Here is a 46,837-nt window from a genome sequence, read left to right on the forward strand (position 1 = left end):
ACGCCGACGCGCTGGTCGACCTGGTCCGCCTCGCGATGACCGTGGACGAGATCCCGACTCACGGTGGTGACCGGGTCCATGTGGCGGTCACCGTGGACTACGAAACGCTGAAGTCCGGGATCGGGACGGCGATGCTCGACTATGGTGGCGTGATCACGGCAGCGGAAGCACGGATGCTCGCGTGTGACTGCAAGCTCATCCCCGCTGTTCTCGGCACCGAGAGTGAGCAGATGGATTTAGGTCGGTCCAAGAGAATCATCACCACCGGGCAACGGCGACGACTCGTCATGAGAGACCGCGGATGCGCGTTTCCCGGTTGCAACAAACACGCAAAACACACTGAGGGTCACCACATTATTTTTTGGATCCTTGGCGGGCCAACCGACCTGAACAACTTGACCCTCCTTTGTGAACGGCACCACCGATTAATACATTGTGGTGGCTGGGAAGTGCGGATGGGTGGTGACGGGAGACCGGACTTCATCCCGCCCGATCATCTCGATCCGCTTCGAAGACCCAGACGCAACACCTGCCACCTGTAACAAAATATCCCCTCCAGGGCTCGTCAGTGTCGCGACCGGATCACCCGGCCGCGACACTGACGAGCCTTGACTGCATTCCCGGCACTACAGCCGCAACTCGCCGTCGAGTTGCTAACGCGCCACAGCACTACTGAATCAGGGACCCCTGGTACGAATGGCAGTGGACGCAGCAAGCCCCAGCAGCCTAGGTGATCACGTCGGCACCGGTGGTACCACGGCGTCACGGATGCGGCGCTCAGATCCGTGCAGCGCGCTCCCTCCGCCCCGGTCCTTGCTTCGGTAAACAGAAGCGCTCGACACCACAGCCCTATCTGCACTCCCCCAACCGCAACGCGCCGTCGACTTGCGAACGCCCTGTCCTCACGTCCGGCGCCGAAGTCATAAGCGTTTCGAGACATCGCCCCCTGGCACGGGCAGCAAGTCGTCGACGAGTTGCGGTAGTCTCCGCGCCAGGCAATCGGTCACTGGGCGTAGGGAAGTTGCTTCCCAGTTGGCGGGATCCCGGCGCGTCGGGTTGACGGGGATCTTCGAGAACGGTTACCTGGAGCTATCACTTGGTGGAGTGGCCGAGAGGATAGGCAAAGGTCTGCAAAACCTTGCACACGGGTTCGAATCCCGTCTTCACCTCAAACCCGTGGTACCAGCCGTAACGCCAGCGTCGGACAGGCTGCGACGGCTCGTTTGCCGTCGGCCAGTGCGCCGGCGGGGACTGGTTTGGATGCCACGATCGGGTAACCCCACTCGTCGAGGGTGATCAGCTCGGGCAGCAGGTCCGCGCAGAGGCCATGGGCCCGGCAGGCGATCGGGTCGACTCTCATCTGCTTCCCATCCTCAGGCACCGGCAAACACCCTCAACGCGCTCGCGGCTAGTCGGACGGCGCCGTCGGGGTGGCCGCAGGCGCCGCGACCAGGGATGACACCGAGCCGTCGGCGCAGCCGGGACAGTGCTGGGCGCCGGGCCGCCAGGTCGGCGAAGTCGGCGGCGATTGCGGGGAGCCCGAACATGCACGGGCCGCACTGGTTCGCCGACTCCCCTGCCAGGTAGGCCAGGATGCCGGCGGTCTCGGTGAGCCCATCGGCCGACGCCGGGAGCACCCACAGCGCGGCCACACCCAGCGACGCACCTGCGGCGGACAACGCGCGGTGGGTCATCGGCACGCGGTTCCCGGCGGGCAACGCCAGCCAGCTCCCGCCGTAACCGCCGACCAGCACCGCCTGTGCGGCACCCGCGCCTCCGGCGAGTTCCAGTACGGCGCCGACGCTGCTACCTGCGGGGACCTCGTACACCCCGGGCCCGGACACCGCGCCGCTCACCGTCACCAGCATGCTTTCGCCCGCGCGGAACAGCTCCGGGCCGATCCGGGCGAGCCGCGCGAGCTGGGCGAGTGTCTCCACGTTGTCGACAAGCGTGGGCCTGCCGTTCAGTCCACGTTCGACCGGCCGCGGCGGTTTCGCCGTCGGCCTCGCGTCACCGTTCGCCAGGAAGTTGACCAGCGCTGATTCCTCGCTCGCGACGTACCGCGCGGGGACCTCGACGATCCGCGTCGCGACCGGGTCACCGCCCCGCTCACCGAGGGCTTGGGCGAGCGCGGCGACCGACGGGTCACCGCGGTGGACGCAGATGATCGCCTCGGTGGCTCGCACGGCGTGCGCGGCCAGCATGACGCCGTCGAGTACGAGATGCGGCGCGAGCCGCATCAACGTCCGGTCCTTCTGACTCATCCGCTCGCCTTCGCAGCCGTTGGCGACGACGATCGCGCGCTTGGCGCCGCCGGCCGCGACCCGCATCTTGCGCGCGGTCGGAAAGCCCGCCCCACCTCGGCCGGTGAGCCCCGCGGCCTCGACGGCGTCGAGCAACGCCGCGCGACCGGGATTCCCCGAGTAGCGCTGCCAGGGCACGGGGCCGTGGTAGGCGAGGTGTCCGGGCAGCGTCAGCCGTCGCCCGGCGAGCAGACCTGGTTGGGTCACCGTGTCGGGAAACGTCGTCATCGTGCCTCCGCTCGGTACCGGGCACGGGCTTCCGCATCGGCGTCGGTCCGGTTGGCACGCCAGACGCTGATGCCGGCGACCGACAGCACGCAGACGATGTTGAGCGTGATGACCCAGCCGAGCTTGCTGTCGGCGCCGCCGATGCCGAGTCCGTGTGCCACGGCGATCGGCCAGCATGCGTAGGCGAGCCAATGCACCCCGCGCCACACCTTCAGCGGCATGCGTGCGCGCAGCAGGCTCGTGACCATCACCGCGAGCAGCAGGTCGATCGCCACCGCGCCGAGGCCTAACCAGAACGGGTGGTAATCCGCGATGAACGGGATGACGACGTCGATCCAGCGCAGCGAAACGAAACCGTCGAGAATCGCGGTCGAGATGTGGACGACGAGGAACACGACGGCCAGCATCGAGATGTTCCGATGGAGTGCGGACACCGCGAACCGCGGGGTCGCCGAAGTCGCGAACCGGCCACTCGTGAGGACCCCGAGCACAACCGTGGCGGTGAGCAGGATCAGCGACACCAAGCCGGTTCCCCGGCTGATGAACCATGCGGTCTGCCCCATCACGCCGCCTTCTCGTCTGTCGCGCGGGGCCATCCGCCAAGTTCGACGACTTCGCCCGTGACGCGCACCAATCGCGCGGGCAAGCGCCGCTCGCCGAGCCACGCCGGGGCGTCCCGGCCGAGCAGAATCGACGCGGTGGTCGCGATATTGGCGTCGACACAGCTGCCCGCGGCAACGCTGACAGTGCGCCAACACGGCTCCGGGCTTTCGCCGGTACGTGGATCGACGATGTGGTGCACCCTGCGCCCCGCCCGCGTCCAGCTCCGGACCGTGGTGCTCGAAGTGGCCAGGCCGCCCGAGCGGATGCTCACCGTCGTCTGCGGTTCCCGCCGCGCGAGCGCATGGTCGTCCGCCACGGCGATCTGCCACCCGCCAGGCGGCGGCGGCCCGGCGACGCCGATATCGCCGCCGAGGTTGACGAGAGCACCGCACCCGGCCTCGCGGGCCACGGCTTGCGCCGCGCCGTCGGCCGCCATCGCTTTCGCCGTCGCACCGAGGTCGATTTCGACGCCCCGCGGAACGACGACTTCGCCAGTCCGGACGTCGAGCAGCACGCGGTGCCAGCCGGGCGCCGGACGCGGCAGAAACGGTCGCGGGTCGTCCTTCGCCATGGTCGCGAAGTCGCGGTCGTAGCCGAGTTCACGCACGGCGGTTCCGACCGTCGGATCCACCAGCCCACCAGTCACGCCGGCCGCACGCAACGCCACCGCGAGTGCTTCGGCGAGCAGCGGACTGATCCGCGTCGCGACCCCCGCCCGCAACCGGGAGAGTTCGGAATCGGCACGGAACCGGCTACAGGCCAGGTCGAGTGCGTCGAGGCGAGCGCGAACCGTTCGCTCGGCCGCGCGGACCCGTCCCGGCTCGGTCACGAGCACCACCGCCGACGTGCCCAGTGCCCTGAACTCCACAGCCCCGAACTCCATGCCGCCATGAGACGTCATGACCCACCGGAGCCGGTGTGCGCGCTTCCCGAGCCTGTCTGAGGAACCTGCTGAGGTGCGTTGAGCCCGCTGTCACCGGTTCCGGTGCTTTGGTCCGGCGAGACGGTGGTGGTGCCGTCGCCAGTGGTGGCCGACGCCGAAGCCGCGCTCAGCCCGAAGACCACACCGAACGTCGTGGCGAGCGCGGCGGCCCCGGCGGCGACCCAGGTCGTCAGCGTGAAAACTCGGCGACGGCCGTGTTCACGGCGGGCTGCCCTGGCTCGGGTCGTGTCGTTCATGCGGCTGGTTCCCTTCGGCTTTGCCCCTGGTTGAAGTCTCCGACTGGTTTCTTTGAAACTTCTAGGAGTGCCCTGTGACGACGGACTGAGATCCCTGGCGCTGACCTGCTGAAATTCAACTCAAGTAAACAAAAACGATCGGTGGCGACCAGCCGATGATGACACGGAGTGGTCACGGAGACAGGCAGTGACACCGGCAGCTCAGACCCATTAATACGACAAATAAGTGTTCTCACCGTGACGACACGTGACGATCAGTAGGTGTCGCTCTGCTAACTGCCTGGCAGTACAGCCTTGACGGCAGCGTTAAGTATGTTTTGTAATACGACCCACACGGTGTTAACGCGCCCGCAACACTCATCCACGGTCCCCACGGGAGTTATCGATGTCCACATACCCGCACATGCGGCGCGCCTGGAGCGCTGTTGGTTGTTGTTTGATTCTCGGTGCCGTGTTGACTGCTTGCTCGTCCGGCAAGGACACCACGCCGGCCGCCGCCGAGAAGCCGAACACCGGCAAGATCACCCTGTACTACCTGCAGAAGCAGGGCGACCAGCAGTACTTCGTCGAGCAGGCCGAAGGTGCCAAGGCCGAGGCACAGACGCTCGGCGTCGACCTCAAGGTGGTCAACCTCGGCACCGACGCCAACAAGGCGATCACCGAACTGGACGCCGCGGTGGCCCAAGGCGCCAACGGCATCGCGATCGTGGTGCCGGACCAGGCGATCGGCCCGCAGGTGATCGACAAGGCGAAGCAGGCGGGCATCCCGCTCGTCTCCTCCGACGACGTCATCAAGGACGCCTCCGGCGCGGCGGCCCCGTTCGTCGGCTTCGACGGCGCGCAGATGGGCAACTCGGTGGGCACCGAGGCCGCGCGCCTGTTCAAGGCGACCGGCTGGACCGCCGCCGACACCAAGGTGATCTCGTCCTACAAGCAGGACCTCACCGTGTGCACCGACCGCGTCAACGCCGCGAAGACGGCGTTCGACTCCGGCGCCGGCGCGCAGATCCCGGTGCTCAACCTCGGCACCGACAACTCCGTCACCGACGCGCAGAACAAGGCCGGTGCGGTGATCAGCTCGAACCCAAGCGTCAAGCACTGGGTCGTCTGGGGCTGCAACGACGAGAACGAGACCGGCGTCGTCACCGCGCTCGCGAACTCCGGCGTGCAGGCCTCGAACATCATCGGCGTCGGCCTCGGCGCGTACCTGACCTGCAAGGACTGGGCCGCGGGCAAGGACACCGGTAACAAGGCCTCGCTGTACATCTCCGGCAACGAGGTCGGCCGCGACGCCATCAAGGTGCTGGTCGACAAGGTCCGCGGCGGCACGGCGCTGCCTGCCCGGACGATCGCGAAGACCAGCATCGTCAACAAGGACAACTACAAGGCCGACGGCGTCAACTGCACCTGATCGCCGACCCGCGGGTGTCCGGGGCGAACCTGCACTGGACACCCGCGCTCCCTCCCCCTCCCAAAGGTGCCCCTCATGTCCTCCTCACCCCCTTCCGCGCTGACCGCGACCGGTATCGGCAAGCGGTTCGCCGGCGTGACGGCGCTGTCCGAGGTCAGTCTCGACTTCCGCCCCGGCGAAGTGCTCGCACTGATGGGCGAGAACGGCGCCGGGAAGTCGACGCTGCTGCGTGTGCTCTCCGGTGACCACACCCCCGACGACGGCCGGCTCGAGATCGACGGCAAACCGGTCATCTTCGACACCCCGCGCGCGGCGATGGCCGCCGGGGTGCGGGTGATCTACCAGGAACCCGAGATCATCCCCCACGTTTCGGTGGCCGAGAACGTCTTCGTCGGCGAACTCCCCCAGCACGGCCGGGTGTTCAACCGGCGGTCGCTGAACCGCGCCACGCAGGCGGCGCTGGTCGAGTACGGCTTTGAGAACGTGCTGAACCCGTCGACGATCGGCAGCCGGCTTTCCCCTGCCCAGCGCCAGATCGTCGAGATCCTGCGGGTACTCACCGCTACCACCCCGCCGAAGGTGATCGCGTTCGACGAACCGACGTCGTCGCTGTCCGAACACGAGGTCGAGGCGCTGTTCCGGCTCATCCGGCGACTGCGGGACAGCGGCGTCGCCGTGGTCTACGTGTCACACCGGATGAACGAGATCTTCCGGGTCGCCGACCGTGTCGCCGTCCTGCGCGACGGCAAGCTGATCGGTGTCAAGGACGCCACGGCCACCGACGAGAACGAGCTCGTCCGGATGATGATCGGCCGCGACCTGTCCGAGCTGCGGCGCCGCGCCGCCGGCAACGCGGGTGACGTCGTGCTCAAGCTGGACTCGGTGACCACCGACGACGTCCACGACATCTCGTTCGAGGTCCGCGCGGGCGAGGTCGTCTGCCTGGCCGGCCTCGTCGGTGCCGGACGCTCGGAGCTCGCCCGCGCGGTGTTCGGCGACCTCCCGGTACGGTCGGGCACCGTCGAGTTCAACGGAAAGCCTTTCCACGCACGCAATCCCGGCGACGCGGTACGTGCGGGCATCGGGCTGGCACCGGAGGAGCGCAAGACGGACGCGCTGCTGATGCAGCGTTCGGTGCGCGACAACGTGTCCATCGCGGTGCTCAAGCGCATCCGCCGCTTCCGCATCGTGCGCCGGGCGAAGGAACGCGCGCTCGTCGCGGAGTACATCCGCGAGCTGCGGGTGCGGACGCCGTCGATGGAGCAGGAGGTGCGCAAGCTCTCCGGCGGAAACCAGCAGAAGATCGTGCTCGCCCGCTGGCTGGCCCGCAATCCCAAGCTGCTCATCCTCGACGAGCCGACGCGCGGGGTCGACGTCGGCGCGAAGGCCGAGATCTACCGGATCATCGACGGACTCGCCGCCGAAGGCATGGCACTGCTGGTGATCTCGTCGGACATGCCCGAAGTACTCAGCCTGGCCGACCGCATCGTCGTCATGCGAGGGGGCCGGGTCGCGGGGGAGATCGCCCGCGCCGACGCCACCGAAGAAGCCGTCCTGACCCTCGCCATCCCCGCCCTTGAGCCCGCCGAAGAGGAGGTGGCGTCGTGACGTCCACGGCCGACACCAAGCAACCCCACCAGGAGAACCCAGTGCCGACAGAGTCAGAACCCGAGCTCGCGCGCGTGTCCCCGGTGCGGCGCGTGCTCGACGGCATCGGGGTGCAGAACGGCAGCCTGATCATCACGCTCATCGTGCTGCTCGTGGTGATCTCGAGCCTGAACAGCACCTTCTTCACCACCGCGAACCTGCTGCAGATCGGCAGCGCGATCACCATCATGGGCCTGCTCGCGCTGGTGCAGACGCTGGTGATCATCCTCGGCGCGCTGGACATCTCGGTCGGTTCGATGGCCGGGCTGGCGTCGGTGGTTTCGGCGATGGTGTTCATGTCCACCGGCAGCGCCGTGGTCGGCATCCTGGTCGCGATGGGCATCGGGCTGGTGTGCGGACTGGTCAACGGCGTGATCATCATCTTCGGCCGGGTCAACCCGGTGGTCGCGACGCTCGCCATGCTGGCGGCATACCAGGGTGTCGCGCAGCTCGTCGCGAACGGGCGCGCGCAGGGCTACACCGGCGCCAACGACCTGTTCATCTTCCTCTCCAACGGTTCCATCGCCGGACTGCCGACACTGGTGTGGGTCTTCCTGATCGTCGCGGCGATCCTGCACCTGCTGCTGAAGTACACCGACATGGGCCGCAACGTCTACGCGATCGGCGGCAACGACACCGCCGCGCGGCTCGCCGGGATCAACATCAACCGCTACATCATCGGGGTGTACGCGCTTGTCGGGGTGGTCGCGGCGATCGCGGGCATCCTGATCACCGCGCGCACCGGGTCCGGCCAGCCTACGTCCGGCTCGCAGGGCCTCGAGCTGCAGGCCGTCACGGGCGCCGCGCTCGGCGGCACGATGCTCAAGGGCGGCAAGGGATCCATCATCGGCACGGTGTTCGCCGTGCTCATTCTCGGGGTGCTCGACAACGGCATGTCCGGGCTGAGCATCAACCCGTTCTGGCAGAACGTCGCGCACGGTGTGATCCTGGTGGCCGCGGTGGTCCTGCAGCAGTTGCGGAGCGGCGAACGCCGGGTGGGACTGCCGGCGTGACGGCGCCGGACGGGCAGGGGAACCGTGATGGCGCTCCCCGCCGGTGGCGGCCGTAACCTGCACGCGCGCATCGTCGACGAACTCGGCAGGCTGATCGTCGAGGGCGTCGTCGGCGCCGGGCGGCCGATCGTGCCCGACGAGATCGGCCGCCGGTTCCAGGCTTCCCGCACGGTGGTGCGGGAAGCCTTGCGGGTACTCGAATCCAAGGGCATGGTCAGCGCCCGTCCGCGGGTCGGGACCTGGACGCTGCCGCCCGAGCACTGGGACGCGATCGATCCGGACGTGATCGGGTGGCGGGTCCAGGGGCCCGACGGGCCGCAGCACATGCGGGAGCTGGCCGAGCTGCGGCTGACGATCGAACCGCAGGCGGCGCGGCTCGCCGCGGAACACCGGCGGCCGCTGGAGCTGTCCAGGATGGCCGCGGCCTACGAGCTGATGGCCGACGCGAGCGACCGCGGCGACCTCCCGGCGTTCCAGTCTGCGGACAGCGACTTCCACGCGGCGCTGATCCGGGCGTCCGGAAACCTGCTCATCGCCCAGTTGCAGGTACCCGTCGTAGCCGCGTTGACCGCGCATGGCGAGCTGATGGACATACCGGGCGAAACCTCGCTGGACACCCTGGTCCTGCACTCGAGAGTGCTCACCATGGTGCTCGCGAAAAACGCCGACGGAGCCGAATCCGCATCACGCAGATTGCTGAAAACCGTTGCGCCGTACCACTCACCGGTATCTTGACACGGTAGCCGGGAAGCCCGCATAGTCCGTTCGTGAGGACCCTTTCCCAATGCTGGGAAACGGTCATTCCCTGTCATACGGAGGACGGAATGCCGGTTCGAGCTATTCGCGGTGTCTCCCTGCTGCTCAGCGGCCTGACCGCGGGGGCGCTGGTGATGGCGGGCCCCGCGAACGCCGCCCCCCAGGCGCCGGCGGCCGCGGCGCCACCGGCGCTGTGCACGGTGGCGCAGCAGATGGTCTCCGCGGGCAACTACTGGGTGGCCAATGGTCCGGACCAGGCCCCGGCGAACTGGCAGAACTCGACGTTCCAGGTGGGCAACCTCGCGCTGGTTCTGACCACCGGGCAGTCCAACCACAAGACGTTGCCGTGGGCGCAGGCCGTGCAATACCAGCTGCCCATCGACGCGAACCAGCCGTTCGCGGCCCAGAGCGAAGCCGCCGGTGAGGCGTACCTGGACCTCTTCAAGTACTTCCACCCGGACACACCGCTGGGCCCGCTGCGAAACCAGGTCGCCGCTGAGGTCACCAGTGTCCAGCAGGGAAACCGCAGCTATTGGGACAGCGTCGACGACCTGAACATGGCGATGCCGTCGTTCGCCCGGCTCGGCGTGTTGGACGGCAGCGAGGCTGACCTCGCGGCGATGCAGACCCTGTTCCACTACACCGAAAAGCAGGCAGGCGGCCGCGGACTCTTCAACGAGTTCACCGGACTCTGGAACCAGACAGCGAAGTTCAGCGACGCGCTGACCTTCCCCGCGCTGGGCAACGGCTGGGCGCTCTCGGCGCTGACCAAGGTGCTCCAGGTCCTGCCGGACAACGACCCGCGCCGCCCGGAGTACCTGCGGGTGTTCAAGAAGATGGCCGCCACGATCAAACTGGTGCAGCGGCCCGACGGGTTCTGGAACTCGAACCTGCTCAACCCGTTCGACCACAGCGGCCCGGAATCGAGCGGCACGGCACTGCTCACCTACGGCCTCGCGTGGGGCGTCAACGCGGGCGTGCTCGACTCCGCGGAGTATTTGCCCACCGTGAACAATGGCTGGAACGCGTTGTCCACCAAGGCATTGCAGCCGAGTGGCCTGGTCGGTTACGCCCAGGAGAACGCCTCGAAGCCCAGCGCGGCCAAGGCCTCCGACACCAACGCCTACACCGTTGGCGCGTTCTTGCTCGCCGGCCAGCAGATCGCGAAGCTGACCCCCGGCTGCGCGCTGCCTACTCCTTAGCAGACAAGGCTTTTACCTTACTTTACGAGAGTGCGAGTGCAGCCGGCCGGTGACCCTGCCGACCGGCTGCACTCGTGTGGTGGAACACCACCACGCCCCCAGCTGGACACATCGGACCCGCTTCCCCAACCCGACGGTCCCCGGCCGTTCCCCTCAGGTTCGGCCGGACTGCCCTATGATGGTGTGCCTCAGCTCACGCCGGAACAAGACATCTTGAGCTAGATTTAGGGCTCCGCAGGGAAGAACTTAGGATTGCTCACAGCCAAGAGGGCGCTCCGGCCGGTTACGATCCCCCCGTGACGATCCGCGCGTTGATCTTCGATTTCGACGGCCTGTTGGTGGACACCGAATCCGCGATCCTGCGCGCTTGGCAAGAGTCCTTCACCGAGCACGGCACCGAGTTGCCGCTCGAAGCGTGGCACGCTGTCGTCGGCACGCAGAATACTTCCACGGCCATGCTGGCCCTGCTCGGCGAACTGGGCATCAACTTCGACCCGCGGGAACTGCGGGCCAAGATGCGCACCCGGGTCCTCGGTCTGCTGGAGACCGAGGGAACCCGGGCGGGCGTCAGGGACTACCTCGCCGAAGCCTCCGACCGCGGGTTGAAACTGGCTGTCGCGTCGAGTTCGACCGGGGAGTGGGTCCGCGCCCAGCTCGCCCGGATCGACCTGTTCGACCGCTTCGACGCCGTCCTCACCGGCGACCTGCACCCGGCGAAGCCCAACCCCGATCTCTATCTCGCCGCGCTTTCCGTCCTGCGCGTGGAGCCGGGCGACGCGATCGCGTTCGAGGACTCGCCACACGGCGTCACCGCGGCCAAAGCCGCAGGTATCCGCTGTGTGGCCGTCCCGAACGCGGTCACCGCCCGGCTGCCGTTCGGGCATGCCGACGTCGTCCTCGGCTCGTTCACCGACAAACCGCTGTCCGACCTGCTCGTGCTGTTCGAATAGCCGTAACGCCGACTCCACTACGCCGATGCCATGTGGCGGCCGGCGCTGAGCTCCACTCCGTTGCTGACGAGGCGATCGGCGATCTCGTCGACGGCCGCGGCGAAATCGATGTCATCGCTCGCGCCCCAGTCGGAGAGGTTTTCGAGCACCCAGTTCCGCCAGGACTCGACGATCCGGCCGAACAGCTCAGTGCCCGAGGGAGTGAACGTATAGCGCCCGTGGAGCTCGGTGAGGTAACCCGCGAAGACGAGGTGCTGCGCGGTGGGCTCGAAGATGCCGGCCGGAATCTTGGTCTTTTCCGCCAGCTCGGCCATCGTCGCGTCGCCGTCGTCCTTGCTGTGCCGGAAGATCTGCACGATCATCCAGCCCTGCGCATGGGTGATCGGCAGTCCGGAACGGGCCAGGATCTCGGCCCCGGGATCGCCGCCCTTCCGCTTGTTCCAAACCGTCGCCATGAGCTTCTCCAGCTCGCGGTGCGAGTCTCCGGTGTCCGGCACCGCGAAGCTTTCGGAGACCCCGCTGTTGCCGGTCGCCGAGGCCCGCGAGGTGTCGCGCAGCGGGACCTCCTTGAGGAACAGCGCCACGATCAGCGAGATGAGCCCGATCGGCGCGGCGACCAGGAACATCGTCTGCAGGGTGTCGACGTAGGCGTCGACGATCGGTGCCTTGGCCGCGGCGGGCAGCGCGTGGACCCCCTGCAGCGTGCTGACCACTCGTGGATCGATCCCGGCGGGCAGCGGATGCTGGGCGAGAGCTGTGGCAAGGTGGTTGGGGAGGTTGTTCGCGTAGATCGTGCCGAAGGCGGCAACGCCGAACGAACTGCCCATCGTGCGCATGAAGCTGACCGCGGAGGTCGCGACGCCGAGGTCGGCGTAGTGACTGGTGTTCTGCACGACGATCGTGGGCACCTGCATACAGCAGCCGATGCCGAGCCCCAGCACGATCATGTAGCCCGACGTCGTCCAGAACGACGTGTGCGCGTCCATGGTGGACAACAGGAAGAGCCCGCCCGCCAGCAAGACCGACCCGGCGATCGGGAAGATCCGGTAGTGCCCGGTCTTGCTGATCACGACCCCGCTGGCCATCGCCGTCGCCAGCAGGCCGACGACCAGCGGCAGCATCCGCAACCCGGAGCCGGTCGCCGTCGAGCCCTGGACGTACTGCAGATAGGTGGGTAAGAAGGTGATCCCGCCGAGCATGGCGAAGCCGACGATGAAGCTCAGTGCCGCCGCGACGCTGAACACGCCGCTGGAGAACAATCTCATCGGGATCACGGGTTCGGCGGCGCGGCGTTCCACGACGATGAAGAGCCCGAGCAGGACGAGCGAGCCGACGGCCATCACGATGATGGTCGGCGAGCCCCACGCGTACTGCGAACCTCCCCAGCTGGTCACCAGGGTGAGCCCGGTCGCGGCGAGCGCGATCAGGATGATGCCGAGGTAGTCGATCTTGGGCTTGCCGACCGACTTGATCGCCGGCAGCGCCACGGCCGCGATCGCCAGCACGATGATGCCCAGCGGGATGTTGATATAGAAGCCCCACCGCCAGCTCAAGTGGTCGACGAACAGACCCCCGAGCAGCGGGCCGACGACCGTCGACACCCCGAACACCGAACCCATCACGCCCTGGTACTTACCGCGTTCGCGCAGCGGCACGACGTCGGCGATCACCGCCGACGCGGTGACCATCAGGCCGCCGGCACCCAGGCCCTGCACCGCGCGGAAGATGATCAGCCAGGTCATCGAGTTGGCCATACCGCTGAAGAACGAGCCGATCAGGAACAGCACGACGCTGATCATGAAGGCCTTCTTGCGGCCGAACAGGTCCCCGAACTTGCCGATCAGCGCGGTCATGATCGTCTCGGCCAGCAGGTATGAAGTGACCACCCACGACAGGTGGTTGCCGCCGCCGAGGTCGCCGACGATGGTCGGCAGTGCGGTCGACACGATCGTCTGATCGAGCGCCGCGAGCAGCATGCCCAGCATGATCGCGGCGACGATCGTGTTCCGCTTGCGACGGCTCACTTCCGGCGGACCACTCGACGTGGGGGTTGCCTCGACCACAGCCATCTGTGCCCACTTTCTCACTAGGTCGCCGCGAGATTAGCGTTGTCAGCCGCGACCTGCGCGTTCATTCACCCGTGCGTGGCTCCTAGAGCATCTACCTGATCACCACGGACAAGCAATGGGTCGGTTTGGGCGAAGGTGCGGGCCGAGCCGGGACCGGTGCCGCGGGCTTCGAAACGGACAGTGACCCGGCCGTGCCCGGCGCCCTGTACCCAGCCGAAGCCGAACTCCTCGTGGACGACGTCGTCGCCGGGCCGCCAGCCGCTGAACTCGGCGGGGCGCTCCGGCACGGTCACCGTCGACGTCTCCGGGGCGGCGACGGGGGCCGCGAAGGTGAACAACGGATCCTGGCTCGGCTCGGACAAGCCGCTGAAGCCGACACCGACGAGCCGGATCCCGCCGAACTCCGCGGGATCGAGCAGGAGACGTTCGGCGATCGCGGTGAGCTGGTCGAGGTCGTCGGTGGGGTAGGCCGCGGTTTCCGAGCGGGTCACAATGCTCATGTCGGTGTGCCGGAGCTTGATCACCACCGTGCGTGCCACCCGCTCGGCACGCACCAGCCGGGCGTGCGCTCCCTGCGCGATCCGGCGGGTCTCGGCCCGCAGCCGGACCAGCTCGACGATGTCGACGTCGAAGGTGTTCTCCGCGCTGATTTGCTTGGCTTCACCGCGTTCCGCGACCGGCCGGTCGTCAATGCCGGCGGCGAGGATTCGCAGGTCCCGGCCGACGCTGCCGCCGAAAGTGGACACCGCGTCGGCTTCGGACAACGCCGCGAGCTCGCCCAGGGTGGCGACGCCGATGGCGCGGAGCTTGGCCTCCGCGACCGGGCCGATCCCCCACATCGCCCGCACCGGCAGGCCGGCCAGGTACTCGCGCTCGGTGCCTGACGGCACCACGACGAACCCATCGGGCTTGGCCCGGTCCGACGCGATCTTGGCGACCTGCTTGCCCGACCCGCGCCGATCGACGCCGTCAGCCCGGTCACCGCGCGGATGCGTGCCCGGAGCGCGACCGCGAACGCCGCGACCTCGTCCGGCGACGCCCCGGCCAGCTCGGGCGGCTCCGCGAACGCCTCATCGAGGGAAATGCGCTCGAGCACCGGCGCGTACTCCCCGACGATCCCGAAAACCTCGCGACTGAGCTGCTCGTAGAGCCGGAACCGCGGCGGCAGCACTACGCCCCCGGCCGGCAGCAGCCGACGCGCCTGGGACATCGGCATCGCCGAATGCACCCCGTACACCCGCGCCTGGTAACTCGCCCCCGCGACCACCCCTCGCGGCCCCGCCCCACCGACCACGACCGCGCGAGTCGCCAACGTCGGCCGCGTCAACTGCTCCGCGGCGGCGAAGAACGCGTCCATATCCAGGTGCACGACCCACCTGCCAGCCTGCCCCACGCTACCCATCAAAACACGAGGGTCCGACAGTCTCAGCGGCGGCGGCGCAGGGTGCGGTCGTAGTCGATGGTGCGGCGGTCGGCCGAGCGCAGCACGATGCCTTCAGCCTGGCCACCTGCGGCGCCGTCGAGAGCGGGTCGCCGATGAGATCGGTTTCCGGCGCCGCACAGCACTTCGGCCACCGCGGGAGGCCCGCGGTGGCCGAAGTGAGTGGAACTACCGGGTCAGCTGAACGCGGGCATCGCGAGGTGCTGCGCACCGGCGGCCGAAGCGACGGCCGGGGCCGGCACGGGGACCGGAGCGGGCACCGGCTGCGGCAGGGGCGCGCATTCGACGTCCGCACGGCGTCCCGGCTGGCGATCAGGCAAGGTGCCTGCCGTGAGGTAGTCCGCGATCTTGTTGTCGACGCAGGCGTTGCCGCGCGGGGTGATCGCGTGGCTCGTGCCGCCCGGCTCGGAGATCAGCGAAGCGCCCGGGAAGCGGCTGCGGACCTCAAGGCTGCCCTCGAACGGCGTCGCCGCGTCGAGTGTCTCGTCGATCATCAGCACGTTGGCGACCTTGCTGCCGTCGACCTTGACCGGCTTGGCCGCCTTCGCGGGCCAGTTGATGCACGGGGCGTTGTACCAGGCGTTCTGCCAGGTGAAGTACGGCGCCTTGAGGGTGGTCGACCAGTTGTCGAACCGCCACTGGTTCCAGCTCGTCGGCCACTGGACGTCGGTGCACTGCACGGCGAGGTACACCGCGTAGCCGTTGTCGTCACCGCGTCCATCGAAGGCCTCGAACAGCGTCTTCAGCGTCGCCACGTCACCCTTGTTGACGAACACCGAGAGCGCGTTGCCGAGTGTCAACCAGCGAAGCTGGTAGTACGACGCCTGCTGGAACACGTCGATGAACTCGTCGGGGCCGATAACTCCGCCCGCGGGCTGGAACGACAGCTTCAGCAGCTGCTTGTCGAAGACGGCCTTGACCGCGCCCTGGGTCTTGCCGAGGTGGTAGACGTCGTCGTGCTGGGCTACCCAGCCGAACCAGATGTTGAGGTTCTTGTCGAACGCGACGTCCTGGTTCAGGTTGGCCTGGTACCAGACGTTGCGCGGGTCGACGGTGCTGTCGAGCACCATCCGGCGCACGTTCTGCGGGAACATCGTGCCGTAGACCTCGCCGAGGTACGTGCCGTACGAGTAGCCGTAGAAGTTGAGCTGCTTCGCACCGAGCGAGGTGCGGATGGAGTCCATGTCCTTGACCGTGTCGGTCGTCTTCATGTTGTCCAGCAGCTCTTTGCTGTTGTTCTTCGCGCAGGCTTCGGCATAGCCCTTCGCGCGGTCACGCCAGGTGTTCTCGAGCTGAGGCGTCAGCGGCAGGTAGTTCGGCCGGTTGTAGTCCATGTAGTTCGGTTCGCAGGACAGCGCCGGCTTGCTGCTGCCGACCCCGCGCGGGTCGAAACCGATCCAGTCGTAGGCGTCACCGGCGTGGTTCGGGACGCGCGCGCCGGCGGTCGGCAGGGTGAGGCCGGAACCGCCGGGGCCACCGGGGTTGGTCAGCATGATGCCCTGGTACTGGGCGTCGGCGACCTTGTGGCTGATGCGGCTGACCGCGAGCTGGATTTTCGTGCCGGACGGCTTGGCGTAGTCGATGGGGACGTCGAGGAACCCGCACTGGGCTCCGGCCGTGACGAGCCTCGGGTTGGTACATGGGCCCCAGGTGATCGACGCGGGTGCCGGCGTCGCGGGCGCGGCGACCGCGGCCGGAGCGGCTATCGCCGTCGAAGCCATCGTCGCGGCGGCCACCGCGACGAGAATAAGACGCTTCACACAATTCTCCCTGTTCAGGATGCGGGAACTGAAACCGGATGAACCATAACCACACGGCTGGGCCAATCGTGCCGAATACCCGCACGGTCCCTACTAACGGCGGGGCTGACGGGAGTAAATCACTGGATGGGCGGAAGTTCGGTCGGATAGTCTCCGGGGCAAATGCCTCACATTTCCATGATCGGTTGCACCGCACCGAGCCACATCTATCCGTCGCTCGCCCTCATCCGTGAGCTCGTCGCGCGCGGACATCGCGTCACGTACGCCGTCGGCGAGTCCCAGGCAGACCTGGTGAAGTCCAGCGGCGCCGAGGTCGTCACACATCCGACGCTCCTGCCCGAGGTCGACGGCGTGTGGCCGCAGGATCCCGGCGCGGCGATGCGGGTGTTCCTCGACGAGGGCATGGCGTTGCTGCCACGGCTCGCCGAGCGGTACGAACACGACCGGCCCGACCTGTTCCTGTACGACATCGGCGGCTTGGCAGCGCCCGTACTGGCCGCGCGGTACAGCGTGCCGGCGGTCCAGCTTTCGCCGACGGTCGTTGCCTGGAACGGCTACGAGGATGACTTGGCCGAAGCGCTGAAAGCGTTGAAGGACTCGGAATCCGGACGCGACTACTACACCGCGTTCAACGCCTGGCTGAGGCAAAACGGCATCGAATCCGACGCCGCCGCGTGGCAGAACCACCCCGAGCACGTGCTGTCGCTCATTCCTCGAGCGATGCAGCCGAACGAGGATCGAGTCGGGCCGAACGTCCGCTTCGTCGGGCCGTGCCTCGACCCCGAACGGCTCGCGGACCGGAGCTGGACGCCGCCGGGAGATCGGCCGGTCCTGCTGGTTTCGTTCGGTACCTCGGTCACCGACCAGCTCGACGTCTACCAGGGCTGCCTGGCGGCGTTCGCGGACTCGGGATGGCACGTGGTGCTGGTGATCGGACGGCACGTGGAATTCGCCGAACTCGGTGAGATCCCGCCGAACTTCGAGGTGCACCGCACGGTTCCGCAGCCGGCCGTGCTCGAGGCAGCGTCGGCGTTCATCACCCACGCGGGGATGGGCAGTTGCGCGGAGGCGCTCTGGTTCGGTGTGCCCACGGTGGCGATTCCTCAGGCCACCGACGGGTTCGGCAACGCGGCTCAGCTCGACGCGCTGGGCGTCGGCAAGCACCTTCCGGCCGGCGAGGTCAACGCCGCGACGCTGAGGACCTCCGTGGACTCCGTGGCCGGCGATGCCGCGATGGCGCATCGGCTCGCCGAACTGGGAGCGAAGGTGCGGACCGAAGGCGGCCTGACTCGCGCTGCCGACGCGGTGGAGGGATTCCTGGGCTGATCAGCGGGCGCCTTGAGACTGGGCTGCTACCGCGTCGACGCGTTCGGCGTTGAGCAGCACGCGGGTCACCCCGCAGTCGCAGCGCTGGTAGCGGACCCAGCCCTCGCTGGTCACATGGCTCGAAGTCGTTTCCCACTGGTGGGCCTGGGTCTTGGTCCCACACGCTGTCAAGGCTGTCAGTGCTGTCAGTGCTGTCGTCATGGCGCCCAGTGTGCTGTAATGCCCTTATGCATCTGAACCCTTACGGCGAAGATCCGGTGAGGTTGGCGACGGAGCTCACAACCGATCCGCCCCGAACCCCCGGCGAACTGACCAGGCGCTGCGTCGACGCCGGGCTTTCGGTCGAGCACCCGGGAACGGCCGCTGACCTGGCGGAAGTCGAGGTTTTCCTGGCGCGGTGGCTGGCTGTCGTCGACGCCGAGACCCCGGAACGACGGGCGAGCCTGCTCAACGACCTGCTCGCCGAGGCGTCGGCGTACCCGCGGCTGACCGATCACGCGAACAGCGGCTGGCACCTTCACTACCGGGCTCCTGAGCTCGACCTGGCCGGGGTGATCCGCGCGCTGATCACCGTCGGGACCGCGCTGCACCTCGCCGGTCGAGGCATGCACCGGCTCGGCCGCTGCGCGCTGGCCGAGTGCGGCACCGCGTTCGGCGACTTCAGCCGGGGCGGCAAGCAGCGGTACTGCTCACCGAACTGCGCGAACCGGGACGCTGTCCGCCGCCACCGGGCGAAACAGCCGGTATCGCAGTGACCATTCATACGTGCGTTTGATCCCGCGTACCGTGGCAACATGGGACATCGGGAGGACCTGCTGGCCTGAGCAAAGCGGTGCCTGATCGAAAAGGGCTACGCGCGCACGACAGCCCCCACGGGCCCTGCATTGGGCGGCCAGTGCGCCAAGGCGGCTCCGACGTACGATCGGCAGGTATCCGCGCAGTGTCCGGAGCCGGGTACGCACCAGAAATGCTCGGCGATTCGGAGGCGGTGAACCGCACTGCTGGTGTTGCACGGCCTGTTCACCGCACGGGGGCAAACGGCCTTGTGGGCCGAGGATTCCACCCGGTCGACGCCCGCCGAAACGGCAACTCATCCGTTCGCTGTGGCCGGCGACTCACTGCGCGAGCGACTAGGACTGACTGGCGAAGTCGGTGAAGTCAGCACGGTGTCCTTGCTTCTCCCTTCGACCGCGACAACGGTCATGTCGTCGCCCGAGTTGGCCCGCGACGCCTTGGTCGCTGAGCCCAAGGACGGGGAACGCCTCCGCCTGAGGTCGTGGGTCGTCCCGGTCGTCCTGCTCGATGCGGACTCGGCACTCTCCTGGCTCGACGAACGGGGACAGTCCATCGAGGACTGCCGGCTCGGCGCATCCGTCCACTTCCTGATCGCTGTCGCCAGGCTGGCGCGCGAACTCGTAGACCGAGGGCGGGTGCTACCGGCAGTGGTCGGCGAGGCGGCCCGGTGGCGACCGGCACTGACCGGCCCGGACTCCGCTCGGTTCAACGCGCTCCAGGAGGCGATGCCCCCGATCTGCCGTGCCGAAAACGTCGGGCAGGACCATCGAGGACAGGACCCGGCAGCACTCTTGCGGTCCACAGTGGACTACCTGGTCGACGCCCTCGTGCGGCGGAGACTCGCCACCGAGCGGCTCGATCTTCTCCCGCCGCGGCGCGGGAAGGTCGCCGCGATGAGCGCCACCACCGAAGCTTGGCTGGCCGCTCTCGTCGGAGTGGCCGAGTTCGATGCCGAGCCCGCGCAACGCAGAACCCTCGCGAGGCAGCTCGCCAAGTGGGGAGACGGTGGTGTGCACGCGGGGCCGGTGCGCACCTGCTTCCGGCTCAGCTCCCCTGACCTGCGTGACGTCCAGACACACCAGGACGAGCCTGATCCCGCGTGGCGGCTGGATTTCCTGCTGCAGGCGGCCGACGACCCGAGTGTGCTCGTCCCGGCCGAGCAGGTGTGGCGTGCCGACGGTGGCGTGCTGCGCCGGTGGATCGACCGCCCTCAGGAACTCCTGCTCACCCACCTCGGGCAAGCAAGCCGGCTCTATCCCGGGCTGGACGCGGCGTTGCACGGTTCCCAGCCGGTCGGTCTCGATCTCGACACCGCGGGTGCGCACGACTTCCTGATGCACGCCGCATCCTTGGAACAGTCGGGTTTCGGGGTGCTGGTGCCGACGTGGTGGCAACGTCCGGTCGAGCTCGGCCTCAAGCTGACGACCTCCGGCGCGAACACGCCGCGCGCGGGCGCCGCCGAAGCGACGATCGAGCTGAAGGCTCTCGTCGACTACCGGTGGGAGCTCTCGCTGGGGGAGGAAAAGCTCACCCAGCGAGAGCTCACGGAACTCGCCGAGGCGAAGGTTCCGCTGGTCCGAATCCGGGGTCAGTGGGTGCACGCCGACCCGAAGCGGCTCGCTGCCGGGCTCGAATTCCTGCGGGACAACGGCCAGGGCCGGGATTCGCTCGGCCAGGTGCTGCATCAGATCGGGCTGGCGCCCGAAGAAGACGGGCTCCCCCTGCCTGTCACCTCGGTCAGCGGTGAGGGCGGGCTGGGCAAACTGCTGGCCGGACAGGTCGAACAGTTCCTCGAACCGGTGGAGGCTCCGGACGGTTTCACCGGCGTCCTCCGGCCCTACCAGCGCAGAGGTCTTGCGTGGCTGGCCTTTCTGGGCGAGCTCGGCATCGGTGCCTGCCTCGCCGACGACATGGGGCTCGGCAAAACAGTGCAGCTCCTCGCGCTGGAGGCGGTGGTCCGAGCCGACACCCGACGCCCGCCCACGCTGGTGATCTGCCCGATGTCCGTGGTCGACACCTGGCGACGCGAAGGCGCCCGCTTCGCCCCGAAACTGAAAATGCGGGTACACCACGGCAGCACGCGAGCGGGCGAGGACGAGCTCGCCGACGCTGTCGCCGGAAACGACCTCGTCATCACCACTTACGCACTGGCCGCAAAGGACGCCACGGCGCTCAGCCGGATCGGCTGGGACCGGCTCGTGCTCGACGAGGCGCAGAACGTCAAGAACAGCACGACCCGCCAGGCCCGGGCGATCCGCGCGCTGCCCGCGCGCCACCGGGTGGCGCTGACCGGGACGCCGGTCGAGAACCGGCTGGCCGAGCTGTGGTCCATCATGGACTTTCTCAACCCCGGTCTGCTCGGCTCGGCGAACACGTTCCGCGCCCGGTTCACGATTCCCATCGAGCGGTATGGCAACGAGGACGCTGCGGCCCGGCTGCGCCGGATCACCGCGCCGTTCATCCTTCGCCGGCTCAAGACCGATCCGGCGGTGATCTCCGATCTGCCGGAGAAGATCGAGATGAAGCAGCTGTGCACCCTGACCGTTGAACAAGCTTCGTTGTACCAGGCGGTGCTGGACGACATGCTCGAGAAGATCGAACGGAGTGGGGGCATCGAACGGAAGGGCCTGGTGCTCGCCACGATGTCGCGGCTGAAACAGGTGTGCAACCATCCCGCGCAGCTGCTCCGTGACGGCTCGCGCCTTGCCGGACGCTCCGGCAAACTTGCGCGGCTCGAGGAAATTCTCGATGAGGCGCTTGCCGAAGGCGACAAGGTACTGTGCTTTACCCAGTTCGCCGAATTCGGCAGCATGCTGGTGCCTCATCTGTCCGCCCGGTTCGATACCGAGGTGCTGTTCCTGCATGGCGGTACGCCAAAGGCGGCTCGCGACGCCATGGTCGAACGGTTCCAGTCCCCCGGTGGGCCGTCGATTTTCCTGCTCTCGCTGAAGGCAGGCGGAACCGGGCTGACATTGACCGCCGCCAACCAGGTCGTGCACCTGGACCGGTGGTGGAACCCGGCCGTCGAGGACCAGGCCACCGACCGCGCCTTCCGGATCGGCCAGCGGCGGAACGTCCAGGTGCGCAAGTTCGTCTGCCTCGGCACGCTGGAAGAGAAGATCGACAAGATGATCGAGGACAAGAAGGCGTTGGCGCAGCTCGTTGTCGGCGCCGGGGAGAACTGGCTGACCGAACTGTCGACCGCCCGGTTCCGCGAGCTTGTCGCCCTCTCCCCGGAAGTACTGTCCCCGGAAGTACCGGCGCCGGAGGTGCTGTCGTGAGCTGGTCTCGACGCTTCACCGCGGCGCTGGAATCGCTCGGCCTCGGCACCGGCCTCGACCGCGGCCGCCGGGACGCCAAGGCCGGGCTGGTACTGAGTCTGTCGCTGTCCACGAGCGTGGTTGTCGGGCAGGTGCAGGGGCACCGGGAAAACGCCGCCGAGTCCACGTACCGCGCTCGCATCGGGGTGAAGGCGCTCGACGCCGCGGAGTGGGACCTGGTTGAGGTTGCACTGGCCGAAAGTGCGTTGTTCTCGGCCAAGATCCTGGCCGGTGAACTGCCGTTGGAGATCGAGGCCGTGTTCGAGGAATTGGGCCTGCGGCTGTTTCCGAACACCCTGCGCGAGCTGTCGATGGACTGCTCGTGCCCGGACTGGCAGGTGCCGTGCCGTCATCTCGCCGCGGTCTGCCAGCTGCTGGCCGAGTCGTTCGACACCGACCCGTTCCGAATCCTGGCTTGGCGCGGCCGTGATCGGCAGCAACTGCTCACTGGCCTGCGAACCCGCCGTGAAGGCGCGGAAGAGGCTCACGAGGACACGCCGGACGGCGCGAAGGCGTTGGCGAACTCGCTCGATACTTTTTGGGCCATGCAGACACAACCGCTGCCGTCGAGCCCACTGGCCACCGGCCGGCCCGACGAGCTTCTCGACCAGCTCGGCCCCCTCCCGATCACGGTCCGGCGCCACGGGCTCGTCGATCTGCTGCGGCCCGCCTACCGCGTTTTCGTTCGGCGCGAAGAAAACTGACATGACTCAGGCCCGGATTTCGTTGAGGTAGTTGTAAATCGTGTACCTCGTGACGTCCAGCTCGGCGGCCAAGTCGTCGACCGCGTCCTTGATGAGGAAGAACCCGGCCTCGTCCAGTTCCCGCACGACGGCTGCCTTGTGCCGCTTCTTCATCAGGTCGACGGGAATGCCCGCCTTGGCGAGCGCGCGGTCGATCAGGAACCGCTGCAGGCTGTCTACGTCCGGCGGGAAGCTTTCGGCCAGGCCGGGTCCGGGCCGCGCCGAGCCTGACAGCGCACTGTTCACACAGAGGCAGCCGATCGCCACGCCGTCGGCATCCCGGAGGAACAGGGTCGACGACCGGATCGGGTGCCCGTCCGGGCCGTGGGTCTCGTAGTCGGTGAGGTCCTGGGTGCTGCCGCGGCGTACCAGCCCGAGCAGCAGATCGGTCATCGGGCCGCCGATGGTGCGGCCGGTGACCCCGCCGGCGATGGCCACGATCGAATCCGGCAGCTTGCTGAGGTCATGCAGCACCACCTCGTTTCCCGGACCCAGCATGGTGGCGAGGGAATCCACCGCCGGGACCAGCGCGGTGAGCACGGGGTACGTGACGTCCACCCGTCCGGTCAAGGGTTCCTGGTACCCGGCGCCCCGCGTCGTCCTGGTCAACCGGGCGAGTGCGACGCGCAGCCGTTCGGCGGACGCGGGTGAGGTCGACGCGTGCGGGGACAGGCGTACGTGCTCGGGGCGCACGGTGGCGGCGATGTCCTCGGACACGAGCGCGACGCCGATCTCCGCCGCCGAATACCCCGGCAGGGTGAAGGCGAGGATGCCCGCTCGGCGTTCGGTGGCGGAGACGATGCCGGCGCCGAACGAGTTCAGCACCTCCTCCAGTTCGCCGACCCGCTCGGCGATCCTCGCCGCGATCGCCGGCACTCCGGCTTCCTCGACGAGTTCGAGCGCGGCCGCGAACGCGCCCGAGGTGACCGGGCTGAGGTTGGTGATCGACCAGCTCGCCGCTGTCTCGGCGGCCGGATGGACCTCGTCGTCGAACAGCCCCGGGTCGCGCGCGCCCGTCCAGCCGGACAGCACCGGGTTCATCCGGTCCAGCGCGCGGTCCGACAACGCGGCGAACCCGGTCCCCCAACCGGCCCGGAGCCATTTCTGGCCACCGGCCACGAGCACGTCGGCGACCTCCCAGGGCGCCTCGGTGACGCCGAATCCCTGAATCCCGTCGACAACAAGCACTCTGTCGCCGACGACCTCCCGGATGGCCGCGAGATCGGCGCGGTAGCCCGTGCGGAAGTCGACCGCACTCACCGAAACCAGGGTGGTTTCGGGGGTGAGGGCAGCGGCGACGGCGTCCGCCGTGACGTACCCGCGCTCAGGCTCGAGCCGGCGGACCCGCAACCTGCCCGCCTCCTCGGCCCGCGCCCACGGGTAGGTGTTGGCCGGAAACTCCGCCCCGGACAACAGAACCTCGCCGCGCGCGTTGAACGCGGCCTGGAACAGCCCGACACTGGTGTTCGGCATCAGCACGACATGATCGGTGTCGGTTCCGCACAGCCGCGCCACCGCAGCCTTCGCCCGAACCTCCTGGCGCATCAACTCATCCACAGTGGACGGACCAGCTTTCGCCGAACGGTCGAGCAACGCGGCCGTGGTGTCCAGCACCGTATGCGACGGCGGGCCGAAGCGGGCGAAGTCCAGATACCCGGCAGGTTCGTCGAACTGGATGAGGTAACTAGCGGAAAGGCGGCTCACGAGATCGAATCTACAACACCCAGTTGAAGTAGTCAACTCGCCATTGAAATTTGCAGAAGGTGTTGGGGGACAACAGATTTCCATTCACCGGGACGCGAGCGGCAGCTTTCGCCCGAAGTTATTACCGACCGAACACGCGCATTGACAGCGCGGCTCGAAGCCGTCAAGATTCATGACGCCAAAGCCGCTCCGCCGCCCGGGTAGGCACCTCCGCAAGGAGTGAATTCGCCATCGAAGGGTTGGACAATAGTGTCGACGCAGCTCAGCAGGCTTCTCAAACTTCTCGGGGCAACCCTGTTGTCGGTGCTGGTGGGCTTGGTGCCCACCGCCGTCAGCGCTCCCGCGATCGGGGCCATCACCGGCACGACCGTGCCGAAAACCGTGGTACTGGACGGCGCGCAACTGGTCACCATCAAAGCCCAGCTGGCGACGGGAACCGCCAGCAGCTCCCAAAAAGCCGCACTGAACTCGTTACTGGCCCAAGCGAACACGGCACTGACCGCCGGACCGTGGTCGGTCACGGACAAGAACGTGGTCCCGCCGAGCGGCGACAAGCACGACTATCTCAGCCATGCGCCGTACCAATGGGCAAGCAAGCCGAAGACCCCGGGCAACCCGCTCGGCTGCCCGTACGTCAACCGTGACGGCCAGCGGAACCCCGAGGCGGACGCGATCAGCGACCACGCCGAGCGCGCGCAAGCCTTCGACGCCATCCCGAACCTCGCGCTGGCGTGGTTCTACACCCACGACGCCAAGTACGCGCAGCGCGCGGCCCTCGACATCCGCACCTGGTTCCTCGACCCGGCAACAAAAATGAACCCGAACCTGACCTACTCGCAGGTCATCCCCTGTGTCGACCGCGTCAGCGGCACCGGCATCATCGACACCTCGCAGTCGATCTCGTCGGTGTTCGACGCGTTCGCCATCCTCGACTCCGGCGCGCCCGGCTGGACCAGCGAGGACCACAGCGCGGCCACCACCTGGGTCGGGCAGTTCCTGAACTGGATGCAGACCAGCCCGCAGGCCAAGCTGGAGCTCGCCGCGACCAACAACCACGGCTCCTACATCGACATGCAGAACGCCACCGCCGCGCTGTACATCGGCAACAAGACAATGGCGAAGAGCATCGTCGAAAGCGTGAAGAAGAACCGGATCGCCAAGCAGATCAAAGCCGACGGCAGCCAGCCGCTGGAGCTGACGAGGACGATCAGCTGGCACTACGCCAACTTCAACCTCACCGCGCTGGGCAGGCTCGCCGAGATCGGCAAGCAGGTCGGCGTGGACCTGTGGGGCTACACCGCGCCCAACGGCGGCAGCATCGACAAGGCCGTCGACTTCCTGATCCCCGCCGCCGAAAAGGGCGTGTCGGCGTGGTCGTACCCGCAGATCAGCCCGCTCGACCAGTCGATCTCGACCGATATCCTGCACGCTGCCGCCGAGCAGGGGCACGACAAGTTGGCGGCCGCGGCGATCCCGCTGGTCCCGAAGCCGCCGATCGGTGACCTGTGGCCGATCCGGCCGTCCACCCTCTGCCTGGACAACCCGCTGAAATAGCAGCGGGACGGCGTTCCTCAAGGCCGCCACTTGGCGGCCTTGAGGGGTCCCGGCGGCCATGGCTGAGCGGTGCCTACCGTAGGCACCATGACGATCGATCTGAACGCACTGGGTCCGGTGTTCGCCGAGTTCTGGACCGAACGGCACCTCTCCACATTGACCACCCCGCGCGCGGACGGCACGCCGCACGTCGTCGCGGTCGGCGTGACCCTCGACGTCCCGACGGCGACGGCGAGGGTCATCACGTTCCGGGGTTCGTACAAGGCCCGGCGCGTGCTCGCCGCCGGTGCGGCCGGGATCCCGGTCGCCATGTGCCAGCTCGACGGCCCGCGCTGGTCGACTCTCGAAGGCATCGCCGTCCTGAGGGAAGACGCCGAGTCCGTCCGAGACGCCGAAGACCGCTACGGCCTGCGCTACCGGCAGCCGAAGCCCAACCCCGAACGCGTCGTCATCGAGGTCGCCGTCAACCGGGTCCTCGGCAACGTCTGACCGGTCACCCTAGCAAGTCTTGTTTTCCAACCGACTCGGTGGCATAGTCGGTTGGAGAAGGCAACTTTGCTAGGAGGAAGCCATGCGCGACGCCGTCATTGTGGATGTGGTCCGGACGCCGATCGGCAAGGGGAAGCCAGGAGGCTCGTTGCACGAGGTTCACCCGGTAGAACTACTGGCCACGACACTGCGGGCGCTGGTGGAGCGGACCGGGATCGACCCCGCGCTGGTCGACGACGTGATCGGCGGGACCGTCTCGCAGGTCGGCGACCAGTCGCAGAACATCACCCGCTCGGCCGTGCTTTCCGCCGGTTTCCCGGACAGCGTGCCGGCGACCACTGTCGACAGGCAGTGCGGCAGTAGCCAGCAGGCCGTGCACTTCGCCGCGCAAGGCGTCCTCGCCGGGGCTTACGACCTGGTGATCGCGGGCGGGGTCGAGTCGATGAGCCGGGTGCCGATGGGCTCGAACATGCTGCCCAGCCTCGATCCGTTCGGCCCCGGTGTCGCCGCGCGGTATCCGGAAGGGCTCATCCAGCAGGGCATCAGCGCCGAACTGATCGCCGCGAAATGGTCCCTGAGCCGGGAAGCGCTCGACGTCTTCTCCGCCGGATCGCACGAACGCGCCGCCAAGGCCACCGCGGACGGCCTGTTCGCGAGCCAGATCGTGCCCGTGTCGACGCCGTCGGGCCTGGCCGTCACCGACGAGTCGATCCGGCCGGGGACCTCGACGGAGGTCCTGGCGAAGTTGAAGCCCGCCTTCTTCGACGAAGACCTCGGCCGCCGTTTCCCGCAGATCGACTGGTCGGTGACCGCGGGCAACAGCAGCCCGATCAACGACGGCGCGTCGGCCACGCTCATCACCACCAGCGAGATCGCGGCCAAACTCGGTTTGAAGCCGCGCGCCCGGCTACACAGCTTCGCGGTGACCGGGTCCGACCCGCTGCTGATGCTGACCGGCGTCATCCCGGCGACCGAGAAGGTGCTGCGGCGCGCCGGCCTGAGTCTGGGCGACATCGACCTGTTCGAGGTCAACGAGGCGTTCTCCAGCGTGGTCCTGTCCTGGCTGCAGGAAACCGGCGCGGACCCGGCGAAGGTCAACGTCAACGGTGGCGCGATCGCGCTCGGCCACCCGCTCGGCGCGAGCGGCACCCGCCTGATGGGCACGCTCGTCAACGCCATGGAACAGCGCGGAGCCCGCTACGCGCTGCAGACCATGTGCGAGGGCGGCGGCCAGGCGAACGCGACCATCCTGGAAGCGTTGTGAGCAAACGGCTTCCACCGAAGCTGGCGGCACATCCTTCGGTGCGGGCGGTACTGGCCCGCGGCGAGGGATCTCCGCCCGAGGTGATCGACGCGGACTGGCTGCGCGAACTGTGCCTGTCCGCGGGCGCGGACGACGCCGCGGCGGTCTCGCTCGATCACCCCGACCTCGCCGGGGAGCGCCCGCATGCGGTGGCCGCGCTCCCCGGCGCCAAGTCGCTGGTTTCGCTGGTACTGCGGATGAACCGCGACGACGTCCGCACGCCGGCCCGCAGCGTCGCCAACCTGGAGTTCCACCGCAGCGGGGAGCTCATCAACGACGCCGCGCGCACGGTAGTCCAGGCACTGCAGGACGCCGGGCACCGCGCGCTCAACCCGTCCGCGACGTTCCCGATGGAAATGGACCGCTTCCCGGGGCGGATCTGGGTGGTGGCACACAAGACCGTCGCCGTCGCGGCGGGCATGGGCGCGATGGGCATCCACCGCAACGTGATCCACCCGAAGTTCGGGAACTTCGTCCTGCTGGCGACGCTGATCGTCGACGCCGAGGTCAGTGCGCACGGCGAACCGCTCGACTACAACCCCTGCCTGGAGTGCAAGCTCTGCGTCGCGGCCTGCCCGGTGGGCGCGATTTCGAAGAGCGGCGAGTTCGACTTCATGGCCTGCTCGACGCACAACTACCGCGAGTTCATGAGCGGGTTCACCGAGTGGGTGGAAACCGTCGCCGATTCCGATGACGGTGCGGACTTCCGGTCCCGCGTCACGGACTCGGAGAACGCGTCGATGTGGCAGAGCCTGGCCTTCAAGCCGAACTACAAGGCCGCCTACTGCATGGCGGTGTGCCCGGCGGGCGAAGACGTGCTCGGCCCCTACCTCGAAGACCGTAGCAACTTCATGGCGACTGTGCTGAAGCCGTTGCAGGACAAGGTCGAGAACCTCTACATCACCCCGGGTTCGCCGGCGAAGGCCTACGCCGAGAAACGCTTCCCGCACAAACCCGTCAAGGAAGTCAGCGGCGGCTATCGGGCACGGAAGAAAACGGAGGAGCCATGATCACCGACGACGTGCTCTTCTCAACGGAGGAGCCATGATGGACGTCGTCGTGACCGGCCTCGGTGCGACGACTCCGCTCGGTGGAACCGCTACGGACACGTGGAAAGCGCTGCTCGACGGCGTGTCCGGGGTGATCACGCTGCCGGACGAGTGGGCGGCCGCACTGCCTGCCCGGCTGGCCGCGCGCATGGCAGTCGACCCGATGAGCCGACTGGAACGGGTCGAGGCCAGGCGGCTCGACCGTTCGACGCAGGCTGCCGTCGTCGCCGCACGCGAAGCCTGGCAGGACGCGGAACTGGCCGGCGGAGTCGTCGACCCGGATCGTGTCGCGGTGGTGATGGGCACCGGGATCGGCGGAGTGACCACGCTGATCGGCAACAAGGAGGCGCTCACCGGTGCCGGTTACCGCCGGGTGTCCCCGCGGATGATCCAGATGACCATGCCCAATGGCGCGGCCGCGGCGATCAGCATCGACCTCGGTGCGCGAGCCGGCGCCAACACGCTGGCGAGCGCCTGCGCGTCGGGCGCCGAGGCGCTCGCGCACGGGCTCGACCTGATCCGCTTCGGCCGGGCCGACGTCGTCATCGCGGGCGGCACCGAGGCCTGCGTCGACGAGCTCACGATGGCCGGTTTCGCGCAGGCACGGGCGATGTCGGCCCGCAATGACGATCCGACGCACGCGTCACGGCCGTTCGACAAGGCTCGCGACGGGTTCGTGCTCGGCGAGGGCGCGGCCGTCCTCGTCCTCGAACGCGCCACCACCGCGGCGGCCAGGGGACGCCGGCCCTACGCCGTCCTGGCCGGTGCGGGAATCACGTCCGACGCCTATGACATGGTCGCGCCCGATCCCACTGGCGCCGGCCAGGTTGCCGCGATGCGTGCGGCTCTCGCCGACGCCGGACTCGGCGCGTCTGACGTCGCCCACGTCAACGCGCACGCGACGTCGACGCCGGGTGGGGACATGATCGAGGCCAGGGCGATCGGGACCGTGTTCGGGCATGGTCCGGTGGTTTCGGCGACCAAGGCGATGACCGGACACCTGCTCGGCGCGTCGGGCGCGCTCGAAGCGCTCGTCACCGCACTATCGGTCCGAAACGGTGTAGTGCCGCCGACGCCGACGCTCGACGTGCCGGAAGACGACCTCGACCTCGATGTCACGCGGTCGGCTCCACGCCGTCTCGGTATCGACGCGGCGTTGAGCAACTCCTTCGGCTTCGGCGGCCACAACGCGGCATTGGTCTTCACCAAGGCCCGCTAGGTTGGAAATCGCAACTGGAAGGACCGTCGTTATGCCCGGCAAAGCCAGAAACTGCTCCATCGCCAACGCCCTCGCTGTCGTCGGCGAACGCTGGAGCCTGCTGGCACTGCGCGAGGTGTTCTTCGGGATCCGCCGGTTCGACCAGATCGTGCTCAACACCGGCGCCAGCCGCGACATCCTCGCGACACGACTACGCACCCTCGTCGAAGCCGGCGTACTGCAGAAGCAGCAGTACGAACAACACCCGCCGCGCTACGAATACGTCCTGACCGAGGCAGGCCGCGCACTACACCCCGTATTACTCGCCCTGATGAACTGGGGCGACCACTACATCACCGAAGGCGAACCACCAACAGTGTGGGAACACAGCTGCGGCCAAGTCCTCAACCCACGCACAATCTGCGCCGCCTGCGGCGAGGACGTCAAACTCGGCCGATCGACTCCCCTACGCCTCGGCAAGGTCACGTGAGTCCGCGGGCACTGAAGATCTCGTGAGTGGTTAGGCCGGTTCTAACCGGCCGGAACGCTCACGAGTCTCGGCGTGTCAGACCATAGCGAGCCGGTCCATCAGCAGCTCCGCCCTCCGCTTGGCGTCCCCCGGCTGCAGCCGTCCCGCCCGGGTCAGGGTGGCCAGCCCGTGCAGGGCCGCCCAGAACACCTCGGTGAACAGTGCCGGGTGGACGCCGTCGCCGGCGACCTCGGCGAGGTTTTCCAGCAGGGCCGCGAAGGCGTCCTTCAGCGGTGCTGGTGCGTCCTCGTTCGCGAACGTCAGGCCACCGTCGAGCTGGAACATGGCGTCGTAGACCGCCGGGTTGCGCTCGGCGAAGTCGAGGTAGGTGCAGACGAGAGCGGTGACCCGGGTGCGCGGGCCGTCCGCTGCGGAGGTCGCGGCCCGTAGCGCCGCGGCCATCTCGGCGGCACCCGCGAGGGCGACGGCGCCGATGATCTCGCGCTTGCCGCGGAAATGGCTGTAGAGGACCGGCTGGCTGTACTCGATGCGCTCGGCGAGCAGGCGGGTGGTGACCGCGTCCCAGCCCTGCTGCTCGGCGAGTTCGCGAGCCGTCGCCACGATGAGGTGCTCGCGGTCCACCTGTTCGCGCTGCTTGCGTTCCGGTACCGACACGGGTCAATTCTAGCACCGCTAGACAACCAAGCGTCGATAGTACTAGCGTTGATCCAGTAACTAGCAACGCTAGATTCCGGGAAGGTCACCATGCTCAGCGCACTCGAGGTCCTCACCATCGTGGTCGTCGGCCTGATGGTGGGGGTGGAGTTCTCCGTCTCCTTCGTCATCAACCCGATCCTCAACGGACTCCCCGACGACAGCACCCAACGCGGCCGCGCCCACGGGGGTCGGATGCTCGGCGCCGTCATGCCGTTCTGGTACATCGGCTCGCTCGTCCTGAGCGCAGTCTGGGCCATCACCGGATGGCATCGCCCCGGCACCGGCCTCGTCGTCGTCGCCGCCGCGCTGCTGATCGTGAGCGTGATCATGTCGCTCCTGCTCCTCGTCCCGATCAACAACCGGAGCAAGACGTGGACCGTCGAGAACCGGCCCGAGGACTGGAAGGAGCAGATGAACCGCTGGGACCGCTTCCATTACGTCCGCATCGCCGTCATCGTCGCCGCGTTCGCCCTTCTGGCCGCGGCCCTCGCCTGAGCCCGCGGGCCGAGAGGGCGCGTGTCCGTGACGAGGCACAGCCGAAAGGTGCTGAAGGGGCTTCCGGGGCCAGCCAGTGCGACGAGGGGGGGTGCCGCACTGATCGGAGGAAGCCCCCTCAGCGGATTTGGGGGCGAAGGCTTAGAAGTAGGTGATGTCCCAGTGGTTGCCTTCGTCGCAGTAGAGGTTGCCCGAGGCTGCCCTCCACTGCGGGTAGCCGTCACCGCGAAGGCCGATGTAGGTGAAGCTGCCCTTGATGTAGCCGTCGTTGCAGCTGTTGTGCGCGATGTCGAGCTTGTAGCCGTTGTAGTGGCTGTAAGTGCCCGACGCGTGTCCGACCTCGGTACCGCCGGTGATGTTGATCGCGCAGCCGCTCGCGTGCTTGAGCGTGATGATCCCGTTCACCGTCGAGGCGTTGATCTGGTCGAAGGAGGTGCAGGTCGAGTTCGACCGGGTGGTGCAGTTGCCGCTCGACGAATGGGTGATGCCCGCCGCGCTCAGCTGCGAGGCCGCCGCCGACTGGCTCAGTTTCGTCACCGCGGACGCCGTACCGACGGTGGCGAACAGCAGCGTCGCGGCGATCCCCACGGCGGCGACCGCGGCGCGTGCTATCGGAACAACCCGCATGACTGCCTCCTGTGTCGGTACGGACACCGAAAGCCAAGCCCCCAGCGCTATAACTTCGCTAAACGCCGGGTCTGATCGAGTGCCCGGGGCTACTCGTCGCGGGTGTTGGCGCTGATCTTCGTCAAGAGATCACGAACCTGGTCACGGCCGCTCGGGTGTGAGCCCGGGACCTCGGCAAGCTCCGACAACGCACGCAGCTCCCACAGCGGGAATCCCAAGCCACGGAAGACGTCCACCGCCTGCGTCAGCGACGCCGCCGCACCGGGCGCGTCGCCGGACCGGCCGCGGATCCGGCCCAGGCTGAGCAGGGCGTACCCGGCTCCGCGACGATCTTTCAGCTCGCGGAACGTCCCCATGGCCGTCGCGAGGTGCCGTTCGGCGAGCGCGGGATCTCCGGCGCGGTGCCACGCTTCGGCGAGGCCGCGGTGGGTGTACGCCGCCGCGTGCTGGTGTCCGAGCTGCTCGAACAGCTCGAGCGAACGCGTGAGGTGGCGCCGGCTCTCGTCGGGTTCCGAAAGCTCCGTATGGAGGTCACCGATGCTGCGCAAAACGTGTGCCTCCCAATGCCGCTCGTGCGCGTTCACCGCGCCTCGCAGCGCTTCGTCGAGCAGCGACGCAGCCTCGTCGTAACGTCCGTGACGGCGCAAGACGTCGGCGTACCGCTTGCCGGCGCGGCTGTACTGCCGCGCATCGCCGCAGGTCTCGGCCAGCAGCATGCCGACCTCGAAACTCTCGATCGCGCCGCGGCCGTCACCGAGGTCGTCCAGCAGGGAACCGAGCTGGTATGACGCGACGGACTGACCGCCGACGTCACCGCAGCCACGCAGCAGGGTGAGCGACTCCCGTAGCCCGTTGAGCGCGCCGATGCCGTCACCGACCTCGGCGTCGACGTCGGCGAGCGCGATCAGCGCCGCTCCCCTGCCCCGCTGGTCATCGAGTGCGCGGAACCGTGCCTCGGCCATCGCGAAATAGCGTCGAGCACTGCCCGCGCGGCCGCGTTCCCAGTGCAGCGTCCCCAGGTCGAGCAGCTTGGTCGCGGTGCCGGTCTGGTCCGCGCCGCGCCGGGCGGCGGCCAGCCCCAGCAGCGAGACGACGCGCGCCGAGGAGTCCGCGGGGCGGACATCGGCCAGTGCGGTGAACGCACCGGAAAGTCGCTCGGTGAGCCGGTGCCAGCGGTGCCCGCTCGCGATGCGCACGGTGGTCGCGAGGTTGTCGATCTCGCTTTCACGCCAGGCGATGGGGTCGGCTTCGATGCGGCTTCGGAGTTCGCTCGGGAGCGCTACGGCGTCCTCGGATGTCGTGACAGCGCGGCCCAACGACGTCGCGACGTGCCGAGCAGCGGCCAGGTAGCCGTCGAGGACGCGACGTACGGCAGAAGCGTCTTCGGCTTCGCGGGCGAAGAGTCGGACGAAGTCGTGCAGCGCGTAGCGGACGAAGCCGAGCTGGTCCCGACTGGTGACACGCACGAGGTGGCAGTCCGCCAAGCCGTCCAGCACGTCCCGCGCCTGGGGAATCCCGAGGTCGAGCAGCGCGGCCGCGGACCACTCGGTGACCTCGCGCAGCTTCAACGCGCCCAACAGGCGTACCGCCTCACGCACTTGCGGCGGACAATCACGAAGGCTTTCCTTGATCGCGCCACGGATGCTGAGGTCGCCCGCGACCAGCTCGTCGAGGGTTCGACGCTCGACGGCCAACCGCGCCACCAACTCGCCGACCTGCAGGTACGGCCGGTGAGCAAGCTTCGCTCCCACCACCCTGACGGCCATCGGAAGCCCTCTGCACTGCTGGACGAGCCGCGCGGCAGCCCCCGGCTCGGCATCCAGGCGCGCACGCCCGGCGACCGAGCCGAGCAGGTCGAACGCCTCCGCGTCGGTGAAGTCGCCGACGTCGACAGCACGCGCTCCAGCCAACCCCGGCAGCCGGCGGCGCGTGGTCACGAGCGCCGCGCAGGCCGAGCCACTAGGCAACAGCGACCGCAGTTGACGCTCGGACGCGACGTCGTCGAGCAGTACCAGCAGCCGCCGGTGCGCGGTGTGACCGCGCCACAGGGCGATGAGCTCGCTGGCGTCGGAAGGCAGTTCTTCGCGTGGGACACCGAGCGCCCGCAGGAAAGCGGCCAGCACGGCTCGCGGCTCGACACCGGTGCCGTCCGGACGGCGAAGCTCAGCGAACAACTGGCCATCCGGGTAACGCTTCAACGCCCGTCGCGCGGCCTTGATCGCGAGCGTCGTTTTGCCCGCGCCGCCCGGCCCGTGCAGCACCACCGGCCCCGGCGTGCGCAGCGCGCGATCCAGCTCGGCGAGCGCGCCGACCCGACCGGCGAAGTCCGGCGTGGCCGGGGGAAGCTGCGCGGGCGGGCCGACAGCCGTCCAGTCCCGCCCGGCGAGCCGGCGGTACAACGCGAGCAGCTCCGGGCCCGGTCGCACCCCGGTGTGCTCCCACAACGCTTCCCTCGTACGGCGCAACGACTCCAGCGCCGCGTCACGGCGTCCGCACCGGTCCAGCGCCGTGACGAACCCGGCGACCAGCCGCTCGTCGGTCGGCCGCTCGGCGATCACTGGGGCCAGCCGTTCGACGACCTCCGGGTGCCTGCCCTCGGCCAGATCGAGGTCGACGAGGTCGGCGAACACCGCCCAACGCCGATCGTTCAGCCACAGCTTGTGGGCCTCGACCAGCGGCCCGCCCACGACGTCGGCCAGCGCCGGCCCGCGCCAACTGTCCTGCGCGGCCTCCAAGAGCGCGCGACGACGCGCCGGGTCGGTCGCCGAAGCTGCTTCCGCAGCCAGCTTCAGGAACTCGTCGGCGTCCAACTCCCCCGCGCCGACGCTCAGCCGGTACCCGAGGGGGCCGGTCAGCAGGCGTCTGTCCCCGCCGGGCTCCACGCCCAACGCCTTGCGGAGCTTGGACACGGCCATCTGCACGATGGCGGACGCGCTCGGCGGCGCGCCCTCGGGCCACATCTCGTCGACCAGGGTGTCGCGGGGGACGAACTCACCAGCCTTGGCCAGCAGGATCGACAGCACCCGGCGCGGCTGCCCCGCCGAGGGCAGCGCGATGGACGCCGTCAGCGGGCCGAGGACCTGGAACTTCACGGCCCGACCCTAAACCGGAAAGACCCCTGCTCGTGAGTGTTTGGGCCGGTTCTAGGCGGCCGGAACGCTCACGAGCCCTGGGGCAGCGGCAGGTGGAGGTCGGTGGCCAGCGCGGCCAGCTCGCGATAGAGGTGGACATCGATCGGAACACCGAGCGCTTGGCACTGTTCGAGGTGCTCGGCCTCCCGCCAGCCCGGGTACCGGATCGGTGCGCCGTCGTCCCAGCCCAGCAGGCTGCCGAACAGCGCGCTCGCGGCGCGGTAGAACCCGTCCGCGCTGCGCAGGGCCGTCGGCGCGATGGCCATCACGAACAGCCCAGTGTCGTGGTCGTGGTCCTCGACCCCGGACAGCAGCCCGGCGAACACCTCGACCAGCAGCATCAGCCCGGCGGTGGCCGGGGCGGGCCCGTCGAGCCCGGCGGCGTCGAGGTCGAACACGAACGCCGGATACGCCCCGCCCGGCGCTGCCATACCCAGCGGGTTGACGCCCTCGCGCACCGTGTTGCGCTCGCCGCCGGTGGCCAGGACCAGGCCGATCATCCCGTGTGGGAGCGCGCGCCCGGCGTGGTGCCCGGCCCGCCCGAACGCGTTGACCCCGCGCAGGGAGACCAGGCCGACGCCGTAACGCCCGGCCCGGAGGACGGCGCTGTCCATGGCATCGCTGACTGCCCACAGGCCCAGCGCCCGGCGGCAGTCGACCAACGCGGCGGCGCCCCTGTCGGCGATGACCAGCGGCTCGGCGCGCGGCCGCACCTGGCGGCTTTCGAGCAACGGCAGGTAGGTGCGGGTCAGCCCGGCCAGCCCGATCCGAGGGTTTCCGGTGAGATCGCCGTGACAGATCGCCTCCGCCGCGATCCGGGCTCGCGCGCGGGGGACGTCGTGGGCGGCGAAAACCTCGGTGACGAACGAGAGCAACTCCTCGACCGGGATGCGGAGCAAGGACTGTTCGGGGATCTCGACGTGCTGCTGGGTAGCGGGGCGGGCCGAGCGGGGAGAACGGAAGGTACGGGGTCGGAGAGCCACTTCATCCAGAGTGCTGAGCGGGCCCAGCACTGTCAACGAGGTTGGCCACGCGCTACCCGACCGGGTAATTTCCTTACCCAGCAGCGTCTTTCTCTGTAACGCGGGCAAGTACTGTCGACATGGTCCGGGTGAGTGCGTTCTCGTCGCCCGGCGTAGACGTCCAGCGAGCGGCGATATAACCGTCGGGACGCACGAGAAGGCCACCGTCCTCGGCAATGCCGGACACGCGGCTCCACTCGCCGTACGCGTCACGCGCGTCGACGTCACCGACGCACACCACGCGCGGCCGGACGCCCAACTGCTCGGCACACCGTTCGGCGGCGGCGTTCCAGCCGACCCCCGACAAGCCTGTCACCAGGCTGAACGACCCGCGGCCCACCAAGTCCAAAGTGGACACTCGCTGTCCGTCGGCATCGACCACCCAGGCGTGCGGAAGCCGGGAACCGGGCCGCGTCGACGGCTGGTGGTAGAGCTCCGGGTCGCGCGGCCACTCCTCTTCCGGGCCGTCGTCGTCGAGGACGGCGAGCGAGCGGTAACGCTGGTTCAGCTCGACGCCGTGAGCGTTGAACTCGTAGTTCTTCAGCGCGATCGCCTCTTCGAGCGCCCTGCGACGCTTCGCGCCTTCGGCGTCCGTCGCGCGACAGGCTGCGAGCCCAGCGACAATGCCTTCGTCGTCGCTACCGCCGGCGATCCCGAGCGCCTCGAAAATCGGGCCGAACTGGTCACGGCTGAGGTTGGCGCGGTCGACGATCTGCTGTCCGACCGGCGCCCGCTCCTCGCTGTACGTCTCGAGCAGCGCCGGACCGGCCTCGCCGCGGACGACCATCGCGAGCTTCCACGCCAGGTTGTAGGAGTCCTGGATCGACGTGTTGGACCCGAGCCCGTTGGACGGCGGATGCCGGTGCACCGCGTCCCCGGCGCAGAACACCCGGCCGCTCGCGTACTCGGTGGCGTAGCTCTGGTTGACCGTCCACAACGACGTCGACGTGATTTCGACGGGGATCGACGAGTCGCCGACGAGGTCGTGCACGATCTGCGTCGCGGCCGCGTCGTCGACCTCCGGCGGCGGCTGGTCGATGTCATAACCCCAGGTCAGCAGCCATTCGTTCCACGGGCGGACCATCCGGACCAGCCCCATCCCGATCCCGCCCAGGTGCGCGCCCGGACGCATCACCCAGTACAGGACGCTCGGGCGGTGCGCGACATGCGCCGAGAGGTCCGCCTTGAAGACGATGTTCATGCTCCCCGCCTTGCCCGCCTGCCCCGCGATCGGCAGCCCGAGCTGCTCGGCGACCAGGCTGCGGCCGCCGTCCGCGCCGACCAGGTACCGGGCGCGGACGGTGTACTCGTCTCCGCGCAACCTGTCGCGCAGGAGCGCGGTGACGCCGTCGGTGTCCTGGGTGAAGCTGACGAACTCGGTGTCGAACCGGACCTTCGCGCCGCGTGCGGCAGCTTGGGTGACGAGGATCGGCTCCATGTACGTCTGCGGTAGGTCGATCATCTGGCACGGGCTGGCGACGGCGTACTCGCTCATCGAATGCGGGCCCGTGCCCCAGGTGCGGATGCGGCCGATTTCCTCGCCCGCCAGCGCGGTGCACAGGACCGTGTCGCCCATGAGCGCCGAAGGCGTGCCTTCGGCGAGTGCCTTTTCCTCGAGACCGAGGTCGCGGAGGACCTCCATCGTGCGCTGGTTGGTGATGTGCGCGCGAGGCGTGTTCGCCACCCAGCCGTACTTGCTGACCAGCAGCGTCTTCACGCCGTAGGTGGCGAGCAGCAGAGCCGCCGAACCGCCGGCGGGCCCGCTGCCGATGACCAGGACGTCGGTGTCGTAGTCGCTCATCGTGGGAACCTCAGTTCTTGGCGATACGGAAGGTGAAGTCGAGCAGGCGCCACGGCACGTCGAGTTCCCGGCCGTCGGGAGTGGGGCCGTCCTGCGGGGTGAAGTCGACGATCAGGCGGTCCTTGACGCCGAACACGGTGTCGGAGTCCAGGTACGCGCCGCCGTTGACGAACAGCTGCGTAACCAGCCGCTGATGGCCCGGCGCGCTGATCATGAAATGCACGTGCGGGGCGCGGAACGGATGGCGGCCGACGGCGTCGAGCAGCTGCCCGACCGGGCCGTCCGCCGGGATCGGGTACTCGGACGGCAGGATCGACCAGAAGGTGAACCGGCCGCGGTCGTCGGTGGTGAAGCGGGCACGCAGCACTGGGCCGTCGAAGTCGGGCAACTGGACGTCGTAGAAACCATCCTCGTTGGACTGCCAGACGTCGACGACGGCCCCCGCGACCGGCGCGCCCGCGGTGTCGATGATCTTGATGTCGGCCCACAGTGGCAGACCGGGCAAGCCTTCGGCGAGGTCGCTGCCGTGCGCTTTCGGCGGCGGGCCCTCGACGTAGAACGGGCCGAGCACCGCGGACGGGGTCGTGTCCGGGGTGCGGGAGTTGGTCATCAGGTCGACGACGCTGGACACGCCGAGCGTGTCCGAAAGCAGGATGAACTCCTGCCGCGTGTCGGTCGTGATGTGCCCCGTGCGGGTGAGGAAGTCGATGGCTGTCATCCACTCGCCCTCGGTGAGGTCGTTGTCGATGGCGAAGCCGTGCAGGTGACGGACCAGGTCGGTGAGCAGCGTGGCGACCCTGGTGCCGGCCGCGGCGGAGAAGCTCTCGACGACCTGTTCGGTGAGCCGGGTCAGATCGGACGTCGGCGCTTCGGGGCGTCGGCCGTGCCAGGCATCGTCCAGGAGCGCGACGATGCCTTCGGTGGTGAGCTCACGGGGGTTCGGGTACGGCTTGGCGGTGGCCAGTTCAGCGGCGCGCGAGAGGTCGGTCTCACGCATGCCGAGTTCACGCAACGACGTCGGGCCGCCTGCCGCCACGATCAGGTCGTACATCCCGCTGGGCGCGTCAGGGACGCCGAGAGCAGCGGCGATACGAGCCATCACATCGCGCGTCGCGGGTGCGTTGTAGGCCATCGCGTGCGGCAGGATCACCGTGTGAGTCTCGGCGTGGGGCAGGTCGAAGGAACCGCCGAGGGTGTGGCAAAGCTTGTGGTGCAACGCCATTCCGACCGCGCCGAGGCAGGTTCCGGCGAGCCACGCGCCACGCAGCAGGTCACCCCGGGCGTCGAGATTCCACGGATCCTCGCGCAGCCGCGGCAGGGCCCGTGCGATCCCGGAAATCGCGTCGAGCGCCATCGCGTCGACGATCGGGTTGGCCTGCGGGGAGTACAACGCCTCGACTGCGTGCGCGAGGGCGTTGACGCCGCTGGTGACCGACAGGTTCAGCGGCAGGCCGAGCGTGAAGTCGACGTCGTAGATGACCGTCTCCGGCAGGATCTCCGGCGCCGACCGGGTCGTCTTCCGGCCCCCCTCGGTCTCCCCGAGGACCGGGGTGACCTCGGAACCCGCGTACGTCGTGGGGAGGATGACCTGATCGACACCGGTGCGCACGGCGAGCGCCTTGGCAAGCCCGGTCGTCGAGCCGCCGCCGATCGCGACGACACAGTCCGCGTCGTGCTCGCGGAGGACGTCGAGCGCCTGCTCGGTCACTTCGACGGGCGTGTGCATGGCCGCCCCGTCGAACCGCGCGACCAGCAAGTCGCCGAGTACGTCGGAGACCTGGCCGGCGGGAACGTCCAGTTGGGGACTGGCCAGCAGCAACACCCGCGAGTGGCCGAGCCGCTCGACCTCGTCACGCACCCGCTTCGCCGTCCCGGAACCGAACACCACCCGGGCAGGATTCGGGGAATAGTCGAAACTCCGCATTGAGCCGCGCTCCCATACAGCCGAGGTCTGGTCCCGATGATTGTGCACCGCGGTTCGGCAAGTGTCCTGCACGTTCGACGCGGGCGCCTGCACGAAACGCGCAGGGGTGCGGCGTTGGCTCACTCACTGACCGCGTGCTCCCATACCCGCATAGTGATCAACATGGCGGGCGAACGTCCATCAGTGAGCCCGAACGGTTGCTTCCACCACGGCATTGAGGCGGAATGGACATCAGGCGTGCCCGTTCTTACCTGTCCGGCGTTTTGCCATGGCGGACAACATGTTTACACGCGAACAGGGCCGGTTGAGCCCGTGATAGCGTGCCTTGAATACTCAGCTGGAGAACCGCACCTGGAGGTCTGGACCTCCAAGATGTGATTCAAGGATGACGGTTCGGCGGGCTTTGCGGCACCGCTCTGTTCGTTAAGGACGGTTTCATAGTGGGTAACCCGTTGGTCGCGCCGGTGCAGGACTCGACGAAGGGCTACTCCGGCATCTCGCTGGTGGAGTCGGCGGAGAGTCTGAAACAGGGCATCGAGAGCGGCGACTGGGCGTCGATCGCGATGGGCGCGGTAGGCACCGCGCTCGATGCGCTATCCGCTGTGATGGACCCGTTCGGCGCGATCCTCGCCGCCGGTGTCGGCTGGCTGCTGGAGCACGTCGGGCCACTGAAAGAGGCGTTGAACGCGCTGACCGGCGATGCCGACCAGATCTCGGCGAATTCCGAGACTTGGAAGAACATCGCGACCGAGCTGAGCGGGGTCGGTGATGATCTGAAGTCCATGGTCGCCGCGGATACCGCGTCCTGGATGGGGGATGCCGGGGACGCCTACCGGCAGCGATCGACGGACACGGTCGCGTTGCTGCAGGCCGCCTCGAAGGGCTGCGAGGGCGCGTCGAGCGGGGTGAAGACCGCCGGCGAGGTGGTCGCCGCCGTGCGCACGCTGGTGCGCGACACGATCGCCCAACTGGTCGGGCACCTGATCAGCTGGGCGTTGCAGGTGCTGTTCACCCTCGGGATCGGCCTGGCGTGGGTGGTGCCGGAGGTGATCGCGGCGGTCGCGAAGACGGCTTCGGAGATCGCGAAGGTGACCAAAGGGCTGGTGAAGGCGCTCAAGGCGTTGATGCCGCTGATGAAGAACGCGGACAAGCTGTTCGGGGACGCGGCGTCGGCATTGAAGAAGATCAAGCCTGGTGAGGGTGTCCCGAAGGCGAAGCACGGCGATGTGTCGTCGGGGCCCAAGCCGATGGATCCGCCGAACGGCAAGAGCGATTCGACCTCGCTCTCGGGCGATCACAGTGGTGACAAGCCTCAGCCACCGCCGTCGTCGAAGGATCCCGGTTCGACCACGTCATCGGCCGAGCACGGTGGCAACGGGGATGAGTCGACCGGATCCTCCGCGACCAACCACGAAGGCAACGGATCCGGCGACAAGTCCGCGCACAAGCCCGGCGACACCTCCGGTGACACGCCGAGCGCGGCGGACGCGAAGTCCCCGGACACCAAGGAGTGCGTGACGGACCCGGTGGATGTCGCGACCGGCGACGTGCTACTCACCGAAGTGGACCTCCGGCTGCCGACCGTGCTGGCGTCGGTGCTGGAGCGCACGTATCTGTCGTCCTACAGCCATGGCGGCTGGTTCGGCGCGAACTGGGCGTCCACAGTGGACGAGCGTGTCGAAGTACACGACGGCCGGGTACGGTATTTCACCGCGGACGGCGCGATGCTGCACTATTCCATGCCGGAGCCGGGCGTTCCCGTCCGTCCCGTCGTCGGGCCGATGCACGAGCTCACCCTCCTCGCGAGCGGCGGATTCTCCGTGCGGAACCCCCGACGTCGCACCATCAGCACGTTCACCCGGACGACCTCGGACCACTTCGGACTGTCCGTAGTGGAACATGCGGAGGGCGAATCGGTCATCGTGGACCGCGACGACCAGGGCACTCCGCTGCGGCTGCGGCACTCGACCGGCCCCGTGCTGCTCGTCGACACCGCCGAGGGCAGGGTCCGCGCCGTCCGGCTCGCCGACGGCGGTCAAGGTGTACTGGTGGCGGCCTACAGCTTCGACGAGGCGGGACGACTGACCGGGGTGACGAACTCGTCCGGCGTCCCCAAGACGTTCGCCTACGACGCCGCGGGCCGGATGACCGGCTGGCAGGACCGAACCGGCGCCCAGTACCACTACGTCTACGACGGCTCGGGCCGGTGCGTCCGCACGATCGGCGAAGGCGGCTTCCTCAACGGCACCCTCGTCTACGAGGAGCGCCTCACCCATTTCACCGACTCGCTCGCCAACACCGCACGGTATCGGTTCGACGAACACGGCAACCTGATCGAGCGGACCGACCCGCTGGGCCACACCACCTTGCTCTCCTCGAATTCCGACGGCTTGCTGCTGAACCGCACCGATCCGCTGGGTGCGACAACCTCGTTCGCCTACGACCGGGACGGCCTTTGCGTCGCCGTGCTGCGCGCCGACGGCAGCCGGGTGACCCTGCTCCGCGAGGACGACGGCACTGTCGTCACGGAGGTGCGCGACGGGGAACGCAGCTACCGACGCACCTATTCGGCGGACGCGATGCCGGATCCACTGGTCGACCCGATCGGGGTCGCCGGCGCGGTACACTACGAGGACCTGTCGACGGCGGACACTCAGGCCGCTGCCGCGACCGCGTCGTCGGGGGAACGGGACATCTTCGGCCGGACGGCGCACGTCGTCGACGCGGCAGGCAGCCGGACCGGTTTCTCCTGGACAGTCGAGGGACAGCGCCTGGCGCGACATGAGCCGTCGGGCGCGACCTGGCGTTGGACGCAGGATGCCGAGGGCAGCGAGACGGGCGAACTCACGCCCGCGGGCCGCTGGCGGCGGACCCAGGTCGGGGTGTTCGGCATGCCGGTCGCCGAGACGGCGGCCGATGGCGCGGTGACCACGCGCGAGTTCGACACCGAGTTGCGGCTGATCCGCGTCACCACGCCACTGGGCCTGGATTGGCGCTATGAGTACGATCCCGCCGGCCGTGTCGTCTCGGAGACCGATTACGACGGCAGGACCCTCACCTACACCCACGACTCGGCCGGAAACCTGGTGCGTACGGTCAACGGTGCGGGTCAGGTCACCGAGTACCGCTACGACCAGCTCGGGCAGCTGATCAGCCGCGACTGCGGTGGCGATGTCACCAGCTATCGCTACGATCCGCTCGGCCGGCTGATCGGAGCCACCGAACCCGGCTGCGAGCTGGTCCTTGTCCGCGACGACGACGGCACACTGCTGGCCGAAGTTGTCAACGGACACACCACGAGCTACCACCGCGACGAGTCAGGGCGGGTCGTGCACCGCCGCACACCGTCCGGTGTGGACACGGACTGGACCTACGACAGCGCCGGAAACCCCGCCACGGTAACCGGTTCCGGGTGCCAGGTCGTGCTGCGCTGTGATCCGGACGGCCTGGAGACCGAACGCAGTATCAACGGGTTCATGGTGCTCTCGCACGGCTATGGGGCCGGACGCCGTCTGGACAGGCAGTCGTTTTCCGACGGCGCCGGGTACTCGGTGCGCTACGCGCCGGACGGCAAACTCACCGATCGGACGAACCCGCTTCAGGTGGCGACGACCTACCGCAGGGACCCGGCAGGCCGGATCGTCGAAGCGGGCTCAGCCACCGGCTCCGAGCGGTTCGACTACGACCCGCTGGGCAACGTTGTCGCCGCCCACGCCACGGGATTGTGGGCGGCCAACCCGGAGAACGGTCCTCGCGCCTACACCGCGAACACCGTGGTGGCCGCCGGATCGGTGCGCTACCAGCACGACCGGCAGGGTCGGCAGGTGCGGCGGCAAGTCGTCACGGACACCGGGGCGCTGCTGGTGTGGCAGTACGGCTGGGACAGCCGCGACCGGCTGGTCGCCGTCGACGTTCCGGACGGTTCCCGGTGGCACTACGGCTACGACCCGCTGGGCAGGCGGATCTCGAAGGTCCGGCGGCCGGCAGGCCGGGAGGAGCCGGCCGAGCGGACGGACTTCTTCTGGGACGGACTGAGCCTCGCCGAGCAGGTGCGCGTCGATCCGGCCGGGACCAGGCACATCACGACGTGGGACCGCCATCCCTCAACCGGTGCCCCGCTGCTGCAGGCGGACCGGTTCGGTGCGACGGACCGGCCTGAGCACGTCGCGGTGCACACGGTCGTGACCGACCAGATCGGCACCCCCACCGAACTGCTCGACCCGGCGGGCCGGGTGGCCTGGTCGGCGTTGTCCAGTGTGTGGGGCCGAGTGGTGGCCAGGCCGGGTGCGCGGGCGACGACCCCGCTGCGGTTCCCCGGGCAGTACGCCGACGCCGAGACCGGCCTGCACTACAACGTCTTCCGGTTCTACGACCCCGGCCTCGGCCGCTACCTGAGCCAGGATCCGCAAGGCCTCGGCCCGGCCGCGAACCCGGCGGCGTATGTACCCGACCCGCTGGCCGACACCGATCCGCTCGGCCTTGCCTGTGACAAGAAGTCCGGCGGCGACAAGCCCGCCACCCGCGGCCACGGTGGTGGCGACTCGTCCGTGGGCGCGGGCGCGCACGGTGGGAGTAAGGGCGGCGGTAAGAAGGGTGGCGGCAAGGGAGGCGGGAAGCCCGGTGGTGGTGGAGAGCCCGGCGGCTCAAGGCCGCAGGGCATCCCTGACGAAGCCTGGAAGTCCGCACAGTGGATCAAGGACCACCAGCACAACGGCACCGAGACCACCGGCGACCTGAAGCCGTACAAATGGCAGGGCACCGAGCCCAAGCCAGGAGCCCCGGACGGTTCGACTTACGGCGGCAAGACCTACGCCAACCACCCCGCTACCCCCGGCGGGAAACCCCAACTCCCGACCGGCGTGGACTATCACGAATACGACGTGCACCCGATTCCGAAGTTCAACGAACCGCCAGGCGGTCAAGTACCGAGGCCCGACCGGACTCCGGAATCGGGGGCTCAAGGGGGTCGGCTGGTCTTCGGCAGCGACGGCTCGGTGCATTACTCCGACCACTACGACGGTTTCCAGACGATGCACGGACCTAGGCCGGGCTACAAGCCACCGGCCGGAGACATCCAGCACGGCGGCTACTACACGAACCATCCCCCGGCCCGCCCAGGCACCGGCTTCGACGCCAAGGCGAGCGCGAAGAAACCCTGACGGTGCTATCGCAACTCGACGGCGAGTTGCGGTCTCTTAGAAACTAAGAGACCGCACAAAAGCGCAAAAGTGCGAGGCCGGTGACCGCAACTCGACGGCGACCTGTGTTTGCGATCTGTGCACACGAGTTTGCCGTGTCGCGATGGATGTCCGTTTCGCAAGTCGGCGGCGAGTTGCGACGAGCCACGACCCGCAGAGGCGAAATCCGAGAGTTCTGGGCCTGGCTCCTCGCGCGAGCCCGCGCTGGAAGTTCCTCATGCGACAGCTCATCCAACCTGACCAGCGCTGGACTAGCTCGCCACGAAACCCTTGCCACGTCACGCATCCAGGATCGTCGGCGTGTCGGCACCTGCCAATCACGGTAAGCGACTGTCCTCCTTCGTCTGGCGTATGCGTGAGTGACGCGACAAGCTGTTGCAGGATGCGAGCGGGCGGATTTCGTTGCGGTGGCAGACTTTGTGAATAATCGATGACTACCTTCCGCGATAATGCGTATCACCTGAACGTGTTCCGAATGTACGTTCGAATAGAGGTAGAATAAAGGAGTGCCTAGCGTAACGATCACCCTCCCCGATCCCGCCGATATCCGGCGTGCCGATCCGGCGACGCTGGTCGAGTACGCCCGGGTGATCACCCGGGAGATGAACCGGTACACCGCGCTGCTGGGGCTCGTGGTCACCAAGACCGAGACCGACGGCATCAAGGCGACTCACCAGTACAACTCCGCGGTGCAGTGGCTGATGCATACGACGGGGATGACCGGGCTCGCCGCACTGGCCGGTGCCCTCACCCCCGCGCATGTGGACGTGATCGTGAAAACGATGACGGCCATGCCCGCGACGGTGTCGGAGGAGGATCGGGTGGCGGCGGAGAAGATCCTCATCGGTGTGGCCCGTGCCGCGTCCCCGGTTGAGGTGAAAAAAGCCGGCGACCGGATCCTCGACACCCTCGACCCCGACGGGCCGGAGCCGAAAGATCCGCCGGAGCGACCGAAGCGGGAACTGGCGTTCCAGGAACACCGCGACGGCTCCGCCACACTCAAGGGCAAGCTCGACAACCTCGCCTACGCCCAACTCCGCGCAGCCCTCGACCCACTGGCGAAACCGCACTCGACGAAAGAGGAAGGCCGCGACCCCCGCAGCCAATGGGAACGCCACGCCGACGCCCTCGTCGACCTCGTCCGCCTCGCCATGACGGTGGACGAGATCCCCACCCACGGCGGTGACCGTGTCCATGTGGCGGTCACCGTGGACTTCGAGACGCTGAAGTCCGGGATCGGGACGGCGATGCTCGACTTCGGTGGCGTCATCACGGCGGCGGAAGCACGGATGTTGGCGTGTGACTGCAAGGTAATTCCCGCCGTTCTCGGCATGAATAGTGAGCCGATGGATTTGGGGCGATCGAAGCGATTCATCACCCCCGGGCAACGCTGCCGTCTCGTGATGCGAG

Annotated in this window: 36 protein-coding genes, 1 tRNA gene and 1 pseudogene; 21 read left to right on the forward strand and 17 right to left on the reverse strand. The window is 68.3% G+C overall.

Annotation, left to right across the window (positions count from 1 at the left end):
- Positions 1–542: HNH endonuclease signature motif containing protein (locus JWQ81_RS02420; RefSeq protein ID WP_297537095.1), on the forward strand; the 542-nt coding region annotated here is incomplete at its 5' end.
- Positions 543–1,098: 556 nt separating this feature from the next.
- Positions 1,099–1,169, forward strand: a tRNA-Cys gene (locus JWQ81_RS02425).
- On the opposite strand, the gene JWQ81_RS02430 is transcribed toward JWQ81_RS02425, so the two are convergent.
- The 5 genes from JWQ81_RS02430 to JWQ81_RS02450 are packed head-to-tail and all read right to left on the reverse strand — an operon-like array spanning position 1,169 to position 4,313.
- Positions 1,169–1,381, reverse strand: coding sequence for a ferredoxin (locus tag JWQ81_RS02430; protein ID WP_297537096.1), 213 nt, complete (start codon positions 1,379–1,381; stop codon positions 1,169–1,171). The two genes, JWQ81_RS02425 and JWQ81_RS02430, sit on opposite strands and share 1 nt — an antisense overlap.
- A complete protein-coding gene (locus JWQ81_RS02435; RefSeq protein WP_297537097.1) occupies positions 1,374–2,531 on the reverse strand; it encodes an NADH-ubiquinone oxidoreductase-F iron-sulfur binding region domain-containing protein in 1,158 nt (385 codons plus the stop codon). The genes JWQ81_RS02430 and JWQ81_RS02435 overlap by 8 nt, the downstream gene beginning before the upstream one ends.
- Entirely contained in the window at positions 2,528–3,094 is a 567-nt protein-coding gene (locus JWQ81_RS02440) for a ferric reductase-like transmembrane domain-containing protein (protein ID WP_297537098.1), read from the reverse strand. Before JWQ81_RS02440 ends, JWQ81_RS02435 begins: the two co-directional genes overlap by 4 nt.
- On the reverse strand, positions 3,094–4,017 hold the full coding sequence (locus tag JWQ81_RS02445; protein WP_297537099.1) for an FAD:protein FMN transferase: 924 nt from the start codon (positions 4,015–4,017) through the stop codon (positions 3,094–3,096). Before JWQ81_RS02445 ends, JWQ81_RS02440 begins: the two co-directional genes overlap by 1 nt.
- A 14-nt stretch (positions 4,018–4,031) precedes the next feature.
- Entirely contained in the window at positions 4,032–4,313 is a 282-nt protein-coding gene (locus JWQ81_RS02450) for a hypothetical protein (protein ID WP_297537100.1), read from the reverse strand.
- Between the two features lie 451 nt (positions 4,314–4,764).
- Between JWQ81_RS02450 and JWQ81_RS02455 the strand changes: the two genes are divergently transcribed.
- From JWQ81_RS02455 to JWQ81_RS02480, 6 genes are all read left to right on the forward strand, one after another.
- On the forward strand, positions 4,765–5,724 hold the full coding sequence (locus JWQ81_RS02455; RefSeq protein WP_297537101.1) for a substrate-binding domain-containing protein: 960 nt from the start codon (positions 4,765–4,767) through the stop codon (positions 5,722–5,724).
- Between the two features lie 75 nt (positions 5,725–5,799).
- Positions 5,800–7,332, forward strand: a complete 1,533-nt coding sequence (locus JWQ81_RS02460) for a sugar ABC transporter ATP-binding protein (RefSeq protein WP_297537102.1) — start codon at positions 5,800–5,802, stop codon at positions 7,330–7,332.
- Positions 7,329–8,384: an ABC transporter permease gene (locus JWQ81_RS02465; protein WP_297537103.1), complete on the forward strand. Its 1,056-nt coding sequence runs from the start codon at positions 7,329–7,331 to the stop codon at positions 8,382–8,384. The genes JWQ81_RS02460 and JWQ81_RS02465 overlap by 4 nt, the downstream gene beginning before the upstream one ends.
- A gap of 27 nt (positions 8,385–8,411) precedes the next feature.
- The gene (locus tag JWQ81_RS02470; RefSeq protein WP_297537104.1) at positions 8,412–9,119 is read left to right on the forward strand and encodes an FCD domain-containing protein; all 708 of its coding nucleotides are present in this window, start codon (positions 8,412–8,414) and stop codon (positions 9,117–9,119) included.
- An 89-nt stretch (positions 9,120–9,208) separates the two neighbouring features.
- Positions 9,209–10,342, forward strand: coding sequence for a glycoside hydrolase family 88 protein (locus tag JWQ81_RS02475; RefSeq protein ID WP_297537105.1), 1,134 nt, complete (start codon positions 9,209–9,211; stop codon positions 10,340–10,342).
- A 296-nt stretch (positions 10,343–10,638) separates the two neighbouring features.
- Positions 10,639–11,292 (forward strand): HAD-IA family hydrolase, encoded by a 654-nt coding sequence (locus JWQ81_RS02480; protein ID WP_297537106.1) that lies wholly within the window; start codon positions 10,639–10,641, stop codon positions 11,290–11,292.
- A gap of 17 nt (positions 11,293–11,309) precedes the next feature.
- Here JWQ81_RS02480 and JWQ81_RS02485 read toward each other — a convergent pair whose 3' ends face one another.
- The 4 genes and pseudogenes from JWQ81_RS02485 to JWQ81_RS02500 form a co-directional block, all read right to left on the reverse strand.
- Positions 11,310–13,361 carry an MDR family MFS transporter gene (locus JWQ81_RS02485; RefSeq protein ID WP_297537107.1) on the reverse strand — a complete coding sequence of 684 codons (2,052 nt, stop codon included), beginning with the start codon at positions 13,359–13,361 and terminating at the stop codon, positions 11,310–11,312.
- A 65-nt stretch (positions 13,362–13,426) separates the two neighbouring features.
- Positions 13,427–14,763, reverse strand: a pseudogene (locus JWQ81_RS02490) (DNA polymerase IV).
- Positions 14,764–14,786: 23 nt separating this feature from the next.
- Positions 14,787–14,936 carry a hypothetical protein gene (locus JWQ81_RS02495; protein WP_297537108.1) on the reverse strand — a complete coding sequence of 50 codons (150 nt, stop codon included), beginning with the start codon at positions 14,934–14,936 and terminating at the stop codon, positions 14,787–14,789.
- Positions 14,937–14,978: 42 nt separating this feature from the next.
- Positions 14,979–16,523, reverse strand: coding sequence for an alpha/beta hydrolase (locus JWQ81_RS02500; protein WP_297537129.1), 1,545 nt, complete (start codon positions 16,521–16,523; stop codon positions 14,979–14,981).
- A 201-nt stretch (positions 16,524–16,724) separates the two neighbouring features.
- Here JWQ81_RS02500 and JWQ81_RS02505 point away from each other — a divergent pair, with 201 nt between their 5' ends.
- On the forward strand, positions 16,725–17,888 hold the full coding sequence (locus JWQ81_RS02505) for a macrolide family glycosyltransferase (RefSeq protein ID WP_297537109.1): 1,164 nt from the start codon (positions 16,725–16,727) through the stop codon (positions 17,886–17,888).
- Here the strand turns inward: JWQ81_RS02505 and JWQ81_RS02510 are convergent, their stop codons facing one another.
- Complete coding sequence (locus tag JWQ81_RS02510; protein WP_297537110.1) at positions 17,889–18,089, reverse strand: hypothetical protein; 201 nt, start codon at positions 18,087–18,089, stop codon at positions 17,889–17,891.
- Positions 18,090–18,115: 26 nt separating this feature from the next.
- Here JWQ81_RS02510 and JWQ81_RS02515 point away from each other — a divergent pair, with 26 nt between their 5' ends.
- The 3 genes from JWQ81_RS02515 (at position 18,116) to JWQ81_RS02525 (ending at position 22,707) form a co-directional block, all read left to right on the forward strand.
- A complete protein-coding gene (locus JWQ81_RS02515) occupies positions 18,116–18,643 on the forward strand; it encodes a CGNR zinc finger domain-containing protein (RefSeq protein WP_297537111.1) in 528 nt (175 codons plus the stop codon).
- A gap of 411 nt (positions 18,644–19,054) precedes the next feature.
- Positions 19,055–21,964, forward strand: coding sequence for a DEAD/DEAH box helicase (locus tag JWQ81_RS02520; RefSeq protein ID WP_366942244.1), 2,910 nt, complete (start codon positions 19,055–19,057; stop codon positions 21,962–21,964).
- Positions 21,961–22,707, forward strand: a complete 747-nt coding sequence (locus JWQ81_RS02525) for an SWIM zinc finger family protein (protein ID WP_297537112.1) — start codon at positions 21,961–21,963, stop codon at positions 22,705–22,707. Before JWQ81_RS02520 ends, JWQ81_RS02525 begins: the two co-directional genes overlap by 4 nt.
- A 6-nt stretch (positions 22,708–22,713) precedes the next feature.
- Here JWQ81_RS02525 and JWQ81_RS02530 read toward each other — a convergent pair whose 3' ends face one another.
- Entirely contained in the window at positions 22,714–24,450 is a 1,737-nt protein-coding gene (locus tag JWQ81_RS02530) for an aminotransferase class V-fold PLP-dependent enzyme (RefSeq protein ID WP_297537113.1), read from the reverse strand.
- A gap of 249 nt (positions 24,451–24,699) precedes the next feature.
- Here JWQ81_RS02530 and JWQ81_RS02535 point away from each other — a divergent pair, with 249 nt between their 5' ends.
- The 6 genes from JWQ81_RS02535 (at position 24,700) to JWQ81_RS02560 (ending at position 30,533) form a co-directional block, all read left to right on the forward strand.
- Positions 24,700–26,004, forward strand: coding sequence for an alginate lyase family protein (locus JWQ81_RS02535; RefSeq protein ID WP_297537114.1), 1,305 nt, complete (start codon positions 24,700–24,702; stop codon positions 26,002–26,004).
- Between the two features lie 87 nt (positions 26,005–26,091).
- Positions 26,092–26,493 (forward strand): pyridoxamine 5'-phosphate oxidase family protein, encoded by a 402-nt coding sequence (locus JWQ81_RS02540; RefSeq protein ID WP_297537115.1) that lies wholly within the window; start codon positions 26,092–26,094, stop codon positions 26,491–26,493.
- Between the two features lie 82 nt (positions 26,494–26,575).
- Positions 26,576–27,757 (forward strand): thiolase family protein, encoded by a 1,182-nt coding sequence (locus JWQ81_RS02545; RefSeq protein WP_297537116.1) that lies wholly within the window; start codon positions 26,576–26,578, stop codon positions 27,755–27,757.
- Positions 27,754–28,806, forward strand: a complete 1,053-nt coding sequence (locus JWQ81_RS02550) for a 4Fe-4S binding protein (protein WP_297537117.1) — start codon at positions 27,754–27,756, stop codon at positions 28,804–28,806. The genes JWQ81_RS02545 and JWQ81_RS02550 overlap by 4 nt, the downstream gene beginning before the upstream one ends.
- Positions 28,807–28,840: 34 nt before the next feature.
- The gene (locus tag JWQ81_RS02555; RefSeq protein WP_297537118.1) at positions 28,841–30,064 is read left to right on the forward strand and encodes a beta-ketoacyl synthase; all 1,224 of its coding nucleotides are present in this window, start codon (positions 28,841–28,843) and stop codon (positions 30,062–30,064) included.
- Positions 30,065–30,095: 31 nt separating this feature from the next.
- On the forward strand, positions 30,096–30,533 hold the full coding sequence (locus JWQ81_RS02560) for a helix-turn-helix domain-containing protein (protein WP_297537119.1): 438 nt from the start codon (positions 30,096–30,098) through the stop codon (positions 30,531–30,533).
- 75 nt (positions 30,534–30,608) lie between these two features.
- On the opposite strand, the gene JWQ81_RS02565 is transcribed toward JWQ81_RS02560, so the two are convergent.
- Entirely contained in the window at positions 30,609–31,187 is a 579-nt protein-coding gene (locus tag JWQ81_RS02565) for a TetR/AcrR family transcriptional regulator (RefSeq protein ID WP_297537120.1), read from the reverse strand.
- A gap of 90 nt (positions 31,188–31,277) precedes the next feature.
- Between JWQ81_RS02565 and JWQ81_RS02570 the strand changes: the two genes are divergently transcribed.
- A complete protein-coding gene (locus JWQ81_RS02570) occupies positions 31,278–31,724 on the forward strand; it encodes a DUF1772 domain-containing protein (RefSeq protein WP_297537121.1) in 447 nt (148 codons plus the stop codon).
- 141 nt (positions 31,725–31,865) lie between these two features.
- Here the strand turns inward: JWQ81_RS02570 and JWQ81_RS02575 are convergent, their stop codons facing one another.
- The 5 genes from JWQ81_RS02575 to JWQ81_RS02595 all read right to left on the reverse strand — a co-directional run bounded on the left by JWQ81_RS02575 (position 31,866) and on the right by JWQ81_RS02595 (position 40,229).
- Positions 31,866–32,351, reverse strand: coding sequence for a hypothetical protein (locus tag JWQ81_RS02575; RefSeq protein ID WP_297537122.1), 486 nt, complete (start codon positions 32,349–32,351; stop codon positions 31,866–31,868).
- A gap of 89 nt (positions 32,352–32,440) precedes the next feature.
- Positions 32,441–35,443: a BTAD domain-containing putative transcriptional regulator gene (locus JWQ81_RS02580; protein WP_297537123.1), complete on the reverse strand. Its 3,003-nt coding sequence runs from the start codon at positions 35,441–35,443 to the stop codon at positions 32,441–32,443.
- 68 nt (positions 35,444–35,511) lie between these two features.
- Positions 35,512–36,465, reverse strand: coding sequence for an Ldh family oxidoreductase (locus JWQ81_RS02585; protein WP_297537124.1), 954 nt, complete (start codon positions 36,463–36,465; stop codon positions 35,512–35,514).
- A gap of 73 nt (positions 36,466–36,538) precedes the next feature.
- Positions 36,539–38,305, reverse strand: coding sequence for an FAD-dependent monooxygenase (locus JWQ81_RS02590; protein WP_297537125.1), 1,767 nt, complete (start codon positions 38,303–38,305; stop codon positions 36,539–36,541).
- A 10-nt stretch (positions 38,306–38,315) separates the two neighbouring features.
- Complete coding sequence (locus tag JWQ81_RS02595; protein WP_297537126.1) at positions 38,316–40,229, reverse strand: maleylacetate reductase and hydroxyquinol 1,2-dioxygenase domain-containing protein; 1,914 nt, start codon at positions 40,227–40,229, stop codon at positions 38,316–38,318.
- 440 nt (positions 40,230–40,669) lie between these two features.
- On the opposite strand from JWQ81_RS02595, the gene JWQ81_RS02600 reads away from it, so the two are divergent.
- Both JWQ81_RS02600 and JWQ81_RS02605 read left to right on the forward strand, forming a co-directional pair.
- Positions 40,670–45,388, forward strand: coding sequence for a DUF6531 domain-containing protein (locus JWQ81_RS02600; RefSeq protein WP_297537127.1), 4,719 nt, complete (start codon positions 40,670–40,672; stop codon positions 45,386–45,388).
- A 545-nt stretch (positions 45,389–45,933) separates the two neighbouring features.
- A partial coding sequence (locus JWQ81_RS02605; protein WP_297537128.1) for a DUF222 domain-containing protein occupies positions 45,934–46,837 on the forward strand: 904 nt, incomplete at its 3' end.

The sequence above is a fragment of the Amycolatopsis sp. genome (genome assembly GCF_025464955.1).
In the GTDB taxonomy this organism is placed as follows: domain Bacteria; phylum Actinomycetota; class Actinomycetes; order Mycobacteriales; family Pseudonocardiaceae; genus Amycolatopsis.

Excerpts from the sequence above, each read along its gene's own strand:
- JWQ81_RS02515 (WP_297537111.1), top strand. The coding sequence starts at position 18,116 with ATGCATCTGAACCCTTACGGCGAAGATCCGGTGAGGTTGGCGACGGAG.
- JWQ81_RS02590 (WP_297537125.1), bottom strand. The coding sequence starts at position 38,305 with ATGAGCGACTACGACACCGACGTCCTGGTCATCGGCAGCGGGCCCGCC.
- JWQ81_RS02545 (WP_297537116.1), top strand. The coding sequence starts at position 26,576 with ATGCGCGACGCCGTCATTGTGGATGTGGTCCGGACGCCGATCGGCAAG.
- JWQ81_RS02445 (WP_297537099.1), bottom strand. The coding sequence starts at position 4,017 with ATGGAGTTCGGGGCTGTGGAGTTCAGGGCACTGGGCACGTCGGCGGTG.
- JWQ81_RS02555 (WP_297537118.1), top strand. The coding sequence starts at position 28,841 with ATGATGGACGTCGTCGTGACCGGCCTCGGTGCGACGACTCCGCTCGGT.
- JWQ81_RS02560 (WP_297537119.1), top strand. The coding sequence starts at position 30,096 with ATGCCCGGCAAAGCCAGAAACTGCTCCATCGCCAACGCCCTCGCTGTC.
- JWQ81_RS02510 (WP_297537110.1), bottom strand. The coding sequence starts at position 18,089 with ATGACGACAGCACTGACAGCACTGACAGCCTTGACAGCGTGTGGGACC.
- JWQ81_RS02475 (WP_297537105.1), top strand. The coding sequence starts at position 9,209 with ATGCCGGTTCGAGCTATTCGCGGTGTCTCCCTGCTGCTCAGCGGCCTG.
- JWQ81_RS02595 (WP_297537126.1), bottom strand. The coding sequence starts at position 40,229 with ATGCGGAGTTTCGACTATTCCCCGAATCCTGCCCGGGTGGTGTTCGGT.
- JWQ81_RS02440 (WP_297537098.1), bottom strand. The coding sequence starts at position 3,094 with ATGGGGCAGACCGCATGGTTCATCAGCCGGGGAACCGGCTTGGTGTCG.
- JWQ81_RS02540 (WP_297537115.1), top strand. The coding sequence starts at position 26,092 with ATGACGATCGATCTGAACGCACTGGGTCCGGTGTTCGCCGAGTTCTGG.
- JWQ81_RS02450 (WP_297537100.1), bottom strand. The coding sequence starts at position 4,313 with ATGAACGACACGACCCGAGCCAGGGCAGCCCGCCGTGAACACGGCCGT.
- JWQ81_RS02575 (WP_297537122.1), bottom strand. The coding sequence starts at position 32,351 with ATGCGGGTTGTTCCGATAGCACGCGCCGCGGTCGCCGCCGTGGGGATC.
- JWQ81_RS02435 (WP_297537097.1), bottom strand. The coding sequence starts at position 2,531 with ATGACGACGTTTCCCGACACGGTGACCCAACCAGGTCTGCTCGCCGGG.
- JWQ81_RS02505 (WP_297537109.1), top strand. The coding sequence starts at position 16,725 with ATGCCTCACATTTCCATGATCGGTTGCACCGCACCGAGCCACATCTAT.
- JWQ81_RS02460 (WP_297537102.1), top strand. The coding sequence starts at position 5,800 with ATGTCCTCCTCACCCCCTTCCGCGCTGACCGCGACCGGTATCGGCAAG.
- JWQ81_RS02570 (WP_297537121.1), top strand. The coding sequence starts at position 31,278 with ATGCTCAGCGCACTCGAGGTCCTCACCATCGTGGTCGTCGGCCTGATG.
- JWQ81_RS02500 (WP_297537129.1), bottom strand. The coding sequence starts at position 16,523 with ATGGCTTCGACGGCGATAGCCGCTCCGGCCGCGGTCGCCGCGCCCGCG.
- JWQ81_RS02485 (WP_297537107.1), bottom strand. The coding sequence starts at position 13,361 with ATGGCTGTGGTCGAGGCAACCCCCACGTCGAGTGGTCCGCCGGAAGTG.
- JWQ81_RS02470 (WP_297537104.1), top strand. The coding sequence starts at position 8,412 with ATGGCGCTCCCCGCCGGTGGCGGCCGTAACCTGCACGCGCGCATCGTC.